The organism is Kitasatospora sp. NPDC056138, from assembly GCF_042264695.1.
Lineage (GTDB): Bacteria > Actinomycetota > Actinomycetes > Streptomycetales > Streptomycetaceae > Kitasatospora.
Map to the genome: position 1 here is coordinate 114,343 of NZ_JBHJVK010000005.1, position 56,097 is coordinate 170,439.

Annotated in this window: 51 protein-coding genes and 1 pseudogene (1 of these 52 only partly in view); 24 read left to right on the forward strand and 28 right to left on the reverse strand. The window is 72.1% G+C overall.

What is annotated here, in order from left to right; translation table 11 throughout:
• The first annotated feature begins 245 nt into the window (after window positions 1-245).
• The 3 genes from ACFC1R_RS05500 (at window position 246) to ACFC1R_RS05510 (ending at window position 4,567) form a co-directional block, all read left to right on the forward strand.
• Entirely contained in the window at window positions 246-986 is a 741-nt protein-coding gene (locus ACFC1R_RS05500; RefSeq protein ID WP_375933118.1) for a hemerythrin domain-containing protein, read from the forward strand.
• Between the two features lie 179 nt (window positions 987-1,165).
• Complete coding sequence (locus ACFC1R_RS05505) at window positions 1,166-2,128, forward strand: DUF1152 domain-containing protein (protein ID WP_375933121.1); 963 nt, start codon at window positions 1,166-1,168, stop codon at window positions 2,126-2,128.
• A 180-nt stretch (window positions 2,129-2,308) separates the two neighbouring features.
• Window positions 2,309-4,567, forward strand: a complete 2,259-nt coding sequence (locus ACFC1R_RS05510) for a family 2 encapsulin nanocompartment cargo protein terpene cyclase (protein WP_375933125.1) — start codon at window positions 2,309-2,311, stop codon at window positions 4,565-4,567.
• On the opposite strand, the gene ACFC1R_RS05515 is transcribed toward ACFC1R_RS05510, so the two are convergent.
• Window positions 4,548-5,093, reverse strand: a complete 546-nt coding sequence (locus ACFC1R_RS05515) for a DUF1697 domain-containing protein (RefSeq protein ID WP_375933128.1) — start codon at window positions 5,091-5,093, stop codon at window positions 4,548-4,550. The two genes, ACFC1R_RS05510 and ACFC1R_RS05515, sit on opposite strands and share 20 nt — an antisense overlap.
• A gap of 166 nt (window positions 5,094-5,259) precedes the next feature.
• Between ACFC1R_RS05515 and ACFC1R_RS05520 the strand changes: the two genes are divergently transcribed.
• The gene (locus ACFC1R_RS05520) at window positions 5,260-5,730 is read left to right on the forward strand and encodes a pyridoxamine 5'-phosphate oxidase family protein (protein ID WP_375933131.1); all 471 of its coding nucleotides are present in this window, start codon (window positions 5,260-5,262) and stop codon (window positions 5,728-5,730) included.
• 141 nt (window positions 5,731-5,871) lie between these two features.
• Here the strand turns inward: ACFC1R_RS05520 and ACFC1R_RS05525 are convergent, their stop codons facing one another.
• On the reverse strand, window positions 5,872-6,231 hold the full coding sequence (locus ACFC1R_RS05525; RefSeq protein WP_375933134.1) for an ArsC/Spx/MgsR family protein: 360 nt from the start codon (window positions 6,229-6,231) through the stop codon (window positions 5,872-5,874).
• A gap of 161 nt (window positions 6,232-6,392) precedes the next feature.
• Here ACFC1R_RS05525 and ACFC1R_RS05530 point away from each other — a divergent pair, with 161 nt between their 5' ends.
• From ACFC1R_RS05530 to ACFC1R_RS05540, 3 genes are all read left to right on the forward strand, one after another.
• The gene (locus tag ACFC1R_RS05530; protein WP_375933137.1) at window positions 6,393-7,610 is read left to right on the forward strand and encodes a cytochrome P450; all 1,218 of its coding nucleotides are present in this window, start codon (window positions 6,393-6,395) and stop codon (window positions 7,608-7,610) included.
• Window positions 7,611-7,808: 198 nt separating this feature from the next.
• Window positions 7,809-8,957, forward strand: a complete 1,149-nt coding sequence (locus ACFC1R_RS05535) for a PP2C family protein-serine/threonine phosphatase (RefSeq protein ID WP_375933444.1) — start codon at window positions 7,809-7,811, stop codon at window positions 8,955-8,957.
• Between the two features lie 120 nt (window positions 8,958-9,077).
• Window positions 9,078-9,263, forward strand: a complete 186-nt coding sequence (locus ACFC1R_RS05540) for a DUF6011 domain-containing protein (protein WP_375933140.1) — start codon at window positions 9,078-9,080, stop codon at window positions 9,261-9,263.
• 156 nt (window positions 9,264-9,419) lie between these two features.
• On the opposite strand, the gene glnA is transcribed toward ACFC1R_RS05540, so the two are convergent.
• Window positions 9,420-10,832, reverse strand: a complete 1,413-nt coding sequence (gene glnA / locus ACFC1R_RS05545; RefSeq protein ID WP_375933143.1) for a type I glutamate--ammonia ligase — start codon at window positions 10,830-10,832, stop codon at window positions 9,420-9,422.
• Between the two features lie 268 nt (window positions 10,833-11,100).
• Between glnA and ACFC1R_RS05550 the strand changes: the two genes are divergently transcribed.
• The gene (locus tag ACFC1R_RS05550; RefSeq protein WP_375933146.1) at window positions 11,101-11,568 is read left to right on the forward strand and encodes an RDD family protein; all 468 of its coding nucleotides are present in this window, start codon (window positions 11,101-11,103) and stop codon (window positions 11,566-11,568) included.
• A gap of 154 nt (window positions 11,569-11,722) precedes the next feature.
• On the opposite strand, the gene ACFC1R_RS05555 is transcribed toward ACFC1R_RS05550, so the two are convergent.
• From ACFC1R_RS05555 to ACFC1R_RS05580, 6 genes are all read right to left on the reverse strand, one after another.
• Window positions 11,723-12,421: a DUF4191 domain-containing protein gene (locus ACFC1R_RS05555; RefSeq protein WP_375933149.1), complete on the reverse strand. Its 699-nt coding sequence runs from the start codon at window positions 12,419-12,421 to the stop codon at window positions 11,723-11,725.
• 113 nt (window positions 12,422-12,534) lie between these two features.
• The gene (locus ACFC1R_RS05560; RefSeq protein WP_375933152.1) at window positions 12,535-12,762 is read right to left on the reverse strand and encodes a hypothetical protein; all 228 of its coding nucleotides are present in this window, start codon (window positions 12,760-12,762) and stop codon (window positions 12,535-12,537) included.
• A gap of 183 nt (window positions 12,763-12,945) precedes the next feature.
• The gene (gene lipA, locus ACFC1R_RS05565; RefSeq protein ID WP_375933155.1) at window positions 12,946-13,899 is read right to left on the reverse strand and encodes a lipoyl synthase; all 954 of its coding nucleotides are present in this window, start codon (window positions 13,897-13,899) and stop codon (window positions 12,946-12,948) included.
• Window positions 13,900-14,030: 131 nt separating this feature from the next.
• On the reverse strand, window positions 14,031-14,801 hold the full coding sequence (gene lipB, locus ACFC1R_RS05570; protein WP_375933447.1) for a lipoyl(octanoyl) transferase LipB: 771 nt from the start codon (window positions 14,799-14,801) through the stop codon (window positions 14,031-14,033).
• A 187-nt stretch (window positions 14,802-14,988) separates the two neighbouring features.
• Window positions 14,989-16,884, reverse strand: coding sequence for a helix-turn-helix domain-containing protein (locus ACFC1R_RS05575; RefSeq protein ID WP_375933450.1), 1,896 nt, complete (start codon window positions 16,882-16,884; stop codon window positions 14,989-14,991).
• A gap of 143 nt (window positions 16,885-17,027) precedes the next feature.
• Entirely contained in the window at window positions 17,028-17,789 is a 762-nt protein-coding gene (locus ACFC1R_RS05580) for a 3-hydroxybutyrate dehydrogenase (RefSeq protein ID WP_375933158.1), read from the reverse strand.
• A 300-nt stretch (window positions 17,790-18,089) separates the two neighbouring features.
• On the opposite strand from ACFC1R_RS05580, the gene ACFC1R_RS05585 reads away from it, so the two are divergent.
• Complete coding sequence (locus ACFC1R_RS05585) at window positions 18,090-19,862, forward strand: regulator (RefSeq protein WP_375933161.1); 1,773 nt, start codon at window positions 18,090-18,092, stop codon at window positions 19,860-19,862.
• Window positions 19,863-20,128: 266 nt separating this feature from the next.
• Here ACFC1R_RS05585 and ACFC1R_RS05590 read toward each other — a convergent pair whose 3' ends face one another.
• Both ACFC1R_RS05590 and ACFC1R_RS05595 read right to left on the reverse strand, forming a co-directional pair.
• Window positions 20,129-21,457 (reverse strand): NAD(P)/FAD-dependent oxidoreductase, encoded by a 1,329-nt coding sequence (locus ACFC1R_RS05590; RefSeq protein ID WP_375933164.1) that lies wholly within the window; start codon window positions 21,455-21,457, stop codon window positions 20,129-20,131.
• A gap of 604 nt (window positions 21,458-22,061) precedes the next feature.
• Window positions 22,062-22,967: a TIGR01777 family oxidoreductase gene (locus tag ACFC1R_RS05595; protein ID WP_375933167.1), complete on the reverse strand. Its 906-nt coding sequence runs from the start codon at window positions 22,965-22,967 to the stop codon at window positions 22,062-22,064.
• A gap of 64 nt (window positions 22,968-23,031) precedes the next feature.
• Between ACFC1R_RS05595 and ACFC1R_RS05600 the strand changes: the two genes are divergently transcribed.
• Both ACFC1R_RS05600 and ACFC1R_RS05605 read left to right on the forward strand, forming a co-directional pair.
• Window positions 23,032-23,541 (forward strand): GNAT family N-acetyltransferase, encoded by a 510-nt coding sequence (locus ACFC1R_RS05600; RefSeq protein ID WP_375933170.1) that lies wholly within the window; start codon window positions 23,032-23,034, stop codon window positions 23,539-23,541.
• 501 nt (window positions 23,542-24,042) lie between these two features.
• Window positions 24,043-24,735, forward strand: coding sequence for a hypothetical protein (locus ACFC1R_RS05605; protein WP_375933173.1), 693 nt, complete (start codon window positions 24,043-24,045; stop codon window positions 24,733-24,735).
• A gap of 17 nt (window positions 24,736-24,752) precedes the next feature.
• On the opposite strand, the gene ACFC1R_RS05610 is transcribed toward ACFC1R_RS05605, so the two are convergent.
• The 7 genes and pseudogenes from ACFC1R_RS05610 to cobU all read right to left on the reverse strand — a co-directional run.
• The gene (locus ACFC1R_RS05610) at window positions 24,753-25,268 is read right to left on the reverse strand and encodes a DUF4240 domain-containing protein (protein WP_375933453.1); all 516 of its coding nucleotides are present in this window, start codon (window positions 25,266-25,268) and stop codon (window positions 24,753-24,755) included.
• Window positions 25,269-25,642: 374 nt separating this feature from the next.
• Window positions 25,643-27,415 (reverse strand): 2-oxoglutarate dehydrogenase, E2 component, dihydrolipoamide succinyltransferase, encoded by a 1,773-nt coding sequence (gene sucB / locus ACFC1R_RS05615; RefSeq protein ID WP_375933176.1) that lies wholly within the window; start codon window positions 27,413-27,415, stop codon window positions 25,643-25,645.
• Between the two features lie 58 nt (window positions 27,416-27,473).
• Window positions 27,474-28,862 carry a dihydrolipoyl dehydrogenase gene (gene lpdA / locus ACFC1R_RS05620; RefSeq protein ID WP_375933179.1) on the reverse strand — a complete coding sequence of 463 codons (1,389 nt, stop codon included), beginning with the start codon at window positions 28,860-28,862 and terminating at the stop codon, window positions 27,474-27,476.
• Between the two features lie 429 nt (window positions 28,863-29,291).
• Entirely contained in the window at window positions 29,292-30,788 is a 1,497-nt protein-coding gene (locus ACFC1R_RS05625; RefSeq protein ID WP_375933182.1) for a leucyl aminopeptidase, read from the reverse strand.
• 250 nt (window positions 30,789-31,038) lie between these two features.
• Entirely contained in the window at window positions 31,039-31,836 is a 798-nt protein-coding gene (locus ACFC1R_RS05630; RefSeq protein ID WP_375933185.1) for an adenosylcobinamide-GDP ribazoletransferase, read from the reverse strand.
• Window positions 31,837-32,005: 169 nt separating this feature from the next.
• Complete coding sequence (locus ACFC1R_RS05635; protein WP_375933188.1) at window positions 32,006-33,127, reverse strand: nicotinate-nucleotide--dimethylbenzimidazole phosphoribosyltransferase; 1,122 nt, start codon at window positions 33,125-33,127, stop codon at window positions 32,006-32,008.
• A gap of 77 nt (window positions 33,128-33,204) precedes the next feature.
• Window positions 33,205-33,738: pseudogene (gene cobU / locus ACFC1R_RS05640) on the reverse strand (bifunctional adenosylcobinamide kinase/adenosylcobinamide-phosphate guanylyltransferase); the annotation flags it as partial.
• A gap of 129 nt (window positions 33,739-33,867) precedes the next feature.
• Here cobU and ACFC1R_RS05645 point away from each other — a divergent pair.
• On the forward strand, window positions 33,868-34,068 hold the full coding sequence (locus tag ACFC1R_RS05645) for a hypothetical protein (protein ID WP_375933191.1): 201 nt from the start codon (window positions 33,868-33,870) through the stop codon (window positions 34,066-34,068).
• A gap of 247 nt (window positions 34,069-34,315) precedes the next feature.
• Here ACFC1R_RS05645 and ACFC1R_RS05650 read toward each other — a convergent pair whose 3' ends face one another.
• Together ACFC1R_RS05650 and ACFC1R_RS05655 are read right to left on the reverse strand one after the other, a co-directional pair.
• The gene (locus ACFC1R_RS05650; RefSeq protein WP_375933456.1) at window positions 34,316-35,071 is read right to left on the reverse strand and encodes a class I SAM-dependent methyltransferase; all 756 of its coding nucleotides are present in this window, start codon (window positions 35,069-35,071) and stop codon (window positions 34,316-34,318) included.
• Between the two features lie 185 nt (window positions 35,072-35,256).
• Complete coding sequence (locus ACFC1R_RS05655) at window positions 35,257-35,853, reverse strand: DUF3043 domain-containing protein (protein WP_375933194.1); 597 nt, start codon at window positions 35,851-35,853, stop codon at window positions 35,257-35,259.
• Window positions 35,854-36,211: 358 nt separating this feature from the next.
• On the opposite strand from ACFC1R_RS05655, the gene ACFC1R_RS05660 reads away from it, so the two are divergent.
• A complete protein-coding gene (locus ACFC1R_RS05660) occupies window positions 36,212-36,985 on the forward strand; it encodes a PspA/IM30 family protein (RefSeq protein WP_375933197.1) in 774 nt (257 codons plus the stop codon).
• Window positions 36,986-37,072: 87 nt separating this feature from the next.
• Window positions 37,073-37,366: a hypothetical protein gene (locus ACFC1R_RS05665; protein ID WP_375933200.1), complete on the forward strand. Its 294-nt coding sequence runs from the start codon at window positions 37,073-37,075 to the stop codon at window positions 37,364-37,366.
• A 67-nt stretch (window positions 37,367-37,433) separates the two neighbouring features.
• Here ACFC1R_RS05665 and nadA read toward each other — a convergent pair whose 3' ends face one another.
• Window positions 37,434-38,615: a quinolinate synthase NadA gene (gene nadA / locus ACFC1R_RS05670; protein ID WP_375933203.1), complete on the reverse strand. Its 1,182-nt coding sequence runs from the start codon at window positions 38,613-38,615 to the stop codon at window positions 37,434-37,436.
• Between the two features lie 201 nt (window positions 38,616-38,816).
• Here nadA and ACFC1R_RS05675 point away from each other — a divergent pair, with 201 nt between their 5' ends.
• From ACFC1R_RS05675 to ACFC1R_RS05685, 3 genes are all read left to right on the forward strand, one after another.
• A complete protein-coding gene (locus ACFC1R_RS05675; RefSeq protein WP_375933205.1) occupies window positions 38,817-39,743 on the forward strand; it encodes an NADP-dependent oxidoreductase in 927 nt (308 codons plus the stop codon).
• 142 nt (window positions 39,744-39,885) lie between these two features.
• Window positions 39,886-40,353 carry an Lrp/AsnC family transcriptional regulator gene (locus ACFC1R_RS05680; protein WP_375933208.1) on the forward strand — a complete coding sequence of 156 codons (468 nt, stop codon included), beginning with the start codon at window positions 39,886-39,888 and terminating at the stop codon, window positions 40,351-40,353.
• Window positions 40,354-40,598: 245 nt separating this feature from the next.
• Window positions 40,599-41,966, forward strand: a complete 1,368-nt coding sequence (locus ACFC1R_RS05685; protein ID WP_375933211.1) for a pyridoxal phosphate-dependent decarboxylase family protein — start codon at window positions 40,599-40,601, stop codon at window positions 41,964-41,966.
• A 192-nt stretch (window positions 41,967-42,158) separates the two neighbouring features.
• Here the strand turns inward: ACFC1R_RS05685 and ACFC1R_RS05690 are convergent, their stop codons facing one another.
• Window positions 42,159-43,061: a GNAT family N-acetyltransferase gene (locus tag ACFC1R_RS05690; protein ID WP_375933214.1), complete on the reverse strand. Its 903-nt coding sequence runs from the start codon at window positions 43,059-43,061 to the stop codon at window positions 42,159-42,161.
• A 211-nt stretch (window positions 43,062-43,272) separates the two neighbouring features.
• Here ACFC1R_RS05690 and ACFC1R_RS05695 point away from each other — a divergent pair, with 211 nt between their 5' ends.
• Window positions 43,273-43,626, forward strand: a complete 354-nt coding sequence (locus ACFC1R_RS05695) for an iron-sulfur cluster assembly accessory protein (protein WP_045298952.1) — start codon at window positions 43,273-43,275, stop codon at window positions 43,624-43,626.
• A 114-nt stretch (window positions 43,627-43,740) separates the two neighbouring features.
• On the opposite strand, the gene ACFC1R_RS05700 is transcribed toward ACFC1R_RS05695, so the two are convergent.
• The gene (locus ACFC1R_RS05700) at window positions 43,741-44,334 is read right to left on the reverse strand and encodes a hypothetical protein (protein WP_375933219.1); all 594 of its coding nucleotides are present in this window, start codon (window positions 44,332-44,334) and stop codon (window positions 43,741-43,743) included.
• Between the two features lie 61 nt (window positions 44,335-44,395).
• On the opposite strand from ACFC1R_RS05700, the gene ACFC1R_RS05705 reads away from it, so the two are divergent.
• Complete coding sequence (locus tag ACFC1R_RS05705; RefSeq protein ID WP_375933222.1) at window positions 44,396-44,749, forward strand: hypothetical protein; 354 nt, start codon at window positions 44,396-44,398, stop codon at window positions 44,747-44,749.
• Window positions 44,750-44,910: 161 nt separating this feature from the next.
• A complete protein-coding gene (locus ACFC1R_RS05710; protein ID WP_375933225.1) occupies window positions 44,911-45,888 on the forward strand; it encodes a carbohydrate kinase family protein in 978 nt (325 codons plus the stop codon).
• Window positions 45,889-45,991: 103 nt separating this feature from the next.
• On the opposite strand, the gene ACFC1R_RS05715 is transcribed toward ACFC1R_RS05710, so the two are convergent.
• Window positions 45,992-47,407, reverse strand: coding sequence for a cysteine desulfurase/sulfurtransferase TusA family protein (locus tag ACFC1R_RS05715; protein WP_375933228.1), 1,416 nt, complete (start codon window positions 47,405-47,407; stop codon window positions 45,992-45,994).
• A gap of 349 nt (window positions 47,408-47,756) precedes the next feature.
• Here ACFC1R_RS05715 and coxB point away from each other — a divergent pair, with 349 nt between their 5' ends.
• The 4 genes from coxB (at window position 47,757) to ACFC1R_RS05735 (ending at window position 52,265) form a co-directional block, all read left to right on the forward strand.
• Window positions 47,757-48,608 (forward strand): cytochrome c oxidase subunit II, encoded by an 852-nt coding sequence (coxB, locus tag ACFC1R_RS05720; RefSeq protein WP_375933231.1) that lies wholly within the window; start codon window positions 47,757-47,759, stop codon window positions 48,606-48,608.
• Window positions 48,605-50,380 (forward strand): cytochrome c oxidase subunit I, encoded by a 1,776-nt coding sequence (gene ctaD / locus ACFC1R_RS05725; protein WP_375933234.1) that lies wholly within the window; start codon window positions 48,605-48,607, stop codon window positions 50,378-50,380. Before coxB ends, ctaD begins: the two co-directional genes overlap by 4 nt.
• Window positions 50,380-50,796 carry a cytochrome c oxidase subunit 4 gene (locus tag ACFC1R_RS05730; RefSeq protein WP_375933237.1) on the forward strand — a complete coding sequence of 139 codons (417 nt, stop codon included), beginning with the start codon at window positions 50,380-50,382 and terminating at the stop codon, window positions 50,794-50,796. Before ctaD ends, ACFC1R_RS05730 begins: the two co-directional genes overlap by 1 nt.
• A 209-nt stretch (window positions 50,797-51,005) precedes the next feature.
• Window positions 51,006-52,265: an Ig-like domain-containing protein gene (locus ACFC1R_RS05735; protein WP_375933240.1), complete on the forward strand. Its 1,260-nt coding sequence runs from the start codon at window positions 51,006-51,008 to the stop codon at window positions 52,263-52,265.
• A 48-nt stretch (window positions 52,266-52,313) separates the two neighbouring features.
• On the opposite strand, the gene ACFC1R_RS05740 is transcribed toward ACFC1R_RS05735, so the two are convergent.
• From ACFC1R_RS05740 to ACFC1R_RS05755, 4 genes are all read right to left on the reverse strand, one after another.
• Window positions 52,314-52,682 carry a GntR family transcriptional regulator gene (locus tag ACFC1R_RS05740; protein ID WP_375933243.1) on the reverse strand — a complete coding sequence of 123 codons (369 nt, stop codon included), beginning with the start codon at window positions 52,680-52,682 and terminating at the stop codon, window positions 52,314-52,316.
• A gap of 156 nt (window positions 52,683-52,838) precedes the next feature.
• Window positions 52,839-54,500: a cytochrome bc complex cytochrome b subunit gene (locus ACFC1R_RS05745; RefSeq protein ID WP_375933246.1), complete on the reverse strand. Its 1,662-nt coding sequence runs from the start codon at window positions 54,498-54,500 to the stop codon at window positions 52,839-52,841.
• Entirely contained in the window at window positions 54,497-55,564 is a 1,068-nt protein-coding gene (locus ACFC1R_RS05750; protein ID WP_375933249.1) for a Rieske 2Fe-2S domain-containing protein, read from the reverse strand. The genes ACFC1R_RS05745 and ACFC1R_RS05750 overlap by 4 nt, the downstream gene beginning before the upstream one ends.
• Window positions 55,561-56,097, reverse strand: partial view of a c-type cytochrome gene (locus ACFC1R_RS05755; RefSeq protein WP_375933252.1) — the 3' portion only. The gene runs 273 nt beyond the window's last position; only the last 537 of its 810 coding nucleotides appear in the window; the start codon falls outside the window, past its right edge — the gene reads right to left on this strand; the stop codon is at window positions 55,561-55,563. Before ACFC1R_RS05755 ends, ACFC1R_RS05750 begins: the two co-directional genes overlap by 4 nt.

Genomic DNA, 56,097 nt, shown 5'->3' on the forward strand with positions numbered 1-56,097 from the left:
GCCCCCCGCGCCTCCCGTCCCACGGCGGGTTTGTATTGGCGCTATCTCTTGTTGCGTGGTCCATCCCCCCCCCGCCGGCAACACTGCCGGCGCGCGGGCGTATCCGGCCTCTGACCTGCACGTCAATCAGACATTGATTCGACTCTGATGAGCTGTCATCACCCTGGAGAACCGGGGTCGGGGCGCAGCCGTCGAAGCGGCGCCACCGGACCGGCCCAGTCTCAGCGAGTCATGAAGAGAGCCCGATGCCCAGCCACCTGCTGCCCGTCGAGTCCCCCCAGATCCCCGCCCAGTCGGGCGGCGAGCATGACGTACGGCCCGCCCCCTCCGGCGTGGAGCCGATGCCCTTCGCCGGACTGCGGCTGGTGCACTCCGCGCTCCGCCGCGACCTGGCCAGGCTGCCCAATGCGCTGCGACTGCTCCAGCCCGGTGACACCGCCGCGGCCGAGGCGCTCCAGCGGCACTGGGACTTCCTCACCGCCATGCTCACCTGCCACCATGAGCAGCAGGACACCCGGCTGTGGCCGCTGCTCCGCCGCTTCGCGCCCGAGCTGCGGCTGCTGCTCAACTGGCTGGAGTCCGACCACCACAACCTCGACCACTCCTTCACCCGGGTCACCACCCTGGTCCGGATCGCCACCCGGGACCCGGCGAGCAGCTGGCCCGTCGCGTACGCGGTGGAGGAGCTGGCCGCCCGGCTGGAGACCCACCTGCGGATCGAGGAGCAGCAGCTGCTGCCCCGGATGTCCGGCGTCTTCCCGGCCGGTTCGCGGATCGGCACCCTGCCCGAGCTGCTCGACCTGCTCCGGCTCGCGGACGGTCCGGGCAGCTCCGACGCCCTGGTCTGGCTGCTGGAGGGCGTGGACGAGCAGCAGGTCGACCGGCTGCTCGCGGACTGCGACGACATGACGGTCCGGCAGTGGCCGCACTGGCGCGACACCTACGCCCGGGTCAGCGGCCGGCTCTGGGGCGCCACCACCCTCTGACGGGCTCCCGCGGGCCGGGGGCGCGTCCTCGAAATCCCGCCGTCCGCCCGAAGTGCGGGCCGGCCGGGCCGCGGCGGACCGTGTCCGCCGTGCTTCGCACTCCGACGGCCCATCCCTGTCCGGGGGCCGGTGGGCTGCTCCTTCCCCTGCGGGCGGCGGTGCCTTGGTACCGTCCCCGGATGTTCTCGCTCTCCGAACCACCGCTGCTCACCCGGTTGAAGACCGCCGAACGGATCCTGATCGCCGGGGCCGGAGGCGGCTTCGACGTGTACGCGGGTCTGCCGATCGCCTTCGCGCTGCGCGCGGCGGGCAAACAGGTGCACCTGGCCAACCTCTCCTTCAGCCACCTCTACGGCCTGCCCGGTGACGTCTGGCTGGCGCCCGAACTCGCCGAGATCCGCCCGGACACCGCCTCCGCGGAGCCGTACTTCCCGGAGCGGACGCTGGCCCGGTGGCTCGACCTGCACGGGCAGCCCGGCACCGTCTGGGCCTTCGGCTCGGTCGGGGTCCAGCCGCTGCGCGCCGCCTACCGGGCGCTGGCCGGACACCTCGACGTCGACGCGATCCTGCTGGTGGACGGTGGTACCGACATCCTGATGCGCGGCGACGAGGCGGGGCTCGGCACGCCGGAGGAGGACATGGCCAGCCTGGCCGCCGTCGCCGGGATGCCCGAGATACCGCTGCGGCTGGTCGCCTGCCTGGGCTTCGGCATCGACGCCTACCACGGCGTCAACCACTCGCTGGCGCTGGAGAACCTGGCGGCGCTCGACCGGGCCGGCGGCTACCTGGGCGCCTTCTCCATTCCGCGTGACTCCAGGGAGGGTGCGCTCTACCTGGATGCCGTGGCCCATGCGCAGGCGGCCTTCCCCGAGCATCCGAGCATCGTCCACGGTTCGGTGGCGGCCGCGCTGCGCGGACAGTTCGGCGACGTTCGCTTCACTGAGCGAACGCGGTACAGCTCGCTGTTCATCAATCCGCTGATGACCCTCTATTTCGCGGCCACGGTCGAGGCGCTCGCCGCCAACCACCTCTACCTGGACCGGATCGAACAGACGCACCTGATGCGTCAGATCGGTTCTGCCATCGAGGAGTTCCGGGACGAACTGCCCGCCCGGCGTCCGCCTCGGATGTTCCCGCACTGATTCACCGGCGCGCGAGGTGAGCGTGAACGAGTGATCGAGCGCCCCGCGTGTGCGCCGTGTGCGCCGGGCGCCACGGCGAATTGGAGCAACCGTACGGGGTCTCCAGTAGGTATGTCGCACATAGGAGTTGGGCACGCTACGCGCCGATCATGACCAAGTGCGAGAGAGGCGGGGGCGGCTGTGAGCCAACCCTTCGAACTGCCGGACTTCTACCTGGCATACCCGGCGAGACTGAACCCTCATCTGGAGGAGGCCAGGGAACACACCAAACGGTGGGCCCGCGGGATGGGGATGCTGGAGGGCTCGGGCGTCTGGGAGGAGCACGACCTCGACTCCCACGACTACGCGCTGCTCTGCGCCTACACCCACCCCGACTGCGACGGGCCGGAACTGTCGCTGGTGACCGACTGGTACGTCTGGGTCTTCTTCTTCGACGACCACTTCCTCGAGCTCTTCAAGCGCACCCAGGACCGCCCCGGCGGCAAGGCCTACCTGGACCGGCTCCCGGCGTTCATGCCGATGGACCTCTCCGTGGGCACCCCCGAGCCGACCAACCCGGTCGAGGCGGGGCTCGCCGACCTGTGGGCCAGGACGGTGCCCGCGATGTCGATGGACTGGCGGCGCCGGTTCGCCCTGAGCACCGAGCACCTGCTCAACGAGTCGCTCTGGGAACTCTCCAACATCAACATCAACCGGATCCCCAACCCGGTCGAGTACATCGAGATGCGCCGCAAGGTCGGCGGCGCGCCCTGGTCGGCCGGTCTGGTGGAACACGCCGTCGGCGCCGAGATCCCGCCCTCGGTCGCCGGCTCCCGCCCGCTGCGGGTGCTCAAGGACGCCTTCTCCGACGGCGTCCACCTGCGCAACGACCTGTTCTCGTACGAGCGGGAGACCCAGGAGGAGGGTGAGCTGAGCAACGGGGTCCTCGTCCTGGAGACCTTCCTCGGCTGCTCCACCCAGGAGGCCGCCGACTCGGTCAACGACCTGCTGACCTCGCGGATCCAGCAGTTCGAGAACACCGCCCTCACCGAACTCCCGCCGCTCTTCGCCGAGAAGGGGCTCACCCCGGACGAGTGCGCCGCCGTCCTCGCCTACGTCAAGGGCCTGCAGGACTGGCAGTCGGGCGGCCACGAGTGGCACATGCGCTCCAGCCGGTACATGAACGGTGCGAGCGCCGGCAGCGCGCCGAGCTCGTTCTCCTTCCGCCCGCAGGGCCTGGGCACCTCGGCCGTGGACCTCAAGGCGCTCGCCGGGCTGATCGGCGCCGGCCGGGCGCGCAGCTTCACCCATGTCCCCTACCAGCGGGTCGGTCCGTCCCGGATCCCCGAGTTCACCATGCCGTTCACCACCACGCTCAGCCCGCACCTGGCCAACGCCCGCCTGGGCAACCTCGAATGGGCCCGCCGGGTCCGCCTGCTCGAAGCCGACCCCGGTCTGCCCGGATCGGACGTCTGGGACGAGCAGCGGCTGACCGACATCGACCTGCCGCTCTGCGCGGCCGGCATCGACCCGGACGCCACCGTGGAGGAACTCGACCTGTCCTCGGGCTGGTTGACCTGGGGCACCTATGCGGACGACTACTACCCGGTGGTCTACGGACGCACCCGCAACCTCGCCGGTGCCAGGCAGGCCAACGAGCGGCTCTCGCTCTTCATGCCGATCGACGGCGAGCCCGTGCCCGCGCCCGTCACCGGCCTCGAACGGGCGCTGGCCGACCTCTGGCAGCGCACCGCGGGTCCGCTGGACGTCGAGGCGCGCCGCGACTTCCGCACCGCCGTCGAGGTCATGACCGAGAGCTGGCTCTGGGAGCTCGCCAACCAGTGGCAGAACCGGATCCCCGACCCGGTCGACTACCTGGAGATGCGCCGGACCACCTTCGGCTCCGAGCTCACCACCAGCCTGAGCCGGATCTCGCACGGCCGCCGGATCCCGGCGGAGATCTACCGCAGCGGCCCGATGCAGTCCCTGGAGAACGCCGCCATGGACTACGCCGCGCTGATGAACGACGTCTTCTCGTACCAGAAGGAGGTCGAGTTCGAGGGCGAGGTCCACAACGGCGTGCTGGTGGTGCAGAACTTCTTCGACTGCGACTACCCGACCGCGCTCGCCATCGTCAACGACCTGATGACCTCCAGGGTCAACCAGTTCGAGCACGTCGCCCAGCACGAACTGCCCGTCCTGTACGACGACTTCGACCTCGACGAGAAGACCCGCCGGGCCGTCGACCACTACGTGCAGGACTTCCGGTACTGGCTGGCCGGGATCAAGATCTGGCACGAGGACTGCGTCCGCTACCGCGAGGCGGACATCCTGCGGCACCGCGGTCGAGGCGGGCAGCACGTCACCGCGGCACGGCAGTTCACCGGGCCGAGCGGTCTGGGGACCTCGGCGGCGCGGGTCCTGGCCGCCTCCCTGCCGACTACTTCCGTGCGGCGTTGAGGATCTTCACCGTGGTGTGGAAGAACCGCGAAGTGCCCTGACCGCGGTACGACTTGGGGAAGGCGGTGGCCGGGTTCCCGCCCAGCCGCCCCTTCCGCAGGTGCATCACCACGAAGGCGGCGCCCGGCACCGCGCCGACGATCTCCCAGTCGCCCTTGGGGTCGCGGAGGGGGAGGACGAACTCCTCGGGCAGCGGCTCGGAGAGGAAGACCACGCACAGCCGCAGCTCCGGCGTCACCTCGACGCCGGCGAACGGGTCGGCGGCCACCAGCTCCGCCACCTCGTCCACCGTGCGCAGCATGACCGGCACCTGGTAGCCGAGCGCGGCCGCCAGGTGCTGCTCGATCCGCGCGGTCAGCGCGGCCCGGTCGCCCTCCTCGGTGCTGAAGAAGACGTTGCCGCTCTGGATGTACGAACGGACCTCCCGCAGGCCCAGCTCGGTGAAGTGCCCGCGCAGCCGCTCCATGGTGACCGTCCGCCCGCCGACGTTGATCGCGCGGAGAAAAGCAATGTAGGTCTGTGCCATCGGGCCAGTCTTGCACCGGCCACCGACAGCGCCCCGCCGCCCGGCGGCACCGGGCCGCTGAACAGCTTGAGGACAACCCAGCAGGGCGTCAGTCAGTGCCCGAGCCACGACCACCGGAATCTGAGCATCAGCATCAATGTCGGTGCCCGCTGCAAGACTGGGCACCATGGCTACCTGGCAGGATTTCGAACATGAGGCACCCGACCTGGCCCCGGCTGTCCGGGCCCGGTTCGAGGCCCACCGGCACCACGTGCTGGCCACCCTGCGCAAGGGCGGCGCGCCCAGGGTGAGCGGTACGGAGGTCCAGTTCATCGGCGCCGACCTGACCATCGGCTCGATGCCGGGCGCGGTGAAGGCCCGCGACCTCCAGCGCGACGGCCGCTTCGCGCTGCACAGCAACCCCGCCGACGAGACCATGGCGGAAGGCGACGCCAAGATCTCCGGCACCGCGGTGGAGATCCTCGACGAGGTCGAGCTCTCCGCCTACGTGTCCGATCTTCCCCAGCCCCCGCCCGGTCCGTTCCACGCCTTCCGGCTGGAGCTCACCGAGGCCGTCCTGACCACGGTGGAGGGCGACTGCCTGGTCATCCGCTCCTGGCGCCCGGGCGAGCCCGAACGCACCGTCCGCCGTCCCTGACCGCCGCCGCACGCCCACGGGGCAGCGGCCAGGGGAGCCGGAGCGCGGGCGTGCGGCGCGGGCGCCCCCGGGCCGCCGCAGGGCCTGTGGTGCGGGTCCCCGCGCCGCCGGCAGGTCCCGGTGCCCGCGCGGTGCGCCGGTTCAGCCCGGGAGCACCGAGCGCAGCGCCTCCGGCGTCCGCGCCACCACCGCGTGCCCGTCGTCCGCCGTGATGATCGGCCGCTGGATCAGGATCGGGTGCTCGGCCAGCGCGGCGATCCACCGCGCCCGGTCGGCCTCCGTCCTGCTCCACTCCCTGAGCCCCAGTTCCTTGCCCACCGCCTCGTCCACCCGGGCGATGTCCCACGGCTCCAGCGCCAGCCGCTCCAGCACCCGCTCGATCTCGGCGGCGGTCGGCGGGTCCTCCAGGTAGCGGCGGACGGTGTACTCGGCCTTGACGGCGTCCAGTTCGCTGATCGCCGTACGGCACTTCCCGCAGCGCGGGTTGATCCAGATCTCCACGGCGCAAGGGTAGCGAGCCGAGCCCGGGGACGGGCCCCGCCCCGGCGGGCCGGCCGGCCCGGCTCCGACCACCGGCGTCCGGGCCGGAATCCCTCCGATCGGGAACTCGGCGTGCCCACCGGTCAGTTGACCCGCCAGTAACCCAGTCGAAGGGAGCGTTCATGGACGGCGCGGCGATCATGGAGCAGCTGATGTCGGCGGAGGGCCGGGCCGACCCGTACCCGCTGTACGAGCTCGCCCGCAGGCTCGGGCCGGTCGTCCCCGGCGGCAGCGGACTGGCGATGGTCGTGGGGTACCGCGAGGTGCACCAGGCACTGCGCAACCCGGGCCTCGAAGTGGCCGACGCACAGCTGCGGGACCGCTGGGAGCCCGACTACACCGAGCACCCGGCCAAGCTCCTGCTCTCCCGCTCGATCCTGGAGGCCAACGCCCCGCACCACCACCGGATGCGTTCGCTGATCGCCTCGGTCTTCACCGCCCGCCGGGTCGCCGCCCTGGCGGAGCCCGTCACCGCCGCCGTGCACCGGCTGCTCGACGAGATGGCCGAGCAGGGCGCCGACGGCTCACCGGTCGACTTCATGGACGCCTTCGCCTACCGGCTCCCGGTCGGCGTGATCTGCGAGCTGCTGGGTGTCCCGGAGGCCGACCGGGCCCGGTTCCGGCCGCTCGCGGCCGACCTCACGACCGCACTGGAGCTGTTCGCCGAGGAGTCCGAACTGGCCGCCGCCGACCGGGCGGCCGAGGAACTCACCCAGTACTTCGCGCACCTCGCCGCCAAGCGCCGGGCCGACCCGCAGCCCGACCTGGTCAGCGCCCTGGTCGAGGTCGCCGGCGCCGACCCGGCCCGGCTCTCCGGCCAGGAACTGCTCGCCAACCTCGTCCTGCTGCTCGGCGCGGGCTTCGAGACCACCACCAACCTGCTCGGCAACGGCCTCGCCCTGCTGTTCGAGCACCCCGGGATCCTGGCCGCCGTCCGCGCGGGCAGCGTGGATCCCGCCCTGCTGACCGACGAGGTGCTGCGCCACGACTCGCCCGTCCAGCTCACCGCCCGGATCGCGACCGCTGAGGGCCTGCGCGTCGGTGACACCGCCGTCCCCAGGGACGGCGGCGTGTTCCTGCTGATCGGCGCCGCCAACCGCGACCCGCTCCGCTACCCGGATCCCGCCCGCTTCGACCCCACCAGAGCGGACAGCCAGCCCCTGAGCTTCGGCGGCGGCCCGCACTACTGCCTCGGCGCCCAACTCGCCCGGCTCGAATCCGCCGTCGCCCTGCCCGCCCTGCTCCGCCGCTTCCCGGCCCTCGCCCCCGCTCCTGGTGCCACCCGCCGCGACCGGCTCGTCCTGCGAGGTTTCCGCACCCTCCCGGTCACCCTCCGCTAGCCGGACCCGGAGCCTACGGCGGTCCGCGGCTCACCACTTTCGGCCCCGGGCCGGGAACGGGGTCCTCGGTCCCGGCACCCCGGGACCTCCGGGCGCGCGTTCCGGACGCCGTCTCGGCGACCATGGAAGGAGTCGTACGCCGCCTCGCCCGGCACGACACGCGGGGCGGTTCCTCGGCCGAGGAGGTCAGCCTTGACCGTGCCCGTCCGCCCCCGGTCCGCCGCACGGCAGCAGAACACAGCCGGCATCGCCGCCCGCTGGAACCTCGCCATGGCCGAGGCGGCCAAGGCACCGGGCTGGGTCCTGTCGCTGCCGATCGTCCTGATCCTCGCCGACCTGACGCTGGAGATCGCGCTGCCCAGGGACGTGGCGGCGGGGTTCCTGCTGACCGTGCTCCCGGTGGTCGTCGCCTTCGGGATGCGGCCGTTCCTCGTCGGGATCTCCACCGTCGGAGCGATCGGGCTCCAGGTACTCCTCGCCGCGGAGGCGGGCCACCTCGCCGAGAAGCACCACGTCTGGGTCTACGCGGCGACCGCCCTGGCGGGGGCGATGGGTGCCGCCCTGTCCTGGCAGCGCCTGCGCCAGGACCGCGACCTGGTCCGGGTCCGGACCATCGCCGAGACGCTGCAGCGCACCGTGCTCCGCCCGGTCCCGGCCCGGGTCGGCGGCCTGCGGGCAGCGGGTCTCTACCGCCCGGCGCAGGCCGACGTGGCGATCGGCGGCGACCTGTACGAGATCTGCGAGACCCGGTTCGGCACCCGCGTGCTGCTCGGCGACGTCCGGGGCAAGGGCCTGGACGCCGTCCGGACCGTGGCCGACGTGCTCGGCGCCTTCCGGGCGACCGCGCACGAGACCGCGAGCCTGGCGGAGGTCGCCGAGCTCCTCGACCGCTACGTCCGGCGTGCGGCCGCCGAGTACGGCGACGACGAGCTCTTCGTCACCGCCGTCCTGCTCCAGCACCACGAGGAGACCGGCCACTACGAACTGGTCAACCGCGGCCACCTGGCACCGATGCTGCTGACCCCGACCGACGTCCGGCCGGTGGACTGCCCGGAGTACCTGCCGCTCGGCCTCGGCCACCTGAGCCCCGCCCCTGCCGCGGACCGCCCCACCGGCCGGACGCCGCTGCGGCCGGGGCACACCCTGGTGCTGCTCACCGACGGCGTCAGCGAGGCCCGCGACCACACCGGCACCTTCTACCCGCTCGCCGACCGGCTGGCCGCGCTGCGCACCATCACGCCCGACGCCGTCGTCGCCTTCCTCGACCAGGACGTTCGGGCCTACGCGGGCCCGCTCACCGACGACCTCGCCGTTCTCGCCCTCAGTCCGGCCGCCCTCCCGCACTGACCGGATCCGGCCTCGGCGGCTCCGTCGCTCCGGCGGACGCACCCCGCTCATCCGGCCCGTCCCGTGAGCCTGCCGCTCCACCGGGCCCGGGGCGACCGGGTTTCCGCGAGACTGGGAGGCGTGTCCGATCCAGCCCTGATCCCGCCTCCGCCGTCCCGCCTCCCCGTCCGCATCCGCTGTCGCCGGTGCGGTCGCCTGCTCCACGATCCGGAGTCCCGCATGCTCCGCCTCGGACGCGAGTGCCGCGCCCCCGAGGCACCGGTCCACGTCGTCCCCGGCGAACAGGACCCGCTGCCGGGCCTCTGACGGACACCCGCGCGCCGACGGGGCGTCCTCGAACGACCGCCGCACCGGGCCGGGGCGGTGTGCCCGGCCGTACCGACGGCCGTGGGCCGCCGCTCCAAACGGAGCAGCGGCCCACGTGGGTGATCGGGTGACGCCGGGACCGGGACGACCGGTCGCCTACAGGTCGTAGTAGAGCTCGAACTCGTGCGGGTGCGGGCGCAGCGCGATCGGAGCGATCTCGTTGGTGCGCTTGAAGTCGATCCAGGTCTCGATCAGGTCCGGGGTGAAGACACCGCCCGCGAGGAGGTACTCGTGGTCGGCTTCCAGGGCCTCGAGGACGGCGGGGAGCGAGGCCGGGACCTGGGGTACGGAGGCGTGCTCGTCGGGGGCGAGCTCGTAGAGGTCCTTGTCGACCGGCTCCAGCGGCTCGATCTTGTTCTTGATGCCGTCCAGGCCGGCCATCAGCATGGCGGAGAAGGCCAGGTAGGGGTTGGACGAGGGGTCGGGCGCGCGGAACTCGATGCGCTTGGCCTTGGCGTTGGAGCCGGTGATCGGGATGCGGATCGCGGCCGAGCGGTTGCGCTGCGAGTACACCAGGTTCACCGGGGCCTCGAAGCCGGGGACCAGCCGGTGGTAGGAGTTCACCGACGGGTTGGTGAAGGCGAGCAGCGAGGGCGCGTGCTTCAGCAGGCCGCCGATGTAGTACCGGGCGGTGTCGGAGAGACCGGCGTAGCCCTGCTCGTCGTAGAAGAGCGGCGAGCTGTCGCTCCACAGCGACTGGTGGACGTGCATGCCGGAGCCGTTGTCCCCGAAGATCGGCTTGGGCATGAAGGTGGCGGTCTTGCCGTTCCGCCAGGCGACGTTCTTGATGATGTACTTGAACAGCATCAGGTCGTCGGCGGCGTGCAGCAGGGTGTTGAACTTGTAGTTGATCTCGGCCTGTCCGGCGGTGCCCACCTCGTGGTGCTGCCGCTCGACCTGCAGCCCGGCGGCGGCCAGTTCGAGGGACATCTCGGCGCGCAGGTCGGCGAAGTGGTCGACCGGCGGGACCGGGAAGTAGCCGCCCTTGTACTTGACCTTGTAGCCGCGGACGTCGCCCTCGGCGGACCCGGTGTTCCAGGCCCCCGCCTCGGAGTCGATGTGGTAGTACGAGGCGTTGGCGCTGGTCTCGAAGCGGACCGAGTCGAAGACGTAGAACTCGGCCTCGGGCCCGAAGTAGGCGGTGTCGGCGATGCCGGACGAGGCGAGGTACGCCTCGGCCTTCTTGGCCACGTTGCGCGGGTCGCGGCTGTAGGCCTCGCCCGTGATCGGGTCCTGGATGAAGAAGTTGATGTTGAGGTGCTTGTCGGCGCGGAACGGGTCGAGGCGGGCCGTGCTGAGGTCCGGCACCAGTGCCATGTCCGACTCGTGGATGGCCTGGAAGCCCCGGATCGACGAGCCGTCGAACATCAGGGTCTCGTCCGGGTCGAACGTCGAGGCGGGCACCGAGAAGTGCTGCATGACACCCGGCAGGTCGCAGAACCGGACGTCGATGAACTTGATGTCGTTGTCCGAGATGTACTGCTTCACTTCGGCGGCGTTGTTGAACATCCATCCTCCTCAGCGTGCGGATTGGTGGCTCACCATAGGGAGAGGCCGTTTCCGACCGGTGACTCCACCGTTTCCTGAATGTTAACCACCCGCGTGCCGCAGGCGGCAAAGCCGGACGGTTACGGGCAAAACGCTTCTCCGGTGCGGCCCCCGTCCGCCAAGTGGTCTGGACCACTGAACGGGCCCGGCGACACGCGATTCACCCACACGGGTTGCCGACGGGGGAGGGGGCCGAAGATCGGCCGCCCTGCCCGGATAGTGTGGATTCGTGGACACCAGAGAAGCGTTGGGATCGTGGATCGACGGCCCGAAGGCCGCCGCCGAGAAGATGGGCGCAGACTTCGGGTACCGCGGCGAGCGCCTCGGCCTGCCCGAGGAGGGCCCGGGATCGCTGGCCCGCCCCGGCCGCCGGATCGGCGCGCTGTTCGTCGACGGCTGGCTCTGCAGTCTGATCGCCTATGGGCTGCTCGCCCGCGGCGACCAGTCCGAGGCCAACCTGTGGACCACGCCGCTGTTCTACGGCGTGACCGTGCTGCTGCTGGCCACCGCCGGGACCACGGTCGGCAAGCGGCTGTTCGGCCTGCGGGTGGTCCGCCTCGACGGCAGCCGCGCGACCATCCCCCAGGTCCTGCTGCGCACCCTGCTGCTCTGCCTGGTGGTGCCGGCACTGGTCTGGGACCGCGACACCCGGGGGCTGCACGACAAGGCCGTCGGCACCGTCGAGGTGCGGGTCTGACCCGTCTCCGGGCCTGACCCGTCGGGTCCCGCCGCCGGGTCCGGCCGCCGGGGTCCGGTCCCGTGGACGGCCCGGCCCCTCCGGAGAAGTCAAACGGCCCCGCCACGAGTATCGCTCGCGGCGGGGCCGTGGTGTGTCGAGGGGGAGCGGCGGCTCAGCGGGCCTGGCCGCCCTTGGGCATCCGGGCGCCCTTGGGCATCGGGCCCTTGGGGATCGGCGCCTTGGAGAGCAGGTCGCCCAGCGCGCGCAGCCGGTCGTTGGTCTCGGTGACCTGCGCCGGGGTGATCGAGCGCGGCATCCGCATCAGGTGGATCTGCAGCTTCTTGAGCGGCACCTCGCCCTCGCCGTCGCCGACCATGATGTCGTGCACCGGGATGTCGCCGACGACCTTGGCCATCTTCCGCTTCTCGGCGGCCAGCAGCGGGCGGACCCGGTTCGGGTTGCCCTCACCGATCAGCGCGATGCCGGGACGGCCCACGGCGCGGTAGACCGCGTCCTGGTTGCGGGTGACGGCAACCGGGGTCGGGTTGGCACTCCAGCCGCGCCGGATGTTGTTCAGCACGGCCGCCACCGCACCCGGCTGGCCCTCCATCTGCCCGAACGCGGCCCGCTCGGCGCGGCGTCCGAAGACGATCGCCATCGCCAGGAAACCGACGATGAAGCCGAGAATGCCCAGGTAGATGGGGTGGTCGATCGCAAAGCCGATGGCGAGGAACACGCCGAAGGTGATGAGGCCGACGCCTGCGATGATCAGGCCGATCTTGGTGTCGACCTTCTTGGTCATTTGGTACGCCAGGCGGATCTGCTTGAGTCGCCCAGGGTTGCCGGATGTTTCCGTCGCCATAACGCTCATGGTACGTGGCAGGACCGGGGGATATCCAAGGGTGCCCCCCACCGGATCACCGCGTCCGGGCCCGGCCGGTGGCATTCAGCGGTATCCGGCGGCCTTCGGGCCGTTCGGCCCACTCAGGCCGGACGGCGGGACCCTTCGGCGGGACCGCCGGGACCACCGGGCAGCGCGGGGTCGCCCTCCCGGTCCGCCGCGTACCGGCGGTTCTCGCAGACGGCCGCCCAGGCGTTCAGCCGGGCCTGCTGCCGTCCACCCGCGAGCAGCACGCTCTCGGCGAGGCGCAGGGCGCCGCCGACCGAGCGGACCTCGCGCACCCGGGTGAGCTTTCCGATGCGTACCTGCATGCCGAGCACTTCCCTCGTCGCGATACGGATTGGACGGTCCCATCCTGACCGGCCGGTGTTACCGTCCGGTGAGCTGACCGTCAATGTCAGATGAAAGCAGAGTCCGGCGGTGGCGGCGCCGTGGACACCGCGGCGGGGTGAGCGTGTCGCTCACCCCGCCGGTGTCCGGATCCCTGCGGGAGATCAGACGGCCGCCTGCGCGCGGTGCTCCAGCGCCTGGCGGTAGAGCCGTCCGGCCCGGTAGGAGGAACGCACCAGCGGGCCCGACATGACGCCGGCGAAGCCGAGCTCCTCGGCCTCCTCCTGGAGCTCCACGAACTCCTGCGGCTTCACCCAGCGCTCCACGGGGTGGTGGCGCAGCGAGGGACGCAGGTACTGGGTGATGGTGATCAGCTCGCAGCCGGCGCCCACCAGGTCGGCCAGCGCCTGGCTGACCTCCTCGCGGGTCTCGCCCATGCCCAGGATCAGGTTGGACTTGGTCACCAGACCGGCCGCGCGGGCCTGGGTGATGACGTCCAGCGAGCGCTCGTAGCGGAAGGCCGGGCGGATCCGCTTGAAGATCCGGGGAACCGTCTCGACGTTGTGCGCCAGCACCTCGGGGCGGGAGGAGAAGACCTCGGCCAGCTGCTCGGGCACCGCGTTGAAGTCCGGGATCAGCAGCTCGACGCCGGTCGCGCCGCCCTCGCGCCCGGCGGTCATCGCGTGCACCTGGCGCACCGTCTCGGCGTACAGCCAGGCGCCGCCGTCCTCCAGGTCGTCACGGGCGACACCGGTGATGGTGGCGTAGTTGAGGTCCATGGTCACGATGGACTCGGCGACCCGGCGCGGCTCGTCCCGGTCGAACTCGGCGGGCTTGCCGGTGTCGATCTGGCAGAAGTCGCAGCGGCGGGTGCACTGGTCGCCACCGATGAGGAAGGTCGCCTCGCGGTCCTCCCAGCACTCGAAGATGTTCGGGCAGCCGGCCTCCTGGCAGACCGTGTGCAGCCCCTCCTTCTTCACCAGCGACTGAAGGGCGTTGTACTCCGGGCCCATCTTCGCCCGGGTCTTGATCCACTCGGGCTTCCGCTCGATGGGGGTCTCGCTGTTGCGGACCTCCAGGCGGAGGAGCTTCCTGCCGTCGGGCGCGACAGCGGACACGTGCGACTCCTAGAACTAGACGGGTACCACCAGGGTACGCCTGTGCTTGTATGGCTTGTGCCGAGCCTGTGCCCCGCATTCGCAGGGCAACAGCGCACGGACCGGGGAGATTCCCGGCGCAGCGGCCGGGTTCAGCGGGCGAACGCGGGCTCCGGGAGCTCCGCGAAGACCTCCCCGAGACGCTTCTCGACCACCGGCAGCGCCTCGCCGACCCCGAAGTCCCGGCCCAGCTCGGAGGTGACCGAGGCCACCCCGGCGTCCCGGATCCCGCACGGCACGATGCGGTCGAACCATGTCATGTCGGGGTTGCAGTTGAGCGCGAAGCCGTGCATCGTCACGCCCCGTGCGACCCGCACGCCGATCGCCGCCAGCTTGCGGTCGTCACCGCGCTGACCGGCGTTGGACGGCGCGTACTCGGGACCGGCCAGCCGGGGGTCGATCCCCAGCGGCAGACCCATCCGCAGCGTCAGCTTGCCGATCTCGACCACCTGCGACGGGTCCACCACCGCGTCCGGGATCGTCTCGCCCAGCACCCACACCCCGCTGCGGCCCTCGACCCGCGTGGTCTCCAGGCCGAAGTCGGCGCAGGAGCGGATCAGCGCCTCCTCGAGCCGGCGCACGTACGCGACCACGTCGATCGGGTCCGGCAGCTTGACGATCGGGTAGCCGATCAGCTGCCCGGGACCGTGCCAGGTGATCTCGCCGCCGCGGTTGACCTCGACCACCGGGGTGCCGTCCAGCGGACGGTCCTCCGGGTTGGTGCGCTTGCCCGCGGTGTACACCGGCAGGTGCTCCAGCAGCAGCACGGTGTCCGGGATCTCGTCCGCGACCCGGAGAGCGTGCAGGCGCTGCTGCTCGGCCCACGCCTCCTCGTACGGCACCGAGCCCTCGCCGATGCCCATCCGCACGAACCGTACGTTCTCGCTCACCGCTGCTCCTTGCCAGGCGTTCGAGACCAACCCGGCTAGCGTACGCCTGACCGGGTGATACCCGGCTGCGCGGGGTGAACCGCCAGGGGGTGCGGAACCGTCCGTACCGGGGGCGGTGGCCCCCGGCGGAGCGGCCCGGCGGAACGGTCCCCCGCCGCCGTCAGCTCTCGGCGAGGAGCTGCAGGCGCAGCGCCAGCTGCAGCTCCAGCGCCCGCTCGGGGTGGTCCCAGTCGTGGCCGAGCAGCACCCCGATCCGGTCCAGGCGCTGCACCACGGTGTTCACGTGGACGTGCAGCTCGCCCTTGGCCCTGGTCAGGCTGCCGCCGCAGTCGAAGTACGCGCGCAGGGTGCGGACCAGCTCGGTGCCGCGCCGGGCGTCGTAGTCGAGCAGCGGTCCGAGCGTGCTCGCCACGAACCCGTCGACCCGGTGGCCGTCACCCAACAGGACGCCGAGGAATCCCAGGTCGGCGGCCGAGGCGCCGTCGCCGACCCGCCCGAGCACCCGCAGCGCCCGCACGCACCGCACCCCCTCCGCGTACGAGGCGGCCAGCGCGACCGGCCCGGTGGCGACCCGTCCCGCACCGACCGTGACCGGCGCGCCGAGCAGCCCGGCCAGCCGGTCGGCGGCCTGCGCCGCCCGGTGCCCGGGGGAGTGCGCGCCGTCCTCGGGGAGCAGCAGGACCACCGAATCGCCGTGCTCGGCGCAGACGCCCCTGGTCCCGAAGAGGTGGCGGACGGCGGCGCCGGCCAGCCGGGCGCGCTCCTCGGGGGCGCTCTCGGCGACCAGCACCAGGTGCGGGCGGGCGAGGTCGACGCCCAGCCGGCGACCACGGGCGGTGAGCCCGGCGGGGTCGCGGTCCGGTGCGGTGAGCAGGTCGGCGAGGAGTTCACCGCGGACCCGGTTCTCGGTCTCGGCGACCGAGCGGCGCAGCAGCAGGAGCAGGGCGGTGACCACGGCGGCCCGTTCGAACAGGCGGCGGTCGGCGTGGTCCAGGTCGGGTCTGCCGTGCAGCAGCAGGCTGCCGAGCGGCTCCTGGCCGGCCAGCACGGCACAGACCCAGCCCGCCCCGTGCGGCACCGCGCGGCCCTCGGCCCGGGAGGCCGCCACCGCCTCGGCCGGACCCGCCTCGGCCCGGCCGCGGCCCGCCAGCCGGTTGCCCTCGGCGTCGCGCACGGTGACCTCACCGCCCAGCAGGGTGGCCACCTCGGCGGCCACGTCGGGCACCTCGGCACCGCGCAGGACCAGGTCGGTGAGCCGGTCGTGGGCCTGCTCGGCCCGCTGGACGGCGGCGGCGTGGGCCTGGATGACGGCGTTGGCGGCGTTCAGCCCGGCCAGCGCCGCCCGGGTGTCGGCGAGCGCCTTCGCGGTGTCCAGGGCGATGGCGGCGTGCGCGGCGAGCGAGCACAGCAGCGCGACCTCGTCGGGGGAGAACGCGCGCGGGGTGCGGTCGGCGGCGAACAGCACCCCGATCACCTGGCCGCCGAGCAGCAGCGGTACCCCGATGATCGCCACCAGGCCCTCGTCGAGCACACCCGCGTCGATCCGGCCGGTGTGGCGGAAGCGTTCGTCGGTGCGGTAGTCGGGCGTCGCGTAGGGGCGGGCGGTCTGCGCGACCAGGCCGCCCAGGCCGTCGCCGAGGCTCAGCCGCAGGGTCTGGAAGAGGACCGAGACCGATCCGTCGGTGACCCGCATGTACGTGTCCCCGGCGGCGGGGTCGGGCAGCGTGAGGTAGGCGGTGTCGGTGCCGAGCAGCATCCGGGCCCTGCGGACGATCGCCTGCAGGACCGAGTCCAGGTCCCGGGAGGCGGCCAGGTCGCCCGCGGTGTCGAAGAGCGCGGTCAGTTCGGCCTCCCGGCGCCGGTGCTGACGCAGGGTCCGGTGGACGCGCATGGCCTGCCAGGTGGCCTCGTCGATCTCGGCCAGTACGTCGGCGGGCGCGTCCTGCCGCCGGGCCTCGGCCAGGACCTCGGCGAAGTCCTCGGCGGCGGCGCCGGACGCGAGCAGGTCGAGCAGTCTGCGCAGCGCCGGGGCGGGACTGGTGTGGGGGTCGTCCATGGTGCGGGCCATCGTGCCAGTTCCACCCCTGACGGGAAACGCTCGAATCCGATCGGTCGGACGGCCCCGCCGCGGGCCCCGGCGGTGCGGGTTCCGTCCCGGACCGGCCACGGCCCCTTCGGCCGCGAGGCGGTGACCAGCGGTCAGTGCGCGGTCCAGCCGCCGTCCACGGGCAGGCTCGTACCGGTGATGTAGCCGGCGTCGGGGGAGCACAGCCAGACGGCCACCCGGGCCACCTCCGCGGGCTCGATCAGGCGCTTGACCGCGGTGCGGTCCAGCATGATCCGCTCCACCACCTCGTCCTCGCGGATGCCGTGCGCCAGTGCCTGGGCGGCGATCTGCCGCTCCACCAGGGCGGTGCGGACGTAGGCGGGGTTGATGCAGTTGCTGGTCACGCCGTACGGGGCGCCCTCCAGGGCGACCGTCTTGCTCAGGCCCTCCAGGCCGTGCTTGGCCGCCACGTACGCGGACTTGAAGGCGCTGGCCCGCAGGCCGTGCACGGAGGAGATGTTGACGACCCGTCCCCACCCCTGCCGGTACATGTGCGGCAGGGTGCGGCGCAGGATCCGGAACGGGGCCTCCACCATCACCCGCTGGATCAGCGTGAACCGCTCCGGCGGGAACTCGTGCAGTGGCGCGACGTGTTGCAGGCCCGCGCTGTTGACGACGATGTCCGCGTCGTCCGGCAGCGCGTCCACGGCCGCCGGGTCGGCGAGGTCGGTGACGTGGGCCGACCCGCCGATCCGCCCGGCGAGTTCCTCGGCCGGTCCGGCCGCCAGGTCGACGACGCGGACCCGGGCGCCGGCCTCGGCGAGGGCCTCGGCGCAGGCCCGGCCGATGCCGGAGGCGGCGCCGGTGACCAACGCCGTACGGCCGTCGAGCGGGCGGGGTGAAGTGGTGTCCATGGCCGAGAACGCTAGGAACGCGCGGCCTGCGCTCCTATGTGCTCGAACGCCACAGAATCCGGCCGAAGAGTGGTGTCGAACGCCATGGGACAGAAATGGACACAGTCACGCTTTCACCCAAACACGTTCAGCCCCACCTTCCTCACAATGGGCGCCACTGAGTCACCCGTTCGGAGGATTGGCCGCCCAGATCCACCCATAGCGGCAAAATGCTCGCTACATTCACGCCGACTCCTGACAGGGGGCGCCGCTCCGGGCACCGGGGTATCGGTGCGGCGCTAGAGAGGTGTTGAGACGGACATGCCCCAGAGGCCTGCAACCGACAGCCCGACGACGTACGGACAGCTCGACCCGCACCACGTGCCGGCCGGGACACCACCGCACGCCACCGACCATGGTCAGACCGACGGTCAGACCGACGCCTTTCTGACCACCGACGGCTTCCCGCCCACCGGGGCTGCCCAAGTCGCCGTCCAGGCCGCCCAGGGAGCGCACGCCGCCCACGGCGCCGACCGCACCCAGAATCCGCGCCTCGCCGCCCTGATCGAGGAGGCCGGTTTCTCGCACGCCGGCCTCGCCCGTCGGGTCGACCAACTGGGCCTGGAGCACGGGCTGGACCTGCGCTACGACAAGACCTCCGTGACCCGTTGGCTGCGCGGCCAGCAGCCACGCGGAGCCACCCCCGCGCTGATCGCCGAGGTCTTCACCCGCCGCCTCGGCCGCCGCTTCTCCGCCCAGGACATCGGCCTGGACGCCTGCGCCCCCGTCTACGCCGGGCTCGAATTCGCCGAGACCCCGCAGGAGGCCGTGGACATCGTCGCCAGCATGTGGCGCAAGGACAACGGCCCGCAGTCCGAGCTGCGCCGGATCGCCTTCACCCCGGCCGGTCTGGTGGTCCCGAGCCGGGACTGGCTGATCGGCCGCACCGACGAGCGGGTCGCCCGGGACGGCTCCGTGCCGAGCACCGAGCCCGCCGCCCGGCCGGCGGGCTCCGGAGCCCGCCCGGGGGCGTCCGCCACCCCGGCCCAACCCGCCGTCCCGGCCCAGCTGTCGGCCCAGGCGCCGCTGGTCAGGGTGCCGGCCCAGAGCCGCGGGTCGGCCGGCCTGGCCCGGGTGCCCGGCACCGATCCCGGCGAGTCGGCCGCCCGAGAGCAGCGGCCGGCGCTGCGGGTCGGCCGGGGCGACATCGCGGCGATCCGCGCCGTCGGGGACCTCTTCCGCGCCCTCGACCAGGCGTACGGCGGCGGCCACGCCCGGCAGGCGCTGGTCCGGTACCTGGAGAGCGAGGCCGAGCCGATGCTGCGCGGCCGGTACGGCGAGCAGATCGGCCGGGCCCTGTTCGGTGCGGTCGCCGATCTCACCCGGCTGGCCGGCTGGACGTCCTTCGACATCGCCGCGCACGGCCTCGCCCAGCGGTACTTCGTCCAGGCGCTGCGCCTCTCGCAGGCGGCGGGGGACCGCGTGCTCGGCGGCCACGTCCTCACCACCATGAGCCAGCAGGCCGTCCACCTGGGTCACAGCCGGGAGGCCATCCAGCTCGCCAGGGTCGCCCAGCAGGGCGTCGGCACCGCCGCACCACCGACGGTCCAGGCCCTGATGCACGCGGCCGAGGCGCGCGGCCACGCCCTGGTCGGGGACGTCCGCTCCTGCACCACCGCCATGGTCCGCTGCGAGCGCGCCCTGGGCACCGCCCGTCCCGGCGACGACCTGCCCTCCTGGGCCCGCTACTTCGACGAGGCCCAACTGGCCGACGAGTTCGCCCACTGCTACCGGGATCTCCAGCAGTGGCGCCCGTCCGCCCAGAACGCCGAGAAGTCCCTCCGGCTGCGGGCCCCGGCCTTCGCCCGCAGCCGGATCTTCTGCCGGATGGTCCTCGCCACCGCCCGCCTCGGCATGGGTGACGTGGACGACGCCTGCGGCATCGCCGGCGAGTCCCTGCGCGCGGCGGGCGAGATGCGCTCGGCCCGCACGGTCGAGTACCTCCGCGACTTCCACCGCCGCCTGGCCCCCTACCGGGTCAGCCAGGCCGCCCGGTCCTTCGAGGAGGCCGCCCGCCAGGCCGGCGTCATCTGACCACCCTGATCCGGGGCGGCAGCGGACGGGCGCGCGGCCGCACGGGAGCGGACGGCCGCACGGCGGCGGGCCGGCGGTGCGCCGACGATCGGCAGCCCGGCTGACGCTCGGGCCGGCATCCTGGCACGGACTCGGCGCCGTACCGCGAGGCCGTACCGCCGTGTACCTCCGGGCAGTGTGCCTGCGTCTACGCCACCGCCTGCGCCGTCGCCGTCTTGGGCTCCCCGCCGCCGACCCGGACTACCCGTCGCCGTCGCGGCCCCGGCCTACGCCGCCGCCTCGGCGGCCTGCGAGGCCATCGGCACCCGAAGGTCCCGCAGCACGGCCTGGGCCGCCCGCCGCCCCGAGACCAGCGCGCCCTGCACGGTACTGGTGTCCCGGTGGTCACCGCAGGCGTACAGCCCGGCCAGCAGGCGCACCGGGCGCCGGAAGTTGTGCGGCGGCGGCATCGCCGGTACGGCGTCCGGGATGTGGCGGACACTCAGGAACTCCCAGCCCGAGGTGGACGTCCCGTACAGGTCCGCGAGCCGGCGCCGCACCAGGGGCTCGTACCCGGCGGGGCCGCCGGGCTCGAAGCTGCGCCGGCCGAGCACGGTGGTGGCGATCAGCGCGCGTCCCAGCGGCGCGTACGAGGGGTCCACCTCGCTCAGGACCAGTGAGTGCGAGAGCACCGGCCGGCCGCCGGGCCGGTCGGCGTCGAGCAGCAGGACGGCTTCGCCCAGGGGCGAGTGGTCGGCCGCGTGGTAGTAGGTGGTCACCGGGTGGAAGTCCGGCATCCGCAGGCCGGGCAGCAGGGTGGCCGCCGACTGGGCGTCGGTGGCGAGCACCACCGCGCGGGCGGCGATGCGTCCGTGACCGGCGGTGTCGACGCCGTCGGCGGCGATCGTGGTGACCCGGACGCCGAGCCGGACGGTCCCGGCCGGGAGCCGTTCGGCCAGCTGTGCGGGCACCGCGCCGATGCCGGCGGCGGGCAGACAGAGCCGCCCGCGCGCGTAGGAGCGCAGGACCAGGTCGGCGACCCGGCTGCTGGTGCCGAGGCCGGGGTCGCTGAGCAGGGCGCCGAGCAGCGGGCGCAGGAAGCCGTCCACCGTGCGGGGCGCCAGACCACGGTCGGCCAGGGCGCGGGCGGTGGTGGTCTCCGGCCTGGCCAGCAGGCGCGGCACGGGTGTGACGGCGAGCCGGCCGAGGGTGGCGCCGAGCCTGGCCTTGTCGAGCGGGCTGCCCAGCGGGCCCCGGGCGGCGGCCTGCCGGGCGGCGGTCTGCTGCGGGTCGCCGACTCGGTAGCGGCGGCCTCCGCTGTGCACCAGGACGCCGGGGGCGAGTGGGCGCAGCTCCAGGCGGTCCAGGTCGAGGCGGCGGCGCGGCTCGGGGAAGTCGGTGTTCAGCAGGTGGCCGCCGTTGTCCAGGCGGAAGCCGTCGAGCTCCCGGGTGGCCGTCCGGCCGCCGATCCGCTCGGTCGCCTCCAGGACCTGGACGGTCAGGCCCCGGCCGGTGAGCGCGTGCGCGGCGGCCAGTCCCGCGAGCCCGGCGCCCACGACGACGACGTCCGGGTCGGACTGCCGGCGGGTGCGACGGGTGAAGTCATGTGCGGGCACGAGTGTGCTCCCTCCTGATTCCGGGGGGACCGGCCGACGCGGGCAAACGGGCTGCCGGGACACGGTCCGACGATGTGATGCCCCGTCAGTGTGCCGATCAGGCAGAGAAATTCGTTCGAATCGGGGGCCTTGGCAGGCATCGGCGGCATGGTGCGGGGCACGGTCACGGACTGTGCGCCGGAACGGAGCGTTCCCCGGCTCGGCGGGCGCGCACGGTCACCAGGGGCGTACAGCGCGCCGCCCGGATGCCACCGTGCGCCCCCTCCATCCGCCCCGACCGCCGCCCGGCGTACGCCCCTTCGACCTCTCCCGTGCGGTAGGACCGCCGGGCGGGGCGGGGCCCGTCGGCCGCCGGGCCGGTCGACCACGCGCATCCGCAGCATCCGGAGCCCCGCCGGCCACATGCCCCCGAGTCGTCGCACGGCTGACGCCGGAATCCCGGCTCTCCCGCGGGCCTGAGCCGGACGCCCCCGGTGCGCCGCCCGACGGCCGGGTCCGGCGGAGCCCCGCCCCGACGCAGGGGCGTCGGCCGGCCGGGTTTCCGCCCCGACGCCCGGTCCGCCGCCGGCCGGCCGAGTTCCCGTCCGGGCGTCGGGAGCGCCGCCTAGAGTGCCGCGCGGACGGCCGAGTCCACGTCCCGGTGCTGGAAGCGGAACCCGGCGTCGAGGAGGCGCTTGGGCAGCACGCGGTGGCTGCCGACGACCTCCACCGCCATGTCGCCGAGGGCCAGCCGCAGCGCGGCCTCCGGGACGGGGAACGGTGTCGGCCGCCCGAGCACCCGGCCCATCGCCTCGGTCAGCCGCCGGTTGGTGACCGGCTCGGGACCGGTCAGGTTGAACGGGCCGCTCAGGTCCTCCCGGTCGATCAGGAACCGCAGTGCCGCGACCTCGTCCGCCAGCGAGATCACCGCCCAGTACTGGTCGCCCGAGCCCAGCCGCCCGCCGAGCCCGAGCCGGAAGAGCGGGAACAGCCGCCCGCCCGCGCCGCCCTTCGCCGAGAGGACGAGTCCGGTGCGGGCGTACGCCACCCGGATCCCGGCGTCCTCGGCGGGCCTGGCGGACGCCTCCCACTCGACGCAGACCTGGGACAGGAAGTCCTCCCCGGGGGGTGCGTCCTCGTCGATGACCCGGTCTCCGGTCTGTCCGTAGTAGCCGACGGCGGAGGCGTTCACCAGGACCCGGGGCGGCTGCTTCGCCTCGACGAGGGCGGCGACGACGGTCTCGGTCCCGAGCACCCGGCTCTCCCGGATCTCCTGCCGGTAGTCCTCGGTCCAGCGGCGGTCGCCGACCCCGGCGCCTGCCAGGTTCACCACGGCCTCGACGCCGTCGAGGCCCGCCCGGTCGATCTGCATCAGATGCGGATTCCAGCCGACCCCGATCGTGCCGTCCGACTGCCTGCCGGTCCTCGCCCGGTGGCGGACCAGCCGTACCACCTCGTGCCCGTCCGCCAGCAGGGAGCGGACGAGAGCCGAACCGATCAGACCCGTGGAACCTGTCACCGCGATACGCATGGGGCCATCGTGCCAGGTCGGAAATCCGTGGTCGGGGAGCCACCCGCTGAATAGCATGTCGGCCATGCGACCTGACGGCGTGACCATACGGCGAGCACTGAGCGAGGACGGGCCGCAGCTCGTCGCCATCGACCGCGCGGCCTGGTCCTGGATCAGCGACGTGTCGCCACGGCCCGCCGAGGACGCGGAGTTCTTCGACGAGCGCCGCACTCCCGAGCAGTGCCTGGTCGCCGAGTCCGACGGTGTCGTCGTCGGCTACATCCGGCAGGTGCCGCCCACGCCGTTGGCCACCAACCTGCACATCCGCCAGATCCAGGGGTTCGCGGTCCTGCCCGCGTCCCGGGGCCGGGGCGTCGGGGCGCGGCTGATCGACGCTGCGCTCGCCGCCGCCCGTGCCGATGGGATCCGCCGGATGACCCTGCGCGTGCTCGGCCGGAACGCCTCCGCCCGGCGGCTCTACGAACGGGCCGGTTTCACGGTGGACGGCATCCTGCCGGAGGAGTTCCACCTCGACGGCGAGTACGTGGACGACGTGCTGATGGGGCGCAGCCTGCTCGACCACGACCGCGACTGAGCCCCGGGTCGGCGACTGGACACCGGGCTCGCGCCGGACCCGGCCATGGCGACAAGTGCGTTGTAAATGTTGCTGTTTGATGGTGGGCCAGTCAGCACTCCGCAAGGCATCTGCCGGGTCCGGGTGCCGACGGGTACGGTACGGTACGTGAGCGACTCGACTCCTCCGGGCCGGCGCCCGGAGTCCGGGCCCGGTCCACGTGGCGGCGCGCCGGAGCCCCGGCAGGACGGCGGTGCGCGGTCCGCGACGCCCGTGCCCGTGCCCGAGCCGTGCTCCGCGGACGCCCCGCCCCGGCCCCAGGGTGGTTCGGGGCCGCCCGCACCCCCGTTGGCCCCGCCGTCCTCCGGGAGGGGCGGGCCGCTCCAACCGCCCGGCGCGGCAGCGCCGTTCAGCAATCCGGCGGATCCGACTCCGGGAGATCCGACTCCGTCTCATCCGGGCCGGGCGCATCCGCGGTCCGAGGGCACCCGGAGGTTCCACGGCGGGTTGATCATCGGTTTGGTGATCGCCGTCTTCGCAGCCGCGGCCGTCACCGGACTGGTCTGGATCGGTCCGGACCCGGACGAGGACGACGACAGCGCAGCAGCTCCGCCACCCGGTCCCACCGTGCGGCACGGCCTGCCGGGCCGGCAGGAGGCGGATACCGGTCCGGCCGCCGCCGCCCCCGTCGGTCCGGACGGTGCCGCAAGGGACTTGGCGCACGGCTGGCGCGTCCCACTGCCTCCCGGCTGGACCTCCGACCGGCACGACCGGGACGTCGCCGTCCATCTCTCCACGGCCCCGTACCCCTGTGCGGACCCGGCGGGCTGCATGCGCGGCAGCTTCGGCATCGATGCGGTCCCGGTGGACGGTACCGACGCGATGACGGTCGCCCGTTCGGTGATGGCGGACGCCGCACCCGAGCTCTTCGGCGACCTCGCCGCGCACCAGGAACTCCCCTCCGGGCCGGTCACGGTGGCGGGCGGTCGGGGCTTCGCCGAGCGCTGGCACGTGGTCCCGAAGCAGGGCGTCCAGGGGTACGTCCTGGTGGTGACCGTCCCGGCCCGGGGCGGCGGCTTCACCGTGCTGACCGGATCGGTGGACGACCACCCGCAGGCGCCGAAGCCGGTCGTGCTCGACCGGATCGTCCAGGGCATCAGGGGTGACTCGGGTGCGTGGGGCAGCTCGGGCGCCGGGCGTGGTGCGGGCATCTGAGACCGGTCCTGCCGTCCTCAACGTCCGTAGTGGTCCCACAACTTGGGGAACCGTTTCGCCATGAGAGCGGGGTCATCGAAGTCGAACGGCGTGCCCTCGGGCCGGCGCGGCTGTTCGATCCCGAGCTCGGGCAGCGGCAGGCCGGTGAGCTGTTCGTGCGCCTCGTCGGCGGCGTAGCCGAGGTCCTCGGCCTCGCCGTCCTCCTCCTCGTCGAAGTCCGGCACCAGCTCCGCCAGGTCGTCCGGCTGGTGCAGCGCGCCCTCGAACACCTCCCGGCCCTGGCCGATCAGCCAGCACCGGAAGTAGTCGAAGGTGTCCTCCGAGGCGCCACCGAGCAGCAGGTGCGCGGCGGCCCACAGATCGGTGCGGTAGGCGCGTTGGAAGCGGGCCTCGAAGAGCCGCGCGAAGTCGAGCACATCGTCGGGTGTCAGCTGCACGAGCCGCTCGACCAGTGCCTCGGCCTGGTCGTCGGGGTCGCCGTCGGCCGCGTCCCGGGTCTCGTCGATGAGCTGCCAGAAGTCCGTCTCGTACATCACCGCTCCAGCATCGCCGGTCGCCAGGGCGAATGCATGCGTTGACGCCTGTGCGGAGTGGCGTGTACAACCGGCGGAGCCCGGACGGCCCACGGGCTTCGCCGGTGACCGCCCGTACCGGGCGCACCCGGCGCGGCAGCTCCCGGCGTCACCGTCACATCGTCACCGCCGCCCGCCGCCCGCCGCACTGCGGCCGCGGCCGGGGCGCGGCCCTGGGCCGTCCCGAACCGCGTCCGCGCCGTCACCCGGGCGCACGCCGTACCCGGCCGGGAGCCGTTCGCCGTGTGCACGAAGGGCTGTGCCCCGTTCCGCACGCGGTGAACGCGGCGGAACGGGGCACAGCCACCTGCGGCAGTCAGCCGATCAGAGACCGATCAGAGGCCGAGGTCGCCCTCGAAGGCGCCCTCTTCCAGGCGGGCCTTGACCGTGGCCAGGAAGCGGGCGGCGTCGGCGCCGTCCACGATCCGGTGGTCGTAGGACAGGGCCAGGTAGACCATGTCGCGGATCGCGATGGTCTCGCCGAGCTCCGGGTGGCTGATGACCACCGGGCGGCGCACGGTGGCGCCGATGCCCAGCATGCCGACCTGCGGCTGGTTCAGGATCGGGGTGTCGAACAGCGCACCGCGCGAACCGGTGTTGGTCACCGTGAAGGTGCCGTTGGCCAGCTCGTCCGGCTTCAGGCCACCGTCGCGGGTGCGGGCGGCGAGGTCGGCCACCTTCTTCGCGATACCGGCGATGTTGAGGTCACCGGCGCCGTGGATGACCGGGACGAACAGGCCCTTCTCGGTGTCCACCGCGATGCCGACGTTCTCGACGTCGTGGTAGGTGATCGAGTCGTCCTCGTTGACCCGGGCGTTCACGACCGGGTGCACCTTGAGCGCCTCGGTGGCGGCCTTGACGAAGAACGGCATCGGCGAGAGCTTGACGCCCTCACGCTGCAGGAAGCTGTTCTTGGCCTTGGCACGCAGCTGCATGATGCGCGTGACGTCCACCTCGACCACGGTGGTCAGCTGGGCCGAGACCTTCAGCGACTCGACCATGTGCTTGGCGATCGCCTTGCGCACGCGGGTCATCGGAACGGTCTGGCCACGCAGCGGGGACGGCGCGGCGGCAGCGGCCTTCGGAGCGGCCGGAGCGGCGGCAGCGGCGACCGGAGCCTTGGCGGCCTCGGCGGCGGCCAGGACGTCCTGCTTACGGATACGGCCGCCGACACCGGTGCCGGTGACGGAGGAGAGGGCCACGCCGTGCTCGGCCGCGAGCTTGCGGACCAGCGGGGTGACGTAGGCGTCCGAGCTGTCGGCAGCCGGGGCGGCCGGAGCGGCAACCGGAGCCGGGGCGGCAACGGGGGCCGGGGCAGCCGGGGCAGCGGCAACCGGAGCCGGGGCGGCAACGGGGGCCGGGGCGGCAACGGGGGCCGGGGCGGCGACCGGGGCCGGGGCAGCCGGGGCAGCGGCAACCGGAGCCGGGGCGGCAACGGGGGCCGGGGCGGCCGGAGCAGCGGCGGCGGGGGCGGCCGGAGCGGCACCCGCGACACCGATCAGCGCGAGCCGGGCGCCGACCTCGGCGGTCTCGTCCTCGCCGACCAGGATCTTCACCACGACACCGGCGACCGGCGACGGGATCTCGGTGTCGACCTTGTCGGTCGAGACCTCCAGCAGCGGCTCGTCGACCTCGACGGTGTCACCCTCGGCCTTGAGCCAACGGGTGACGGTGCCCTCGGTGACCGACTCGCCGAGCGCGGGGAGCAGCACCGGGGTGCCCTCACCGGCGGCGGGCGCGGCGGCCGGAGCAGCAGCGGCCGGAGCGGCGGCGACCGGGGCCGGAGCGGCCGGGGCCTCGGCAACGGGGGCCGGGGCGGCAGCCGGAGCGGCCTCCGCGACCGGGGCGGCAGCGGCGACCGGGGCGCCGGAGCCGTCGTCGATGATGGCCAGCTCGGCGCCGACCTCGACCGTCTCGTCCTCGGCGACCTTGATCGAGGCCAGGATGCCGGAGGCCGGAGCGGGGATCTCGGTGTCGACCTTGTCGGTCGAGACCTCCAGCAGCGGCTCGTCGGCCTCCACGCGCTCACCCTCGGCCTTCAGCCAACGGGTGACAGTACCCTCGGAAACGCTCTCGCCCAGCGCGGGCAGTGTTACTGAGACCGCCATGGTTTCAGCGACTCCTATCAAGTCTTGCGTACGGGAATGGGGGAAGTAAGAGCCGAGATCAGTCGTGCGCGTGCAGCGGCTTGCCGGCCAGGGCCAGGTGCGCCTCGCCGAGGGCCTCGGACTGGGTCGGGTGCGCGTGGATGAGCTGCGCGACCTCGGCCGGCAGGGCCTCCCAGTTGTAGATCAGCTGGGCTTCGCCGACCTGCTCGCCCATTCGGGCACCGACCATGTGGACGCCGACCACGGCGCCGTCCTTGACCTGGACCAGCTTGATCTCACCGGCGGTCTTCAGGATCTTGCTCTTGCCGTTGCCGGCCAGGTTGTACTTGAGGGTGACGACCTTGTCCTTGCCGTACAGCTCCACGGCCTTGGCCTCGGAGATGCCGACGGAGGCGACCTCGGGGTTGGAGTACGTCACGCGCGGCACACCGTCGTAGTCGAGCGGGACCGGCTTGAGGCCGGCCAGGCGCTCGGCGACCAGGATGCCCTCGGCGAAGCCGACGTGGGCCAGCTGCAGGGTCGGGGCGAGGTCGCCGACGGCCGAGATGGTCGGCACGTTGGTGCGCATGTACTCGTCGACCAGGACGTAGCCGCGGTCCATCGCGACGCCGTTCTCCTCGTAGCCGAGGCCGGCCGAGACCGGGCCGCGGCCGATGGCGACGAGCAGCAGGTCGGCGTCGATCTGCTTGCCGTTCTCGGTGGAGACGCGCACACCGGCCTCGGTGTACTCGACGCCGGAGAAGCGGGCCTTCAGCTCGAACTTGATGCCGCGCTTGCGGAAGGCGCGCTCCAGCAGCTTGGAGGAGTTCTCGTCCTCCAGCGGGACCAGGTGCGGCAGGGCCTCGACGATGGTGACGTCGACACCGAAGGACTTCCAGACCGAGGCGAACTCGACGCCGATCACGCCGCCGCCGAGGATGACGGCCGACTTCGGGATGCGGTCGAGCTTGAGGGCGTGGTCCGAGGAGATGATCCGGTTGCCGTCGATCTCCAGGCCCGGGATCGAGCGCGGGACGGAGCCGGTCGCGAGGACGATGTGGCGGCCCTCGATGCGCTGGCCGTCGACGTCCACCGAGGTCTGCGAGGAGAGCCGGCCGGCGCCCTGGATGAAGTGGACCTTGCGGGAGGCCACCAGGCCCTGCAGGCCCTTGTACAGGCCGGCGATGACGTCGTCCTTGTACTTGTGGACGCCGTTGATGTCGATGCCCTGGAAGGTGGCCAGAACGCCGAACTCGGCGGCTTCCTTGGTCTCGTCGGCGATCTCTGCGGCGTGCAGCAGGGCCTTGGTCGGGATGCAGCCGCGGTGCAGGCAGGTGCCGCCCAGCTCACCCTTCTCGATCAGCGCAACGCTCAGTCCCAGCTGAGCGGCGCGGAGCGCCGCGGCGTAACCGCCGCTTCCGCCTCCGAGAATGACTACGTCGAAAACGGTGCTGGCGTCGTTCGCCACGTCACGTCCTCCATGCAAAGGGGTGCGGTTCGCCGGGCCGGTCACGGTCCGGTGGGGAAGCCCTCGTAAGGCGCCCAGTCGTGCCGGAAATACATCTTCGCACTTGTTCGCGGCGGTTGATGTCCGGGGCTGCCTCGGCCGGGTCCGGCGATCTCGAACAGATGGGTGGAATGTACCGATCTTCTAAGTATTGTCGCAGCTCACAGCGGTGCTGCCGACCGGCGGTGGGTGGGTGCGGTCGAGCGTGGACCTGGGCGGTTCCGTCTTGCGGAAGAAAGTTTCGCCCCGAGCGAACACGGCCCCACAATGTGACGAACTGTATTACCGGCAGGTAACTCGGAAATGCGACGAGGGCCCGGCGCCAGTGGCGTCGGACCCTCGGTCGGACCTCGTGGCGCCGGCCCCGCTGGGCCGGCGCCACGGCGCGGGTCAGGCGTTCGCGGTGTCCTCCGCGAAGCGGACCAGGGTGCGGATCGCGCTGCCGGTGCCGCCCTTGGGGGTGTAGCCGAACGGGGCGCCCTCGTGGAACGCCGGGCCGGCGATGTCCAGGTGCGCCCAGTCGATGCCGTCGGCGACGAACTCCTTCAGGAACAGGCCGGCCACCAGGCCGCCACCCATCCGCTCGCCCATGTTGGCCAGGTCGGCGATGGTCGACTCGACCATGCCCTTGCGCAGGTCGGCGGGGAGCGGCATCGGCCAGGACTGCTCACCGGCCGCCTCGGCGGCGGCGTGCAGCTCGCTGCGCAGCTCGTCCTTGTTCGACATCACGCCGAAGGTGCGGTTGCCCAGGGCCAGCACCATGGCGCCGGTCAGGGTGGCGACGTCGACGATCACGTCCGGGTTCTCCTCGCCGGCGCGGACGATCGCGTCGGCGAGCACCAGGCGGCCCTCGGCGTCGGTGTTGAGCACCTCGACGGTCTTGCCGCCGTACATCCTCAGCACGTCACCCGGGCGGGTGGCCGAGCCCGACGGCATGTTCTCCGCCAGGGCGAGCCAGCCGGTGACGTTGACGGCCAGGCCCAGGCGCTTGGCCGCGACCACGGCCGCGAACACGGCGGCGGCGCCGGCCATGTCGCACTTCATGGTCTCGTTGTGGCCGGCCGGCTTCAGCGAGATGCCGCCCGAGTCGTAGGTGATGCCCTTGCCGACGAAGGCGAGGGTGGCCTTGGCCTTCGGGTGGGTGTAGGCGACCTTCACCAGGCGGGGCGGGTTCTCCGAGCCGGTGCCGACGCCGAGGATGCCGCCGAAGCCGCCCTTGGCCAGCGCCTTCTCGTCCAGCACCTCGACCTTCAGGCCGTGCTCCTTGCCGGCCGCCTGGGCGATCGCGGCGAAGGACTTCGGGTTGAGGTCGTTCGGGGCGGCGTTGACCAGGTCGCGGGCGCGGTTGATCTCCTCGCCGATCGCCACGGCGCGGTCGGCGGCGGCCTTGGCCTCCTTGCTGCCCTTGCGGTCGGTCAGCAGGACCAGCTCGCCGACCGGCGCCTTGCCGTTCTCCGAGCCCTTGTAGGTGGTGAAGCTGTACGAGCCGAGCAGCCCGCCGAGCGCGACCGCCTCGAGGTCCTCGGCCGAGGCGACCGGGAGGGCCAGCGCGGCCTTCTTGACGCCGGACAGCGTGCGGGCGGCGACACCGGCCGCACGGCGCAGCGTCTCCGGGGAGTACCCCTCGTCGGAGGCCTCGCCGAGGCCGACGGCCAGCACCAGGGCGGCCTTCAGCCCGGCGGGGGAGGGAAGCTTGACCGACTCGCCCTCGGCACCGGTCGCGCCCAGGGTGCTGAGGACCTCGGCCAGCTTGCCCTCGAACGCCTCGGCCACGGCCTCGGCGCCGGCGGCCACCACGAGGCCCTTCGGGCCCTTGCCCACACCGATCACCAGGGCATCCGCGCGCAGCGAGGCGGCGGAGGAGGTGCTCACAGACAATGCAGTCACGTAAATGAGTCCTGTTCTTTCGCGGTCCACAGCCAGGTGCGGCGCCGGTGCCGCACCGGCATCACCCCGGCGTGCTCCGCTGGAACAGGGCGCAGGGCTACGGTGCTCCCCGCATGGTAGTCCGCATGATGGGATCACGCCGCCCTCGGTACCGGCCCTATCTTCTGCCGAACGGGTGCGTCGGACCCCGCAATTGGCCGCCCGATGCCCAATCCCCGCTCCGACCGGCCGGTATGACGGGCCGTCACGGTCAGGTCAGGGCCAGGGTGAGCAGGGCGGCGGCGGCCGCGGTCTCCGCCATCGCGCCGAGCACGTCGCCCGTGATGCCGCCGAACCGCCGTACGCAGCGCCGCAGCAGCAGACCGGCCGCGCCGAGGCCGACCAGCAGCGCGGCCGGGTAGCGGAGCGCCGCCCAGCCGTCCGCCCACGCCGCCGCGCCGAGGCCCAGGCCGGCGAGCGCGGAGACCGCCAGTGCACCGGCCGGCGGAACCGTGGCCGCGACCATCGCGCCCAGACCCCCGGGCCGGGCGGCGGGCACCGGCCGCAGACAGCCCCAGGACAGTGCACAGCGCGCGGTCACGGCGGCGGTCAGCACCGCCAGCGCACCGTGCCCGACGGAGTCGGCGAACTGTCCGGCCAGGGCGGCGACCTGGGCCAGCAGCACCAGAACGAGGGTCAGCACACCGAACGGGCCGATGTCCGACTGTTTCATGATCCGCAGGGCGTCCTCGGCCGGCTTGCCGCTGCCCAGGCCGTCCGCGACATCGGCCAGGCCGTCCAGATGAAGCCCCCGGGTGAGCCAGGCCGGCACGGCCACGGCGGCCACCGCCGCGAGCAGCCCGCCCGCCCGCCAGGCGACCAGTGCACCCGCGCCTGCGGCGAGCGCCCCGAGCACCACGCCGACCAGCGGCGCACAGAGCATCGCCCGCCCACCGGCGGCCCGGTCCCACCGCTCGACCCGGACCCGCAGCACCGACAGCGTCCCGAACGCGAACCGCACCCCGTCCCCCCACGAGGACGTCCCCGTGTCGGCCGTACTCCGAGACACCGCTCCAGCCCCTCACTCGCTCAGCCATGCAGTTACGTCCCGGGGCGGCCGGGTCGCCCGATCGGCGGGGTGCGCGAGGGCGGCGTACCGCGGTGGAGCGGTCTTCGGGCAGCTTCCCGTGCCCGGGCAACTGTCCGGGCGGTCCGCCGCTCCTCCCGGGAGGGCTGCCTCAGCCCCGGCCCAGCAGCTCCGCCGCGGTGGGCAGCCGCGGCGGCTCCTTCGGCGCGAGGCCCACCCGGGTGATCATCGCCACGTCGGCCGGATCCGCGAGGGTGTCGGTGGCCGCCTGGAGCAGCGGCAGCGCCAGCAGTGCGCCCACCCCTTCGCCCATCGAGACGCCCAGCCCCTGAAGCGGCGTCAGCGTCAGCCGGTCGTACGCCTTGGCCTGGGCGGGTTCACCGGTGGACTGTCCGGCACGCCACCACTCGGGCGCCCGGAACGCGACCCGCTGCGCGACCAGCGCGCAGGCGGCCGAGACCACGCCGTCCAGCACCACCGGCAGCTTGCGCACGGCGGACTGCAGCAGGAACCCGGTGACGGCCGCGAAGTCCGCGCCGCCGACGGCCGCGAGCAGCGCCAGCTGGTCGCCCAGCACGGGACGGGCCCGGCGCAGCGCGTCGCGTACGGTCGCGCACTTGACCATCCAGACCCGGTCGTCGATGCCGGAGCCGCGCCCGGTGACCGCGGCCGCGTCGGTGCCGCAGAGCGCGCCGATCAGGACGGCTGCGACGGTGGTCGAGCCGGCGCCGAGGTCGCCGAGCACCACCACGTCGGTCCCGGCGTCGGCCTCCTCGTCGGCGACGGCCATGCCGGTCAGGAACGCGCGCGCGGCTTCGTCCAGGCTGAGCGCGTTCTCGATGTCGATCCGCCCGGAGCCGCGGCGCACCCGCTGGTGCTCCACCTCGGCCGGGAAGGTCCCGGGGACGGCGTCCACGGCCATGTCCACGACCCGCACCTCGGCGCCGTAGCGGCGGGCCAGGGCGGCGACGGGGGCGGTGCCGTCCAGCACCGCCTGCACCCGCTGCGCGGTGCTGGGCGAGCCCGGCCGCGAGATGCCGAGCCCGGCCACGCCGTGGTCGCCCGCGAAGAGCAGCACCTTGGCGGCGGTCAGCGGCTGCACGGGGGACCTGCCCTGTACGGAGGCCAGCCAGCTGCCGAGTTCCTCCAGCTGCCCGAGGCCGGCGCGCGGCTTGTCGAGCTGCTGCCAGCGTTCCTCGGCGGCACGGCGGGCGCTCTCGTCGGGGCGCTCGACGAGCGAGGAGAAGGTATCGAGATCCACGGTGGTGTCCATCGAGCGGAAATCTACACGGCACGGGTGTCGTTGCGGTGGTGGCCCTCGCAGTCCGCCGTGGGTTGCCAGGCGGCCGGCTTGACGGTCAGTACCTGTCCGGCGACCACCAGCAGAACCCGCTCCGAGGCGTCCGCCACGGCCATGTTGAGCCGGCCCAGGGTGTCCCGGAAGCGCCGCCCGGCGGCGGTGGCGGGGACGACACCCATTCCGACCTCGTTGCTCACCGCGATCACCTGGCGCTCCGTCAGCCGCCAGGCCTCGGCCAGCTCGTCGCAGTGCAGTCGGACCGCGAGCTCACCGCCGTCGTCCCAGGCCGCGTCGTCCCAGGCGTTGCACCGGTCCATCACGGCGGTCAGCCAGAGCGCCAGACAGTCGATCAGTACGGGTGCGCCGTCCGCCCGGTCGGCGAGGACGGCCACCAGGTCGCAGGTCTCCGCCGTCCGCCAGCTCGACGGCCGCCGCTCGCGGTGCAGTTCGACCCGCTGGGCCCACTCCCGGTCGCCGTCGCGGGTGCCGCCGGTGGCCACGTAGAGCACGTCCTCGTACGGCGCGAGCAGCTGCTCGGCCCGGGTGGACTTGCCGGAGCGGGCGCCGCCGAGGATCAGGGTGCGGGGGAGTGCCATGGCCACATCCTGCCTGACAAGGCATGAGGTGGATCAGTCCGGGCACGCTAGTGTGCGCAACGGCAGCGCGCAACGGCAGCGCACGACGAGGTAGTTCCTAGGCGGGAGGAGCCCGGCATGGTGTTCACGTGGCGGTACGAGAAGGCGGACGGCACCCTGGTGACCCCGTCCGACGGTCAGGAGGAGTTCTCCAGCCAGGGGGATGCGGAGTCCTGGATCGGCGAGGCCTGGAAGCAGCTCGTGGAGGACGGCGCCGACCGGGTCGCACTGCTGGACGACGGCCGGGAGATCTACACGATGAGCCTGCACGCCGAGTGACCACCGTGGGCGCCGGGCAGCTCGCGCCGACTCCGTCAGCTCCCGCACCCGCCTGAGCGATCAAGCGATCAGGGGCGCGGGAACCGTGCGAGCAGCCCGGCGCGCTCCGGAGCGCCGCTCGCCCGGTCCCGCGCCCCGAGAGGTCGCACACGCGGGGGCGCACACCCCGGACGACCGCGCATCCTGAACGACGGGGCGCTCCTGGCCGCCGGGCACCCCCGGCCGCCGGGCGCCCGCTTCCCGGCGCCTACTTCGGCTGCTTCGACCCGATCACGTGCAGCAGTGCCGCCACCCGCCGGTACGGTTCCTCGCGTCCGGCCCGCTCCTCGGCGTCCAGCAGCTGGGCCAGCTGACGCCCGTCCACCGGCGCGGCGTCCTCGGGCGTGCTGTCGGTGAACACCCGCACCCCGTACCAGTGCCGCAGCGGGACCGACACCCCGGCCAGCGTGGTGGTCAGGTCCGCGAGACGGTCGGCGCGGGCCGGCAGGCCCAGGTGGTTGGTGTAGCGGGGACTGTCGAAGGCGTGCAGCGCGGCCCGCCAGTCGCCGGTGAGGCCAGGGCGCATGGCCAGCGCGTCCGCGTTGCGGACCAGCAGCGACAGCACGCCGCCGGGGGCGAGGATCCGGGCCAGCGAGGCGAGCATCGGGTCCGGGTCGGGCAGGTACATCAGGACGCCGTGGCAGAGCACCACGTCGAAGCTGCGCGGCCCGAACCAGCGTCCGCACTGGTGCCCGTCCCCGCCCAGTAGCCGGACCCGCTCCCGCACCTCGGGCGGCTCGGCCGCCAGCGCGGCCTGGGCGGCGCCGAGGGTGACCGGGTCCGGGTCGAGCCCGGTGACCAGGTGGCCGGCCCTGGCGAGCCGCAGCGCCTGGGTGCCCTGGCCGCAGCCGACGTCCAGGACGTGCAGTCCGCTCCGTCCGGCCAGCTGCTCGGCGAGCTGCCGGGCCACCAGTTCCTGCCGGACCAGGTTGCGCAGTCCGCCCTGCCGTTCCAGCCAGGACATCCCGGGCTGCCCGGTGGGCCGGGCGGCGGGAAGCCGGTCGTGCGCCCCCGCGCCCTGCCCCGGCAGCGCACCGGGCATCGCGTTGGCCAGGGCGCCCGGCACCGCACCGGGGACGGGCGACAGTCCGGGGCCCTGGGGCCAAGCGGGAGAGGCCCAGTACGACTGCGGCGGAACCGGCTCGGCGGTCAGGGCCGTTCGCCCCGCTTGACCTGCGGCTTCGGCAGTCGCAGCCGCCGCATCTGCAGGGTCCGCATCAGGGCGTAGGCGATCGCGCCGCGGGTGTTCTCGTTCGGGAAGCGCTCGGCCAGTGCCTTGCGCAGGCCGAGGCCCAGGCGGACGAAGTCGAGGATGACCAGGACGAAGAACAGCAGGAACAGCAGGGTGGAGAGCAGCTGGAGCGTCGGGTTCCTGAGGATGCTGAGGACCAGCACGACCACCGCGTACGGCAGGAAGAACTCGGCCATCGTCCAGCGCGAGTCCACGTAGCTGCGGGCGAAGCGGCGCACCGGGCCCTTGTCGCGCATCGGCAGGGCGCTCTCGTCGCCGTTCAGCAGCGCCATGCGCTGCTTCTCCCGCTCGGCGCGCATCCGCTCGCGGGACTGGCGGGCGGCGTCCTTGCGGTCCTTGGGCACGGTCACCCGGGTGCGGCGGTTGGCCTCGGCCTCGCTGCGCTTGGGGGTGGGGCGGCCCTTCGGCGCCTCGGGGTGGCGGGTGGTCGTCTCGTCCTGCTCGGCCACCACGGTGGCGGAGGAGGAGGCATCATCTGAGCGGCGTCGGAACACACCACCAGCGTACGTGCTGGCTGTGGCCTTCTCGCCGTGCCGTCGGACCCAAACCGGTATCGATCCGGCGCCGCCCGCCCGCGCACCGCCCCCGGCGGCCCGTCCGCCGCCCGATTCCGGCCCCGATCCCGCCGACCTCCCCTTACGGGATCCCCCGGCTGTGGTGGATCATGAACCAGGGCGGGATCCATCCCTGGGATGAGGTCCGGGCGGTTGCGGCTGTAGCAGTCTTGTAGCAGGCAGGTGCACTGCGTGCAGCAGCCCGCTGCACCTACACTCAAGGTTGTCAGCACGAGACGGAACCGCAGGCCCGAGAAGGGGGCACCCGAGGCCCATGAGCGACGGAATCATGAAGCGTATGGGGCTGATCTTCCGCTCCAAGGCGAACAAGGCCCTGGACCGGGCGGAGGACCCGCGCGAGACGCTCGACTACTCCTACCAGAAGCAGCTCGAACTGCTGCAGAAGGTCCGCCGGGGTGTCGCCGACGTGGCCACCTCCCGCAAGCGCCTGGAACTCCAGCTGACGCAGCTGCAGCAGCAGTCGGCGAAGTACGAGGACCAGGGCCGCAAGGCGCTCTCGCTGGGCCGCGAGGACCTCGCCCGCGAGGCCCTGACCCGCAAGGCCAACCTCCAGTCCCAGATCACCGACCTGGAGACCCAGTACCAGCAGCTGCAGGCCGAGGAGGAGAAGCTCACGCTCGCCTCCCAGCGCCTGCAGGCCAAGGTGGACGCCTTCCGCACCAAGAAGGAGACCATCAAGGCCACCTACACCGCCGCCCAGGCGCAGACCCGGATCGCGGAGTCCTTCTCCGGGATCTCCGAGGAGATGGGCGACGTCGGCCTGGCCATCCAGCGGGCCGAGGACAAGACCGCGCAGATGCAGGCGCGGGCCGGGGCGATCGACGAGCTGCTCGCCTCGGGTGCGCTCGACGACGCCAGCGGTCTGGGCCGCAAGGACGACATCGAGGCCGAGCTGGAGCGGGTGGCCGGCGGCAGCGACGTCGAGCTGGAGCTGGCGCGGATGAAGGCGGAGCTCACCGGCGGTCCGGCTGCGGCTCCGCAGGCGATCGAGCAGGGCAAGCCCGCTGCCGCGCCGCAGGACGCGCCGCCCACCATCAACTACAAGAAGTGACCTGCACGTCCGAAGTGATCCGCACGTTTCAAGAAGTGACCTGAGCCGCAACGACCGAGCTGCAACGACACAGGGAGACGCACCGGCATGATCATGAGGGTCATGGGTGAGGGGCAGTTCCAGGTGGGCGACGACCACCTGAACCACCTGAACCAGCTCGACGACGAGCTGCTCACCGCGCTGGAGGCGGGGGACGAGGAACGTTTTCGGGTTTCGCTGGGCAAGTTGCTCGCCGCGGTGAGGCAGTACGGCACACCGCTGCCGGACGACTCGTTGGAGCCGTCCGACCTCATCCTCCCGAATGTCGAGGCGACGATCACCGAGGTGACCGCGATGCTGCGGGGCGAGGGCGACGGGTTGATCCCCGGGTTTCCGGACTGACGGCTGACACACCACAAGGGCGGGCCCCCGAGAGGGGGCCCGCCCTTGTGGTGTGCTGCCACGGCGACTACGGCAGGGCCAACATCCGGTCCAGCGCGGCCTTGGCGTACTTCTCGGTCTCCGGGTCGACGGTGATGACGTTCGGCACCCGGCCCTCGACCAGCGACTCCAGCGCCCAGACCAGGTGCGGGAGGTCGATCCGGTTCATGGTGGAGCAGAAGCAGACCGTGCGGTCCAGGAAGACGATCTCCTTGTCCGGGTGCGCCTTGGCCAGGCGGCGGACCAGGTTCAGCTCGGTGCCGATGGCCCACTTGGAACCGGGCTCGGCGGCGTCCAGCGCCTTGATGATGTACTCGGTCGAGCCCACCATGTCCGCGGCGGTGACCACCTCGTGCTTGCACTCGGGGTGGACCAGCACGGTCACGCCGGGGATCCGCTCGCGGACCTCGTTCACCGAGTCCAGGCTGAACCGGCCGTGCACCGAGCAGTGCCCGCGCCAGAGGATCATCTTCGCGTTCCGCAGCTGCTCCGCGGTCAGGCCGCCGTTCGGCTTGTGCGGATTGTAGAGCACGCAGTCGTCCAGCGAGAAGCCCATCTCCAGCACGGCGGTGTTGCGGCCGAGGTGCTGGTCGGGCAGGAAGAGCACCTTCTCGCCCTGCTCGAAGGCCCACTCCAGGGCCCGCTTGGCGTTGGACGACGTACAGATCGTGCCGCCGTGCCTGCCGGTGAACGCCTTGATGTCGGCCGAGGAGTTCATGTACGAGACCGGGACGGTCGCGTCGGCTATCCCGGCCTCGGTCAGCACGTCCCAGCACTCGGCGACCTGCTCGGCGGTGGCCATGTCGGCCATCGAGCAGCCGGCCGCGAGGTCGGGGAGGACGACCTGCTGGGCGTCGGTGGTCAGGATGTCCGCCGACTCGGCCATGAAGTGCACGCCACAGAAGACGATGTACTCGGCCTCGGGGCGGGCGGCGGCGTCGCGGGCCAGCTTGAAGGAGTCGCCGGTGACGTCGGCGAACTCGATCACCTCGTCGCGCTGGTAGTGGTGGCCGAGGATGAAGACGCGGTTGCCCAGTGCGGCCTTGGCGGCACGGGCGCGCTCGACCAGGCCGGAGTCGGAGGCGGCGGGCAGATCGCCGGGGCACTCGACGCCGCGCTCGCTGTTCGGGTCGGCCTGGCGGCCGAGCAGCAGCAGTGCGAGCGGCGTCGGGTCGGGGTCGACGCCGTGGGTCTCTGTGGTGGTGGTCACGGGCGGATGCCCTCCTGTGCGGCCGATCGTTCCGAACAGCCTTCTCGTCTATCTGACGCTATCGATGATAACCGGTTAGCGTCACTCTGACGATGGCCATTGTGTCAATGTGATGAGAACCGCTCACCGTTATGGCAGCTTCCCGGGGCGCTTCCGGCGTGGCCGGAACGATAGCCGGACCCGATCGCGTTGGCTGTTGCCATGAAGGCAATCGTGATCAAGCAGTACGGCGGCCCCGAGGTCGTCGAGTACACCGAACTCCCCGATCCCAAGGTGGGCCCCGACTCGGTCCTGGTCCGGGTGAAGGCCGCCGGGGTCAACCCCGTGGACTGGAAGATCCGTGAGGGGTACCTGGACGGGCTGCTGGACGTCCACTTCCCGCTGGTCATGGGCTGGGACCTGGCCGGGGTGGTGCAGGCCGTGGGCGGTGCGGTGACCGAGTTCAAGCCCGGGGACGAGGTGATCGGCTACGTCCGCAAGGACTGGGTCGAGCACGGTACGTACGCCGAGCTGGTCTCCGCACCGGTCCGCACGCTCGCGCTCAAGCCCGCCGCCCTCGACTGGGCCCAGGCCGGCGGCCTCCCGCTGGCCGGGCTCACCGCCTACCAGGCGCTGGTCAAGGCGCTCCGGGTGCGGTCGGGCGAGACCGTGCTGGTCCACGCGGCGGCGGGCGGCGTCGGCAGCCTCGCGGTCCAGATCGCCAAGGCGCTCGGCGCCCGGGTGATCGGCACCGCGAGCGAACGCAACCACGCCTACCTGCGGGGCCTGGGCGCCGAGCCGGTGACGTACGGGGAGGGGCTGGCCGATCGGGTCCGGACGCTCGCTCCCGACGGGGTGGACGCGGCCCTGGACCTGGTCGGCGGGACGGCGGTGGCGGTCTCCCGGGAGCTGGTCGCCGGCCCCGCCCGGATCGCCTCGATCGCCGACTACGGTGTGGTCGCCCAGGGCGGCCACTACGTCTTCGTCCGCCCGGACACCGCCGATCTCACCGAACTCGCCGCGCTGGCCGACCAGGGCAAGCTGACCGTGCCGGTGGCCTCGACCTTCCCGCTCGCCCAGGCGGCCAGTGCCCAGGCCCTCAACGCCGAGGGCCGGACCAGGGGCAAGATCGTCCTTCTGGTGGACTGACCAAGACTTTTCGCCAGAATAGGGCGGTGTGACGTTTCCGCGGACACCGTTGCCGGAACGTCCCACCGCCCACCACCGCCCGGCCGGCCCCTGGCCGGCGGCGCCCGACCAGAGCAGCACGACACCCGTGGAGCCAGCACCGATGAGCACGCACCGACCGTCAGACTTCGGCGGGGCGTCACTGCTGGACGAGACCGACCGGCTGCTCCTCGAACACCTCAGCCGGGACGGCCGCGCCTCCTACGCCGAGATCGGCCTGCTCGCCAACCTCTCCGCCACCGCCGTCCGCCGCCGGATCGACCGGCTGCGGGCCCGCGGGGTGGTCCGCGGCTTCACCGTGGTCCTCGACCCCGCCCTGCTCGGCTGGCGCACCGAGGCCTTCGTCGAGGTCTACTGCCGCGCCCGCACCTCGCCGGAGGAACTGCTCGCCAGCCTGCGGCAGTTCCCCGAGGTGGTCGCGGCCTGGACGGTCACCGGCGACCCGGACGCCCTGGTGCACCTGAGAGCCGCCGACACCCGCCACCTGGAAGCCGTCATCGAACGCATCCGCAAGGAGCCCGGAGTCCAGCGCAGCCGCAGTTCGGTGGTGCTCTCCCAGCTCATCGGCTGACGCTCCGCGGCGGCGCCGCCCGCCCGCCGCCCCGGCCCCCGTAACCGGCCCGTACCCGGCCCTTGGCCCGTTCCGGGGAACACCGCGCAGGAATCCTGCGTGGCGCGTTCCCAACACGCCCGAATCCTGCCCGACCAGCCCCGTTCCGACGCGCGCGGCCACCGGGCCGCTGCCTACGCTGATCATGTCCGGACGGCCCCACCCGCCCCGGGCCTCCCTGACACCCCACAGCGAAGGGGACACTCGTGTCCGCAGCCCCGAACCGCATGCACCGGCCCGACGCACAGCTGGTCGACCTGGTATTCGACTACATGCGCGAGCGGCTGCAGTACGACCCGGTGCCGCTCGACCACCCCGGCGACGGCGAGCACCTGCGCAACCAGCTGGCGGGCCTGCTCAACGAGCACGGCAACAACGCGGCCGACGTGCTCAAGCTCTACGACCACGAGCTCTCCCGCGCCGTCATCTCCGCCGACAGCCCGCGCTACCTGTCCTTCATACCGTGCGCCCCGACCAAGGCCGCGCTGCTCTTCGACATGGTGGTCTCCTGCGCCTCCCTGCAGGGCATCTCCTGGCTGGAGGCGGCCGGCGCCATCGCCGCCGAGAACCAGGTGCTGCGCCTGATCGCCGACCGGGCCGGCCTGCCCGCGACGGCCGGCGGCACCTTCGTCTCCGGCGGCTCGGCGGGCAACCTCTCCGCCCTGGTGGTCGCCCGCGACACCGCCCGCCGCAGACTGGGCGTCGGCCCGGAGGCACGGCTGCGGATCGCCGTCGCGGACCAGGTGCACTCGTCCGTCAAGAACACCTTCAACATCATCGGTGCCGAGGCGTTCAAGGTCCCGACCGTGGACCGCCGCTTCACCGGCGAGGCGCTGCGCGCGGCCCTGGCCGCCGACCCCAACCCCGAGACCGTGATCGCCGTGGTCGGTACCGCCGGCACCACCAACGAGGGCATCGTCGACGACCTGCAGGGCCTCTCCGAGGTCGCCCGCGAGCGCGACATGTGGTTCCACGTGGACGGCGCGTACGGCGGCGCGGGCCTGTTCGCCCCCTCGGTCCGCGAGCGCTACAACGGCATCGAGCACGCCGACTCCTTCGTGGTCGACCCGCACAAGTGGCTGTTCGCGCCGTTCGACTGCGCCGCGCTGCTCTACCGCAACCCCCAGCTGGCCCGTGCGGTGCACACCCAGGACGCCTCCTACCTGGACGTCCTGCACACCGAGGGCGACGAGTGGAACCCCACCGACTACGCCTACCACCTGACCCGGCGCGCCCGTGGTCTGCCGCTCTGGTTCTCGCTCGCGGTGCACGGCACCCAGGCGTACACCGACGCGATCGAGGAGGGCCTGAAGCTGGCCCGGGAGACCGCCCAGGTGATCCGCGACACCGAGCACCTGGAACTGCTGCACGACCCGCAGCTCTCCGCCGTCTGCTTCCGCCGCAAGGGCTGGACCAACGAGGACTACTACCGCTGGTCCCAGCAGCTGCTGGCCGACCAGATCGGCTTCGTCACCCCGACCGGCTGGGACGGCGAGACCGTCGCCCGCTTCGCCTTCCTGCACCCGGGCACCACCCTGGAGATGGTCCAGGAGATCCTGGACACCATGGCGTGACCGTGCACCGGTCGGCACGGCCGGGCACGTACCAGGGCGCGGGGTACCCCGCGACACCGGCGGACAGCCGCCCGCACCGGATCCACCGGGTCCGGCTGGCGCACTGCTCCCCCCGGTGTCGCGCGGCGCCCCGCGCCGCTTCCACGCCCGGCCCGACGTTCGCCGTGCCCGGTGCGCGCTCCGCCCGACCGGCTACAGGAACGCCCCGCTGGGGAGGTACGGCATCGGCGGCCGCATCCCCCGCAGGGCCAGGTACCCCCGGTTCGCCACGGTGAGTCCCAGCTCCAGCCCGACGTCCACGGCCCACTCCTGCTCGGCGGTGAGGAACTCGATCCGCGCCTCCACCCCGTCGGGCACCCGGGCCAGCGCCTCCCGCAGCAGCCGCACGGCGATCCGCTTCGAGGTCGCCGCGAGCAGTTTGACCGCACCGCCCTCCCGGTAGCAGTAGCCGCTGCCCGCCAGGGTGTCCGCGATCAGCAGCTCTTCGAAGTGCGCCAGCAGGTACTCGTGGTCGACCCCGTGGGCGGCCCCGCGCAGCCTCCGGTCGACCGAGTCCAGCAGGTGGAAGTGGGTCGCGTTGCCCGGGTGCACCGGAATGTCCCCCGGATCCAGCAGCCCGGCGCGGTCCACCGGCCCCGACAGCGCCATCGCCGGGTGCAGCGTGAACCCGGCCCGCCGGTAGCGGCGTGCCGCCGCCGGGGACGGTGGGGCGCACGCCATCCCGCGCAGGCAGCTGCGCCCGTACTCGGTGGCCCGGTCCAGCAACAGCCGCCCGACCCCCTTGCCCTGGGCACGCGGCAGCACCGCGTACAGCGAGAGCAGCCACAGGCCCTCCCGCCGCATCGCCAGTGCCACGCCGAGCGTCTCGCCGTCCTGCTCGGCGAGCCAGCAGCCGCCGGGGTCGGAGCGGACCAGATGCCGGGTGCGCGCCAGTTGCCGGACGGTCCGGCGGTCGCCGTCCGGTTCGTCCGGCCCGTCCGTCGGAAGGTCGAACCCGTCCACCGGAAGGTCGAAGGGGTCTCGGAACGCGGCACGGGCGACCTGCTGCACCGCCCACGCGTCGGCAGGGGTGTCCTGCAGCCGGCGAATGATCACGCTTTCCATCCTGACCGCCTCACCTGCCGCGAGTGGGCCGTTTCGCCGGGATCGGGCACTCGGCAAGTACGCGCGGTGTGCGAGCATGGGTGCGTAGGGGAATCGGTTCCGTGAATCGCCCCCTTCGGGAAAGAACCACCGACCGGAAATGAATCCGGGAGGCCGCTGGTTGGCACTGGCGGCACATTGTCGTCACAGACCGGGAGTAAGCATGACCGTCCAGGACGAGACCACTGTCGAGAGTGGCATCCTCCTCACCGATGCCGCCGCGGCCAAGGTCAAGGGCCTGCTCGAGCAGGAGGGCCGCGACGACCTGGCGCTGCGCGTCGCCGTTCAGCCGGGTGGCTGCTCCGGCCTGCGTTACCAGCTGTTCTTCGACGAGCGTTCGCTCGACGGCGACGTCATCAAGGACTTCGGCGGCGTCAAGGTCGTCACCGACCGGATGAGCGCCCCGTACCTGGGCGGTGCGACCGTCGACTTCGTCGACACCATCGAGAAGCAGGGCTTCACCATCGACAACCCGAACGCCACCGGCTCCTGCGCCTGCGGCGACTCCTTCAGCTAGGTCCCGCGACAGCTGCCCGGCAGCTGAGCGGCAGCCTGCACGGCGGCGGCCCCCGGGTGATCCCGGGGGCCGCCGCTCGTCGTCCTCGACCTCACCTCGTCCGTTGGCTCCGGGCTACTGCGGGCCACCGATCGGCGGCGGGTCCATCGCCAGGGTCTGACCGGTGCTGATGTCCACCACCTTGCGGCCGGCCAGCGGCTGCTTCAGCTTGGCCGTCACCGAGTTCCGCTTGACCAGGGCCGGGCACTCCCGGCCGCGGGGCGCGGTCTCGGTGATCACCACCCGGACGTCCACCTCGCCCTGCTTGGACTCGTCGGCCTTCAGCCCGTACGTGTCGCAGACGCCGCCGTAGAACCAGACCGACAGCTGGGCGTCCTGCACCTGGTAGGCGAGCGCGGGCAGTTTCACGGGCGCCGGCTCGCCGACCGCGATGCCGGGACCGCTCGGCGAGGTGCCCGGCCCGGAGGCGCTCGGGTCCGGCGTGGCGGGAGCGGTCGGGCTCGCGGTCGGGGTGGGGGCCGCGCCGGAGGGCGACGCCGTGGTCGGCGAAGGACTCGTCGGGGCCCCGGCGGCCGTGCCCGAACTCGTGGCGGACCCGCACCCGGCGACCGCACCGACGGCGAGCACCAGCCCGGCCAGGACCGTCGCCCGGCGCCGAACTCGCCCGCGCACGGGCCGGACCGTTACGGCTGAGGTGTTCTCGTCCATGCTGTGACTTCCTCCCGAGGGCTCGCGCTCCGCCACCACGGCGGCGCTGCGCGGATCTGACGTGCCCCGGGCGGATCCGGTTCCCACCCGCCGCCGCGGGGGCGGTCAGCTCCCGTACTCGGGCATCTGCGCCACCAGCTTCCGGGCGCGGGACGGTACCGACACCCCCGCGGGCCGCGGCGCGACGGCGGTCTGCGGAGCACTGCCGGACGGCGGCCAGAACCGGCCTAGCCGCCGGGAGGAGCTGACCAGGGACGCGAGGGAGTCGCCCTCGATCTCACCCGTCCAGGAGCGGGCGGACGACCGGGACGCGCTGGGCCGCAGCGCGGGTGAGTTGGCCATCATCGGTGTCATCGCTCCGATCGCCGAGCCGCGGCGCAGCTGCCACGGGCCTGGGGCCGACAAGGCCCTATGACTGCGACCCTAGGCCGACGCCGGGCCCCGAACCAGGGGTACCCGTGGGTAGTACTCGTTCGAGTGGCCGAATAGGAAGTACAGGGACGGCACCGCCGCCCGGTACCGTTGGAGGGTTCTGTCAACTGCTTTCCCGGCCCAGAGCCTCCAGAGGAGACCTTCGTGCGCATCGCCGTCGCCGGCTCGATCGCCACCGACCATCTGACGACCTTCCCGGGCCGTTTCGCCGACCAGCTGGTCGCCGAGCAGCTGCACACGGTGTCGCTGTCGTTCCTGGTGGACACCCTGGACATCCGCCGTGGCGGGGTCGCCCCGAACATCTCCTTCGGCATGGGCGTGCTCGGCCTGCGCCCGATCCTGGTCGGCGCCGCGGGCGCGGACTTCCACGAGTACCGCAGCTGGCTGCAGCGGAACAACGTCGACACCGACTCGGTGCACATCTCCGAGACCCGACACACCGCCCGCTTCATGTGCACCACCGACCAGGACCACAACCAGATCGCGTCGTTCTACACCGGCGCGATGGCCGAGGCCCGCAACATCGAGCTCAAGCCGATCGCCGACCGCGTCGGCGGCCTCGACCTGGTCCTGATCGGTGCCGACGACCCGGCCGCGATGGTCCGCCACACCCAGGAGTGCCGCACCCGCGGCTACGCCTTCGCCGCCGACCCCTCCCAGCAGCTGGCCCGCCTGGAGGGCGACGACATCCGGGAGATCGTGAACGGCGCCGCGTACCTGTTCACCAACGAGTACGAGGCCGCGCTGATCGAGTCCAAGACCGGCTGGGACGCGGACGAGATCCTCCGCCGGGTCGGCACCCGGATCACCACGCTCGGCGCCAAGGGCGTCCGGATCCAGCGCGAGGGCGAGCCGGACATCACGGTCGGCTGCCCGACCGAGGAGCGCAAGGCGGACCCGACCGGCGTCGGCGACGGCTTCCGGGCCGGCTTCCTGGCCGGCCTCTCCTGGGAGCTCGACCTGGAGCGCTCCGCCCAGCTCGGCTGCATGCTCGCCACCCTGGTGATCGAGACCGTCGGCACCCAGGAGTACGAGCTGCGCCATGGCCACTTCCTGGAGCGCTTCGCCGCGGCCTACGGTGACGAGGCCGCCGCCGAGATCCGCGGCAAGCTGGTCAAGTAGTCGCGTCCCGGGGTGGGCCCTGCGGGGTCCGCGGGAACCGCGCGGTCGGCCGGGCACCTCGGTGGCGGCCCGGCCGCGCGGTTCCCGCGCCCGGGGTGCGGTCTCAGCCGACCCGGCGGACCAGGTACGCGGAACCCCGGTCCCGGCCGTAGTCGGCGGCCGGGACCTCGCCCAGGTACTCCTGCCCGCGCATCTCGCACCAGGCCGGGACGTCCAGCCGGGCCGCCTCGTCGTCGGCCAGCACCGCGACCGTTCCGCCCACCGGCACCGTGCCGATCCGCTTGGCCAGCTCGATCACCGGCAGCGGACAGCGCTTCCCCAGGGTGTTCAGTACCAGGGTGTCCGGCCCCGGGCTGTCCGGCGCTGCGCTGTCGGGTACCGGTTCCGGAGCCGGCAGATCGAGGCCGAGCGGCGCCCGCACCCCCGCCACCACCTCGGGCAGGACGGTCAGGAACCGTTCGACGTCCGCCTCGGCCACCCCGTGGGGGAGCGAGACGCGGACGTTGCCTTCGGTCAGTACGCCCATCGCCGCGAGCACATGGCTGGGCGTCAGCGTGCTGGAGGTGCAGGAGGACCCGGAGGACACCGCGAACCCGGCCTTGTCCAGCTCGGTCAGCAGCACCTCGCCGTCGACGTAGAGGCAGGAGAAGGTGACGAGGTGCGGCAGCCTCCGCACCGGGTCGCCGACCACCTCGACCTCCGGCACCAGCCGGGGCACCTGCGCCCGGATCCGGTCCACCAGCGCGTGCAGCCGGGCGTTCTCCCGCTCGGCCTCGGCCCGGACCGCCCGCAGCGACGCCGCCGCGGCCACGATCGCGGGCAGATTGACGTACCCGGGCACCCGACCGCCCTCGCGCTCGTCGGCGGGCAGCGGTGAGACGTACCTGACGCCCTTGCGGACCGCGAGCACCCCGACCCCGGCCGGGCCGCCCCACTTGTGGGCACTGGCCGTCAGCAGCGACCAGCCGGCGGGTACCGGCAGCCGGCCCGCGCTCTGCGCGGCGTCCACCAGCAGCGGCACCCCGCCGATCGCGGCGGCGGTCTCGGTGACCGGCTGCACGGTGCCGACCTCGTGGTTGGCCGACTGCAGCACCGCCAGCGCGGTGTCCGGGCGGAGGGCGGCGGCGAAGTCCCCGGCGGCGACCAGCCCGTTGCGGTCGACCGCGACCTCGCTCACCTCGCCGCCCGAGGCGGCGTGCAGCTCTGCGGTGTGCAGCACGCTGGAGTGCTCGACGGCGGAGTGCACCAGGTGACGGCCGCTCCGGCGGCGTCCGGCCAGCGCACCGAGGATGCCCAGCTGGACGGCCTGGGTGCCGCTCGCGGTGAACGAGATCTCGTCCGGCCGCGCGCCCAGGAGCTCGGCGACCGTCTCCCGGGCCGCGTCCAGCAGCATCCGGGCCTGCCGGCCGGCCCGGTACAGCCGAGCCGGGTCCGCCCACCCCTCGTCGAGTGCGGCGTTCAGCGCCTGCCGGGCGACGGGGTGCAGCGGAGCGGTCGAGGCCACGTCGAAGTAGGACACGTACGACAGTATCCAGGTCTCACCCCCCGTCAGCCGTCCGGGCTCGACTGACCCCGTTTGTCCGATTCGCGCAGGCTCGACGGGCCGTCACCCGTGTGCCGCAGTGCCATCCCACGATTGGGTGTGCGAGGCTCGAATGCCCACGGTGACCTGGGAATCCGTGCCTGCCGGGGCTGATCGGGTAGGCGGGCGGCGCGTTAGCGGGACCTGCCCGTCAGGAGCGCATAAGGCTGGAGTAGGGTTTGGCCCGCATAAGCATTCAAACCGTGCCCGTGGCCGGGTCGCCGGGGAGGCGCACAGCACTCCCGGGGGCGACGCGATCGCGGGCGAGACTTCGGGAAGGCGCTACGTGAGTCCCAACGGCTCCGACCGCTCGCCGCGGCGCACGATGCGGCGGAAGCTGCCTCAGGCGCTGGCACTGGGCCTCGTCATCGCGACCGCTACCGGCTGCTCGGCCAATGACCTGCCCAGGCTTGGCCTCCCGTCGCCCGTCACCAAGGAAGGCCCGCTGGTCCTCCACATGTGGCAGGGCTCGTGGATTGCGGCGCTGGTAGTCGGCGCACTGATGTGGGGTCTGATCATCTGGAGCGTGATCTTCCACCGGCGCAGCCGCACCAAGGTGGAGATCCCCGCTCAGACCCGGTACAACGTCCCGATCGAGGCGCTGTACACCGCGGTCCCCATCGTCATCGTCTCGGTGCTGTTCTACTTCGTCGCTCGCGACGAGTCTCGACTCACCCACCTCTCCGCCAAGCCGCAGCACACGATCAACGTGGTCGGCTTCCAGTGGAGCTGGGCGTTCAACTACGAGAACAGCGAGCACCCCGACCCGGCGAACACCAACGCCGCGTACGAGGTCGGCACCCCCGCCGAGGCGCCGACGCTGTACCTGCCGATCAACGAGTCGGTGCAGTTCCGCCTCACCTCGCGGGACGTCATCCACGACTTCTGGCCCGTCAACTTCATGATGAAGATGGACGTCCTGCCGAACGAGGTCAACAGCTTCGAGGTCACTCCGACCTCATACGGCACCTTCCGGGGCAAGTGCGCCGAGCTCTGCGGCGTGGACCACTCCCGGATGCTGTTCAACGTCAAGGTGGTCTCGCACGACGAGTACGAGCAGCACCTGAAGGAGCTCCGGGCCAAGGGCCAGAGCGGCGCGGTGCCCTCCGGCATCACGGGCATTGAAGGTGAGAAGTGACTATCCTCAACGAGCCCGCCGCCGCCGGCGGGGCTTCCGGGGTCAAGGCAGGCGGGGCCACACGGACCCGCAAGCCGGGCTCCACGATCATCAAGTGGCTGACCACCACGGACCACAAGACGATCGGCACGATGTACCTCGGTACCTCGTTCGCGTTCTTCCTGATCGGTGGCATCCTCGCCCTGGTCATGCGCGCCGAGCTGGCTCGTCCCGGGACGCAGATCCTGTCGAACGAGCAGTTCAACCAGGCGTTCACGATGCACGGCACGATCATGCTGCTGATGTTCGCGACGCCGCTGTTCGCCGGTTTCGCCAACTGGATCATGCCGCTCCAGATCGGTGCCCCTGACGTCGCGTTCCCGCGTCTGAACATGTTCGCCTACTGGCTGTACCTGTTCGGCTCGATCATCGCGGTGGCCGGCTTCCTCACCCCGCAGGGTGCGGCCGACTTCGGCTGGTTCGCCTACTCCCCGCTGTCGGACGCGGTCCGCTCGCCGGGCATCGGCGCCGACATGTGGATCATGGGTCTGGCCTTCTCCGGCTTCGGCACGATCCTCGGTGCGGTCAACTTCATCACCACGATCATCTGCATGCGCGCGCCCGGCATGACGATGTTCCGGATGTCGATCTTCGTCTGGAACGTCCTGCTGACCGCCGTGCTGGTCCTGCTGGCCTTCCCGGTCCTCGCGGCCGCGCTGTTCGCCCTGGAGGCGGACCGGAAGTTCGGTGCGCACGTCTTCGACCCGGCCAACGGCGGGGTGATGCTCTGGCAGCACCTGTTCTGGTTCTTCGGTCACCCCGAGGTGTACATCATCGCGCTGCCGTTCTTCGGCATCGTGTCGGAGATCATCCCGGTCTTCAGCCGCAAGCCGATGTTCGGCTACTCCGGTCTGATCGCGGCCACCATCGCGATCGCCGGTCTGTCCGTGACGGTGTGGGCGCACCACATGTACGTCACCGGCCAGGTGCTGCTGCCGTTCTTCTCCTTCATGACCTTCCTGATCGCGGTCCCGACCGGTGTGAAGTTCTTCAACTGGGTCGGCACCATGTGGAAGGGCTCGCTGAGCTTCGAGACCCCGATGCTCTGGACGGTCGGCTTCCTGGTGACCTTCCTCTTCGGTGGTCTGACCGGTGTCCTGCTGGCCTCCCCGCCGATCGACTTCCACGTCTCGGACTCGTACTTCGTCGTCGCCCACTTCCACTACGTGGTCTTCGGCACCGTCGTCTTCGCGATGTTCGCCGGCTTCCACTTCTGGTGGCCGAAGATGACCGGCAAGATGCTCGACGAGCGCCTTGGCAAGATCACCTTCTGGACGCTGTTCATCGGCTTCCACAGCACCTTCCTGGTGCAGCACTGGCTGGGTGCCGAGGGCATGCCGCGTCGTTACGCGGACTACCTGGCCTCGGACGGTTTCACCACGCTGAACACCGTCTCCACCATCGGCTCGTTCCTGCTCGGCCTGTCGATCCTGCCGTTCCTCTACAACGTCTGGAAGACCGCCAAGTACGGCGAGAAGGTCGAGGTCGACGACCCGTGGGGTTACGGCCGTTCGCTGGAGTGGGCGACCTCCTGCCCGCCGCCGCGGCACAACTTCCTCACCCTGCCCCGGATCCGTTCGGAATCCCCGGCATTCGACCTGCACCACCCGGAGATCGCCGCGCTGGACTACCTGGAGAACCACGGTGAGCCGGCCAAGCACTTCGAGGGTGTGACCCCCGCGCAGTACGACCGCCCGCCGCTGGGCAAGGGCAAGAAGGGTGGCGACGCCTGATGAAGGAACAGGGAAAGATCTTCCTGGGCCTCTCGGTCTTCGTACTGGCGATCGCCATCACCTACGGCCTGTGGACGAGCCACTCCGACCACGGCATCGAGGCGGCCGGTACCACCGCGCTCTTCCTCGCGTTCGCCCTGTGCGGATTCATCGGGTACTACCTCGCCTTCACCGCCCGCCGGGTGGACAGTGGCGCGGGTGACAACCCCGAGGCCGAGGTCGCGGACGACGCCGGTGAGCTGGGCTTCTTCGCCCCGCACAGCTGGCAGCCGCTCTCGCTGGCGATCGGTGGCGCGCTGGCCTTCCTGGGCGTCATCTTCGGCTGGTGGCTGCTGTTCTGGTCGATCCCGATCATCCTGGTCGGTCTCTACGGCTGGGTCTTCGAGTTCTACCGGGGCGAGGACCAGAACCAGTAGGTTCGGTCTTCTCTCCAGGCGCCGGGCCGGGCATCCCTTCGGGGGTGTCCGGCCCGGCGCCGTTCTGTCGGTCGGATGAGTCCATCGGGATGTATCGCTTACCCGTTCGGTGCAGTCGGACCCCTCAGCGGTCGTCCGTGGAGCAGCGCCTTCCTACGCTCGGGAACATCGTCCGAATCCTCTTCTGGGTGTAACCCCTGGAGGCAGCGTTGAGCGCCATTCACGGAGCGGCCCCCCGGCGGGCCGCGATAGCCGCACTTCTGATCCTCACCCCGCTGGCGGGGTGCACCAACGGCGCTGACGGCTCGGTGGACGCCGCCAGCGCCGTGGACGTTCAGCCCCTGGTCCACCTCCCGGCCGCGGAGGGGGCGGACCCCACCAAACCCTTCACGGTGACCGCCGAGCCGGGCAGCAGGCTCACCGACGTCACCGTCACCGGACCGGACGGCCAGGCGGTCGCCGGGAAGCTCGCCGACGACCAGCGGACCTGGCAGAGCGTCGGGCGGCTCTGGGCCGGCACCAAGTACGAGATCCGGGTGGCCGCCGACGACGGTGACGGCGGCCGCGGCGAGATGACCGGCTCGCTCACCACGACGGCGGCCCCGGCCAAGCTGAACGCCGAGCTCGGCCCCGGTTCCAGCGGCAGCGGCGTGTACGGCGTCGGACAGCCGCTCACCGTCAAGCTCTCCCAGCCGGTCAAGGACCCCGCCGCCCGGCAGGAGGTCGAACGGAGCCTCAAGGTGCTCTCCGAGCCCGCCGTGACCGGGTCCTGGTACTGGGTGGACGACAGCAACCTGCACTTCAGGCCCAAGGAGTACTGGCCCGCCCACGCCAACATCAAGCTCAGCTTCGACCGCCCCGGCGGCCGGATAGCCGACGGCCTGTACGCGGGCGACACGGTCACCCGGACGATCCGGACCGGCGACCGGGTGGAGGTCCTGATAGACGCGGCCGCGCACTACCTGACCTACCGCCGCAACGGCGAGGTGCTGAACACCATCCCGGTCACCACCGGCAGGCCCGGGTACTCCACCCGCAACGGCATCAAGGTGGTGCTCGGCCAGGAGGCCGACGTCCGGATGAGGAGCGAGAGCATCGGCATCGCGGCGGGCAGCCCCGACTCCTTCGACACGGACGTCAAGTGGGCCACCCGGGTCACCTGGAGCGGTGAGTACGTGCACGCGGCACCCTGGTCGGTGGCCTCGCAGGGCGTGGAGAACGTCAGCCACGGCTGCACCGGGATGAGCCTCGCCAACGCCAAGTGGTTCTTCGACGCGACCCGGATAGGGGACGTCGTCCAGGTGGTGAACAGCCTCGGCAAGTCCATGGAGCCGTTCGGCAACGGCTTCGGGGACTGGAACGTCTCCTGGGCGCAGTGGACCACGCACAGCGCCCTCGGCCGGACCGTCGACACGGCGGGCCGGGCGGAGGACCCCCAGTCCGTCGGCGCCCTGCTGCCGCAGGTCTAGGCCCCCGCTCGGGGCGGCCGGGCGGCCCGGGGCCGGTGGACCCGGCCGTCAGGCCCCGTATGCCAGCCTGAGGGCGTCGTGGACCGCGCTCAGCGCCTCGTCCCTGGAGAGACCGAGGCGGTGGGCGCGGTCCGCGTACTCGGCGGCGGCGCCGGCGGCCAGGCGGTGTGCGGTGTCGCCGACGGCGGCGATCAGGGTGCCGCGCCGACCGTGCGTCTCCACCACGCCGTCGGCCTCCAGCTCCCGGTACGCACGGGCCACCGTGTTGGCGGCCAGTCCGAGCTGTTCGGCCAGCGCACGGACGGTCGGCAGCTTGAGACCGGCCGGCAGCGCGCCGCCGCGGGCCTGTTCCGCGATCTGCGCACGGACCTGCTCGTACGGGGGAGTGGCGGATGCGTGGTCGATGCTCAGCTGCACTGATGGGCTCCTGACGGGTCGTTGGGCCCTATTGTGCCCGAATGATCGGTAGGCCCGTCCGCAGTGGGCGGCCCAGGAAACGGCCGAGGGCCCCCTGTCCGGCGGATGCCGGGCAGGGGGCCCTCAGGTGGCGATCAGCGGCGCTGCCGCACGGGATCAGTGGTGGCCGTGGCCGCTGGTGATCTCGTGGTGCTCCTCCGCCGTCGGCTTGGGGATCTGGCCACCCTCGCCGAAGTAGCCCTGCGAGAGCTTGGCGCGGGTCTTCTCCAGGCGGCCGACCTTGCGCTCGACACCGTTCTCGTCGACCTGGGCCGGGATCGCGATCGGCTGCTGCTGCTCGTGCGCGACGTACTTGTACAGCTTGTCCTGCGGCAGCTGGGCGTGGACCTCGACGAACTCACCGTGCGGCAGGCGCTTGATGACGCCGGTCTCGCGACCGTGCAGCACCTTGTCCTTGTCGCGGCGCTGGAGGCCGAGGCACCAGCGCTTGGTGATGAAGAAGACCACGACCGGCACGACGAAGAAGCCGGCCCGGACGAAGTACGTGATCGAGTTGAGCGACAGGTGGAAGTGCGTGGCGAACAGGTCGTTGCCACCACCGATCAGCAGGACCAGGTACTCGCTGATCCAGGCGGCACCCAGAGCGGTGCGGACCGGAGCGTTGCGCGGGCGGTCCAGGATGTGGTGCTCGCGCTTGTCGCCGGTGATCCAACCCTCGATGAAGGGGTAGACCGCGATCGAGACCAGGACCAGCGGGAAGATCATCAGCGGGATGAACACACCCAGGTTGAGGGTGTGGCCCAGCGCCCGGACCTCCCAGCCCGGCATGACACGGATCAGACCCTCGGAGAAGCCCATGTACCAGTCCGGCTGGGCGTCGGTGGACACCTGGTCGGGACGGTAGGGGCCGTACGCCCAGATCGGGTTGATCGTGGCGATCGCGGAGATCGCCGCGATGATGCCGAAGACCAGGAAGAAGAAGCCACCGGCCTTGGCCATGTAGACCGGCATCAGCGGCATGCCGACGACGTTCTTCTCGGTCTTGCCCGGGCCTGCCCACTGGGTGTGCTTGTGGTAGAAGACCAGGATCAGGTGCGCCACCAGCAGGCCCAGCATGATGCCCGGGATGAGCAGCACGTGGATGGTGAAGAAGCGCGGCACGATGTCGGTGCCGGGGAACTCGCCGCCGAACAGGAACATCTGGATGTAGGTGCCCACCAGCGGAACGGCGAGGATCGCGCCTTCCATGAAGCGGATACCGGTACCGGACAGCAGGTCGTCGGGGAGCGAGTAGCCGAAGAAGCCGTCGAACATGCCGAGGAGCAGCAGCAGGAAGCCGAAGACCCAGTTGATCTCGCGCGGCTTGCGGAACGCGCCGGTGAAGAAGACGCGCATCATGTGCACGAGCATCGCGGCGACGAACACCAGCGCGGCCCAGTGGTGGATCTGACGGATCAGCAGGCCACCGCGGACCTCGAAGCTGATGTTCATGGTCGAGGCGTACGCCTCGGACATCTTGATGCCGTCGAGCGGGGCGTACGGGCCGTGGTAGACGACCTCGGCCATGCTCGGCTTGAAGAACAGCGTCAGGTACACACCCGTGAGGATGATGATGACGAAGCTGTAGAGGCAGATCTCACCGAGCATGAAGGACCAGTGGTCCGGGAAGATCTTGCGCAGGTTGGCGCGGGCGAGGGAGTAGATCCCCAGCCGGCCGTCGGTCCAGTCAGCTGCCGCCTCGAACTTGTTGGCGGGCTTGGCGCGAGTGCTGCCGCTGCTGGGCTTTGCGTCGTTGTTGACGCTGCTCGCGGAACTCATGAGCGCTCCCAGAAGCTCGGGCCGACGGGCTCGGCGAAGTCGCCGGTGGCGACCAGGAAGCCCTTCTCGTCAGTGGTGATCTTCAGCTGCGGCAGCGGGTGGCCGGCCGGGCCGAAGATCACGCGCGCGCCGTCCGCCAGGTCGAAGGTCGACTGGTGGCAGGGGCAGAGCGCGTGGTGGGTCTGCTGCTCGTACAGGCTGATCGGGCAGCCGACGTGGGTGCAGATCTTCGAGTAGGCGAGAACGCCCTCGAAGCCGAGGTCGCGGGACTTCGCGTCCTTGATGTCCTCCGGAGCGATCCGGACGAGCATCAGCGCGTCCTTGGCGATGCGCTGCTGGAAGTCCTCGTCCGACTCCTCCAGGCCCTCGGGCTTGGCGAAGGTGAGCGAGCCGACCGCGATGTCCTCGGCCTTCATCGGCTGGTTGGTGTTCATGTTGATCAGCTGGATCGGCTTGGCCTCGGTGGCCTCGATCCAGTTGGTGTGGTCCAGCTTCTTCTCGGGCAGCGGGCCCAGGTCACGAAGCAGGACGACACCGGAGAGCGGCACCAGGGCCATCGAGCCGATGAGCGTGTTGCGCAGCATCTTGCGGCGGCCGAAGCCGGACTCGGCGGCACCGGTCTTGAACTGCTCGATGACGTCGTTGCGGACCTCGTCGTCAGCCTCGATCGGGTGGCGCTCGGCCGGCATCTCGACGTCGGACATCAGGGTGCGGGCCCAGTGGACCGCGCCCGCGCCGATGCAGAACAGCGCCACACCCAGGGTCAGACCGAGCGCGAAGTTCAGCGCGCTGATGTGACCCAGCGGGAAGACGTAGATGATCTTGTCGATCGGGAAGATCACGTACGAGGCGATGAACCCGATCGTCGCCAGCATCGAGATGATGAACATCAGCGAGACCTGGCGCTCGGCGCGCTTGGCGGCCCGCTCGTCGATGTCGGTCCGACGCGGCTCGTGGGCCGGCAGGCCCGGGTCGGCGAACGGGTCGCCGTGCTCGGCCACCTCGTGGCCGTGGGAGGCGTCGTGCGCCTCCGGCAGCTTCTCTTCAGGAATGTCGTGGCTCATGACTTCTTGGCCTTGGTGGTGTGGGCGGCGACCCAGATCGCGACCGCGATGAGGGCACCGAGACCGAAGATCCAGCCGAACAGACCCTCGGTCACCGGACCGAGGCTGCCCAGGGCCAGGCCGCCGGGGTTGGGCTCATCGTTGGTGGTGTGGCGGACGAAGGCCACGATCTGCTTCTTCTGCTCCTCCGGCATGGTGGTGTCGGGGAACGACGGCATGTTCTGCGGGCCGGTCTGCATGGCCTCGTAGATGTGCTTGGCGTCCACACCATCGAGCGACGGGGCGAACTTGCCGCGGGTCAGGGCACCGCCCTGGCCGGCGAAGTTGTGGCACTGGGCGCAGTTGGTGCGGAACAGCTCGCCACCCTTGGACACGTCGTTCGGGTCCGTGGAGGTGTACTGGTCCTTGGTCGGGGTAACCGGGCCGGGGCCGAGCGAGGCCACGAAGGCGGCCAGCTGGTCGATCTCGGTCTGGCTGTAGATGACCTTCTTGCGCGGGACCTGGGCACCCGGCTGCTGCGCGGGCATGCGGCC

Excerpts from the sequence above, each read along its gene's own strand:
- ACFC1R_RS05560 (WP_375933152.1), bottom strand. The coding sequence starts at position 12,762 with ATGCAGGTACGCATCGGAAAGCTCACCCGGGTGCGCGAGGTCCGCTCG.
- ACFC1R_RS05700 (WP_375933219.1), bottom strand. The coding sequence starts at position 44,334 with ATGGACGAGAACACCTCAGCCGTAACGGTCCGGCCCGTGCGCGGGCGA.
- ACFC1R_RS05555 (WP_375933149.1), bottom strand. The coding sequence starts at position 12,421 with ATGAGCGTTATGGCGACGGAAACATCCGGCAACCCTGGGCGACTCAAG.
- ACFC1R_RS05530 (WP_375933137.1), top strand. The coding sequence starts at position 6,393 with ATGGACGGCGCGGCGATCATGGAGCAGCTGATGTCGGCGGAGGGCCGG.
- ACFC1R_RS05580 (WP_375933158.1), bottom strand. The coding sequence starts at position 17,789 with ATGGACACCACTTCACCCCGCCCGCTCGACGGCCGTACGGCGTTGGTC.
- glnA (WP_375933143.1), bottom strand. The coding sequence starts at position 10,832 with ATGTTCAACAACGCCGCCGAAGTGAAGCAGTACATCTCGGACAACGAC.
- ACFC1R_RS05600 (WP_375933170.1), top strand. The coding sequence starts at position 23,032 with ATGCGACCTGACGGCGTGACCATACGGCGAGCACTGAGCGAGGACGGG.
- ACFC1R_RS05675 (WP_375933205.1), top strand. The coding sequence starts at position 38,817 with ATGAAGGCAATCGTGATCAAGCAGTACGGCGGCCCCGAGGTCGTCGAG.
- ACFC1R_RS05730 (WP_375933237.1), top strand. The coding sequence starts at position 50,380 with ATGAAGGAACAGGGAAAGATCTTCCTGGGCCTCTCGGTCTTCGTACTG.
- ACFC1R_RS05745 (WP_375933246.1), bottom strand. The coding sequence starts at position 54,500 with ATGAGTTCCGCGAGCAGCGTCAACAACGACGCAAAGCCCAGCAGCGGC.
- ACFC1R_RS05595 (WP_375933167.1), bottom strand. The coding sequence starts at position 22,967 with ATGCGTATCGCGGTGACAGGTTCCACGGGTCTGATCGGTTCGGCTCTC.
- ACFC1R_RS05505 (WP_375933121.1), top strand. The coding sequence starts at position 1,166 with ATGTTCTCGCTCTCCGAACCACCGCTGCTCACCCGGTTGAAGACCGCC.
- ACFC1R_RS05575 (WP_375933450.1), bottom strand. The coding sequence starts at position 16,884 with ATGGACGACCCCCACACCAGTCCCGCCCCGGCGCTGCGCAGACTGCTC.
- ACFC1R_RS05585 (WP_375933161.1), top strand. The coding sequence starts at position 18,090 with ATGCCCCAGAGGCCTGCAACCGACAGCCCGACGACGTACGGACAGCTC.
- ACFC1R_RS05695 (WP_045298952.1), top strand. The coding sequence starts at position 43,273 with ATGACCGTCCAGGACGAGACCACTGTCGAGAGTGGCATCCTCCTCACC.
- ACFC1R_RS05660 (WP_375933197.1), top strand. The coding sequence starts at position 36,212 with ATGGGGCTGATCTTCCGCTCCAAGGCGAACAAGGCCCTGGACCGGGCG.
- ACFC1R_RS05750 (WP_375933249.1), bottom strand. The coding sequence starts at position 55,564 with ATGAGCCACGACATTCCTGAAGAGAAGCTGCCGGAGGCGCACGACGCC.
- ACFC1R_RS05635 (WP_375933188.1), bottom strand. The coding sequence starts at position 33,127 with ATGGACACCACCGTGGATCTCGATACCTTCTCCTCGCTCGTCGAGCGC.
- ACFC1R_RS05610 (WP_375933453.1), bottom strand. The coding sequence starts at position 25,268 with ATGTACGAGACGGACTTCTGGCAGCTCATCGACGAGACCCGGGACGCG.
- sucB (WP_375933176.1), bottom strand. The coding sequence starts at position 27,415 with ATGGCGGTCTCAGTAACACTGCCCGCGCTGGGCGAGAGCGTTTCCGAG.
- ACFC1R_RS05520 (WP_375933131.1), top strand. The coding sequence starts at position 5,260 with ATGGCTACCTGGCAGGATTTCGAACATGAGGCACCCGACCTGGCCCCG.
- ACFC1R_RS05650 (WP_375933456.1), bottom strand. The coding sequence starts at position 35,071 with ATGTCCTGGCTGGAACGGCAGGGCGGACTGCGCAACCTGGTCCGGCAG.
- ACFC1R_RS05500 (WP_375933118.1), top strand. The coding sequence starts at position 246 with ATGCCCAGCCACCTGCTGCCCGTCGAGTCCCCCCAGATCCCCGCCCAG.
- lipB (WP_375933447.1), bottom strand. The coding sequence starts at position 14,801 with ATGGGCATCGGCGAGGGCTCGGTGCCGTACGAGGAGGCGTGGGCCGAG.
- ACFC1R_RS05665 (WP_375933200.1), top strand. The coding sequence starts at position 37,073 with ATGATCATGAGGGTCATGGGTGAGGGGCAGTTCCAGGTGGGCGACGAC.
- ACFC1R_RS05680 (WP_375933208.1), top strand. The coding sequence starts at position 39,886 with ATGAGCACGCACCGACCGTCAGACTTCGGCGGGGCGTCACTGCTGGAC.
- ACFC1R_RS05645 (WP_375933191.1), top strand. The coding sequence starts at position 33,868 with ATGGTGTTCACGTGGCGGTACGAGAAGGCGGACGGCACCCTGGTGACC.
- ACFC1R_RS05515 (WP_375933128.1), bottom strand. The coding sequence starts at position 5,093 with ATGGCACAGACCTACATTGCTTTTCTCCGCGCGATCAACGTCGGCGGG.